This is a genomic window from Komagataeibacter melaceti (assembly GCF_003403295.1).
Lineage (GTDB): Bacteria > Pseudomonadota > Alphaproteobacteria > Acetobacterales > Acetobacteraceae > Komagataeibacter > Komagataeibacter melaceti.
Map to the genome: position 1 here is coordinate 57,672 of NZ_QUWV01000014.1, position 48,201 is coordinate 105,872.

At 66.2% G+C, this 48,201-nt stretch carries 46 protein-coding genes (1 of these 46 cut by a window edge); 19 read left to right on the forward strand and 27 right to left on the reverse strand.

Annotated elements, in window-relative coordinates:
• The 10 genes from DY926_RS01825 to DY926_RS01870 all read right to left on the reverse strand — a co-directional run.
• Positions 1 to 487 carry the beginning of a ribonuclease E/G gene (locus tag DY926_RS01825; protein ID WP_186336036.1) on the reverse strand. Its footprint begins 632 nt before the window's first position, so 487 of the gene's 1,119 nt are visible here — the first part of the coding sequence; the start codon lies at positions 485 to 487; its stop codon lies beyond the left edge, outside the window.
• Positions 484 to 1,113, reverse strand: coding sequence for a Maf family protein (locus DY926_RS01830; protein WP_116701868.1), 630 nt, complete (start codon positions 1,111 to 1,113; stop codon positions 484 to 486). The genes DY926_RS01825 and DY926_RS01830 overlap by 4 nt, the downstream gene beginning before the upstream one ends.
• Positions 1,114 to 1,130: 17 nt before the next feature.
• Complete coding sequence (gene infA / locus DY926_RS01835; RefSeq protein WP_010508114.1) at positions 1,131 to 1,349, reverse strand: translation initiation factor IF-1; 219 nt, start codon at positions 1,347 to 1,349, stop codon at positions 1,131 to 1,133.
• An 87-nt stretch (positions 1,350 to 1,436) separates the two neighbouring features.
• Positions 1,437 to 2,750, reverse strand: coding sequence for a histidinol dehydrogenase (gene hisD, locus DY926_RS01840; RefSeq protein ID WP_116701828.1), 1,314 nt, complete (start codon positions 2,748 to 2,750; stop codon positions 1,437 to 1,439).
• Complete coding sequence (hisG, locus tag DY926_RS01845) at positions 2,747 to 3,544, reverse strand: ATP phosphoribosyltransferase (protein ID WP_408886023.1); 798 nt, start codon at positions 3,542 to 3,544, stop codon at positions 2,747 to 2,749. The genes hisD and hisG overlap by 4 nt, the downstream gene beginning before the upstream one ends.
• Before the next feature lie 46 nt (positions 3,545 to 3,590).
• Positions 3,591 to 4,853: a UDP-N-acetylglucosamine 1-carboxyvinyltransferase gene (gene murA / locus DY926_RS01850; RefSeq protein ID WP_116701830.1), complete on the reverse strand. Its 1,263-nt coding sequence runs from the start codon at positions 4,851 to 4,853 to the stop codon at positions 3,591 to 3,593.
• An 18-nt stretch (positions 4,854 to 4,871) separates the two neighbouring features.
• Entirely contained in the window at positions 4,872 to 5,426 is a 555-nt protein-coding gene (dcd, locus tag DY926_RS01855; protein WP_116701831.1) for a dCTP deaminase, read from the reverse strand.
• A 96-nt stretch (positions 5,427 to 5,522) separates the two neighbouring features.
• Positions 5,523 to 5,726 carry a hypothetical protein gene (locus DY926_RS01860; RefSeq protein WP_116701832.1) on the reverse strand — a complete coding sequence of 68 codons (204 nt, stop codon included), beginning with the start codon at positions 5,724 to 5,726 and terminating at the stop codon, positions 5,523 to 5,525.
• A 78-nt stretch (positions 5,727 to 5,804) separates the two neighbouring features.
• Positions 5,805 to 6,917 (reverse strand): Rieske 2Fe-2S domain-containing protein, encoded by a 1,113-nt coding sequence (locus DY926_RS01865; RefSeq protein ID WP_116701833.1) that lies wholly within the window; start codon positions 6,915 to 6,917, stop codon positions 5,805 to 5,807.
• 237 nt (positions 6,918 to 7,154) lie between these two features.
• Complete coding sequence (locus tag DY926_RS01870) at positions 7,155 to 8,384, reverse strand: glycosyltransferase family 4 protein (RefSeq protein ID WP_116701834.1); 1,230 nt, start codon at positions 8,382 to 8,384, stop codon at positions 7,155 to 7,157.
• Positions 8,385 to 8,485: 101 nt separating this feature from the next.
• On the opposite strand from DY926_RS01870, the gene DY926_RS01875 reads away from it, so the two are divergent.
• From DY926_RS01875 to infC, 4 genes are all read left to right on the forward strand, one after another.
• Positions 8,486 to 9,478 (forward strand): tetratricopeptide repeat protein, encoded by a 993-nt coding sequence (locus DY926_RS01875; RefSeq protein WP_241503000.1) that lies wholly within the window; start codon positions 8,486 to 8,488, stop codon positions 9,476 to 9,478.
• 3 nt (positions 9,479 to 9,481) lie between these two features.
• Entirely contained in the window at positions 9,482 to 10,387 is a 906-nt protein-coding gene (locus tag DY926_RS01880; protein WP_116701835.1) for a glycosyltransferase family 9 protein, read from the forward strand.
• A 41-nt stretch (positions 10,388 to 10,428) separates the two neighbouring features.
• A complete protein-coding gene (thrS, locus tag DY926_RS01885; RefSeq protein ID WP_116701836.1) occupies positions 10,429 to 12,363 on the forward strand; it encodes a threonine--tRNA ligase in 1,935 nt (644 codons plus the stop codon).
• A 223-nt stretch (positions 12,364 to 12,586) separates the two neighbouring features.
• A complete protein-coding gene (gene infC / locus DY926_RS01890) occupies positions 12,587 to 13,108 on the forward strand; it encodes a translation initiation factor IF-3 (RefSeq protein ID WP_025812777.1) in 522 nt (173 codons plus the stop codon).
• Positions 13,109 to 13,200: 92 nt separating this feature from the next.
• Here the strand turns inward: infC and DY926_RS01895 are convergent, their stop codons facing one another.
• The 6 genes from DY926_RS01895 to hrpB all read right to left on the reverse strand — a co-directional run bounded on the left by DY926_RS01895 (position 13,201) and on the right by hrpB (position 20,409).
• Positions 13,201 to 13,947, reverse strand: a complete 747-nt coding sequence (locus DY926_RS01895; protein WP_116701837.1) for an SIMPL domain-containing protein — start codon at positions 13,945 to 13,947, stop codon at positions 13,201 to 13,203.
• Entirely contained in the window at positions 13,944 to 14,273 is a 330-nt protein-coding gene (locus DY926_RS01900; RefSeq protein ID WP_116701838.1) for a hypothetical protein, read from the reverse strand. Before DY926_RS01900 ends, DY926_RS01895 begins: the two co-directional genes overlap by 4 nt.
• A gap of 4 nt (positions 14,274 to 14,277) precedes the next feature.
• The gene (locus DY926_RS01905) at positions 14,278 to 15,858 is read right to left on the reverse strand and encodes a sensor histidine kinase (protein ID WP_116701839.1); all 1,581 of its coding nucleotides are present in this window, start codon (positions 15,856 to 15,858) and stop codon (positions 14,278 to 14,280) included.
• 30 nt (positions 15,859 to 15,888) lie between these two features.
• Complete coding sequence (locus DY926_RS01910) at positions 15,889 to 16,569, reverse strand: winged helix-turn-helix domain-containing protein (RefSeq protein WP_116701840.1); 681 nt, start codon at positions 16,567 to 16,569, stop codon at positions 15,889 to 15,891.
• 30 nt (positions 16,570 to 16,599) lie between these two features.
• The gene (locus DY926_RS01915) at positions 16,600 to 17,715 is read right to left on the reverse strand and encodes a S1C family serine protease (protein WP_408886025.1); all 1,116 of its coding nucleotides are present in this window, start codon (positions 17,713 to 17,715) and stop codon (positions 16,600 to 16,602) included.
• A gap of 138 nt (positions 17,716 to 17,853) precedes the next feature.
• The gene (gene hrpB, locus DY926_RS01920; RefSeq protein ID WP_186336037.1) at positions 17,854 to 20,409 is read right to left on the reverse strand and encodes an ATP-dependent helicase HrpB; all 2,556 of its coding nucleotides are present in this window, start codon (positions 20,407 to 20,409) and stop codon (positions 17,854 to 17,856) included.
• Positions 20,410 to 20,455: 46 nt separating this feature from the next.
• Between hrpB and DY926_RS01925 the strand changes: the two genes are divergently transcribed.
• Positions 20,456 to 22,588 carry a protein-disulfide reductase DsbD family protein gene (locus DY926_RS01925; protein ID WP_116701842.1) on the forward strand — a complete coding sequence of 711 codons (2,133 nt, stop codon included), beginning with the start codon at positions 20,456 to 20,458 and terminating at the stop codon, positions 22,586 to 22,588.
• A 34-nt stretch (positions 22,589 to 22,622) separates the two neighbouring features.
• Here the strand turns inward: DY926_RS01925 and DY926_RS01930 are convergent, their stop codons facing one another.
• The 5 genes from DY926_RS01930 to DY926_RS01950 all read right to left on the reverse strand — a co-directional run bounded on the left by DY926_RS01930 (position 22,623) and on the right by DY926_RS01950 (position 27,179).
• Entirely contained in the window at positions 22,623 to 23,555 is a 933-nt protein-coding gene (locus DY926_RS01930) for a hypothetical protein (RefSeq protein WP_116701872.1), read from the reverse strand.
• 105 nt (positions 23,556 to 23,660) lie between these two features.
• Complete coding sequence (gene hslO / locus DY926_RS01935) at positions 23,661 to 24,623, reverse strand: Hsp33 family molecular chaperone HslO (RefSeq protein ID WP_116701843.1); 963 nt, start codon at positions 24,621 to 24,623, stop codon at positions 23,661 to 23,663.
• A gap of 47 nt (positions 24,624 to 24,670) precedes the next feature.
• Complete coding sequence (locus tag DY926_RS01940; RefSeq protein ID WP_116701844.1) at positions 24,671 to 24,994, reverse strand: hypothetical protein; 324 nt, start codon at positions 24,992 to 24,994, stop codon at positions 24,671 to 24,673.
• Positions 24,991 to 25,977, reverse strand: a complete 987-nt coding sequence (gene argF, locus DY926_RS01945) for an ornithine carbamoyltransferase (protein WP_116701845.1) — start codon at positions 25,975 to 25,977, stop codon at positions 24,991 to 24,993. Before argF ends, DY926_RS01940 begins: the two co-directional genes overlap by 4 nt.
• Positions 25,974 to 27,179 (reverse strand): aspartate aminotransferase family protein, encoded by a 1,206-nt coding sequence (locus DY926_RS01950; RefSeq protein ID WP_116701846.1) that lies wholly within the window; start codon positions 27,177 to 27,179, stop codon positions 25,974 to 25,976. The genes argF and DY926_RS01950 overlap by 4 nt, the downstream gene beginning before the upstream one ends.
• Before the next feature lie 293 nt (positions 27,180 to 27,472).
• Between DY926_RS01950 and DY926_RS01955 the strand changes: the two genes are divergently transcribed.
• The 12 genes from DY926_RS01955 to DY926_RS02010 all read left to right on the forward strand — a co-directional run bounded on the left by DY926_RS01955 (position 27,473) and on the right by DY926_RS02010 (position 39,440).
• Positions 27,473 to 28,114, forward strand: coding sequence for a regulatory protein RecX (locus tag DY926_RS01955; protein ID WP_116701873.1), 642 nt, complete (start codon positions 27,473 to 27,475; stop codon positions 28,112 to 28,114).
• Positions 28,111 to 28,563, forward strand: coding sequence for a CHAP domain-containing protein (locus tag DY926_RS01960; protein WP_116701847.1), 453 nt, complete (start codon positions 28,111 to 28,113; stop codon positions 28,561 to 28,563). Before DY926_RS01955 ends, DY926_RS01960 begins: the two co-directional genes overlap by 4 nt.
• Before the next feature lie 132 nt (positions 28,564 to 28,695).
• Positions 28,696 to 28,941, forward strand: coding sequence for a twin-arginine translocase TatA/TatE family subunit (tatA, locus tag DY926_RS01965; RefSeq protein WP_116701848.1), 246 nt, complete (start codon positions 28,696 to 28,698; stop codon positions 28,939 to 28,941).
• A gap of 37 nt (positions 28,942 to 28,978) precedes the next feature.
• Positions 28,979 to 29,602, forward strand: a complete 624-nt coding sequence (locus DY926_RS01970; protein WP_116701874.1) for a methylthioribulose 1-phosphate dehydratase — start codon at positions 28,979 to 28,981, stop codon at positions 29,600 to 29,602.
• A complete protein-coding gene (locus tag DY926_RS01975; RefSeq protein WP_116701849.1) occupies positions 29,599 to 30,141 on the forward strand; it encodes a 1,2-dihydroxy-3-keto-5-methylthiopentene dioxygenase in 543 nt (180 codons plus the stop codon). Before DY926_RS01970 ends, DY926_RS01975 begins: the two co-directional genes overlap by 4 nt.
• Before the next feature lie 23 nt (positions 30,142 to 30,164).
• A complete protein-coding gene (gene mtnC / locus DY926_RS01980; RefSeq protein ID WP_116701850.1) occupies positions 30,165 to 30,881 on the forward strand; it encodes an acireductone synthase in 717 nt (238 codons plus the stop codon).
• Positions 30,878 to 31,837 carry a bifunctional riboflavin kinase/FAD synthetase gene (locus DY926_RS01985; protein ID WP_116701851.1) on the forward strand — a complete coding sequence of 320 codons (960 nt, stop codon included), beginning with the start codon at positions 30,878 to 30,880 and terminating at the stop codon, positions 31,835 to 31,837. Before mtnC ends, DY926_RS01985 begins: the two co-directional genes overlap by 4 nt.
• A 91-nt stretch (positions 31,838 to 31,928) precedes the next feature.
• On the forward strand, positions 31,929 to 34,802 hold the full coding sequence (gene ileS / locus DY926_RS01990) for an isoleucine--tRNA ligase (protein ID WP_116701852.1): 2,874 nt from the start codon (positions 31,929 to 31,931) through the stop codon (positions 34,800 to 34,802).
• 5 nt (positions 34,803 to 34,807) lie between these two features.
• Entirely contained in the window at positions 34,808 to 35,281 is a 474-nt protein-coding gene (gene lspA, locus DY926_RS01995) for a signal peptidase II (protein ID WP_116701853.1), read from the forward strand.
• 95 nt (positions 35,282 to 35,376) lie between these two features.
• Positions 35,377 to 35,865, forward strand: coding sequence for a DUF3035 domain-containing protein (locus DY926_RS02000; protein WP_116701854.1), 489 nt, complete (start codon positions 35,377 to 35,379; stop codon positions 35,863 to 35,865).
• Between the two features lie 52 nt (positions 35,866 to 35,917).
• On the forward strand, positions 35,918 to 37,777 hold the full coding sequence (gene mutL, locus DY926_RS02005; protein ID WP_116701855.1) for a DNA mismatch repair endonuclease MutL: 1,860 nt from the start codon (positions 35,918 to 35,920) through the stop codon (positions 37,775 to 37,777).
• Between the two features lie 121 nt (positions 37,778 to 37,898).
• Positions 37,899 to 39,440, forward strand: coding sequence for an NADH-quinone oxidoreductase subunit M (locus DY926_RS02010; protein ID WP_116701856.1), 1,542 nt, complete (start codon positions 37,899 to 37,901; stop codon positions 39,438 to 39,440).
• 106 nt (positions 39,441 to 39,546) lie between these two features.
• On the opposite strand, the gene parE is transcribed toward DY926_RS02010, so the two are convergent.
• Positions 39,547 to 41,586 (reverse strand): DNA topoisomerase IV subunit B, encoded by a 2,040-nt coding sequence (gene parE / locus DY926_RS02015; RefSeq protein WP_116701857.1) that lies wholly within the window; start codon positions 41,584 to 41,586, stop codon positions 39,547 to 39,549.
• A gap of 147 nt (positions 41,587 to 41,733) precedes the next feature.
• Positions 41,734 to 42,276 (reverse strand): hypothetical protein, encoded by a 543-nt coding sequence (locus tag DY926_RS02020; RefSeq protein ID WP_186336038.1) that lies wholly within the window; start codon positions 42,274 to 42,276, stop codon positions 41,734 to 41,736.
• Positions 42,277 to 42,678: 402 nt separating this feature from the next.
• Here DY926_RS02020 and DY926_RS02025 point away from each other — a divergent pair, with 402 nt between their 5' ends.
• Positions 42,679 to 43,116, forward strand: a complete 438-nt coding sequence (locus tag DY926_RS02025; protein ID WP_116701858.1) for a hypothetical protein — start codon at positions 42,679 to 42,681, stop codon at positions 43,114 to 43,116.
• Between the two features lie 54 nt (positions 43,117 to 43,170).
• On the opposite strand, the gene DY926_RS02030 is transcribed toward DY926_RS02025, so the two are convergent.
• On the reverse strand, positions 43,171 to 43,617 hold the full coding sequence (locus DY926_RS02030) for an RrF2 family transcriptional regulator (protein ID WP_116701859.1): 447 nt from the start codon (positions 43,615 to 43,617) through the stop codon (positions 43,171 to 43,173).
• Between the two features lie 154 nt (positions 43,618 to 43,771).
• Here DY926_RS02030 and cysK point away from each other — a divergent pair, with 154 nt between their 5' ends.
• Positions 43,772 to 44,761 carry a cysteine synthase A gene (gene cysK, locus DY926_RS02035; RefSeq protein WP_116701860.1) on the forward strand — a complete coding sequence of 330 codons (990 nt, stop codon included), beginning with the start codon at positions 43,772 to 43,774 and terminating at the stop codon, positions 44,759 to 44,761.
• Positions 44,762 to 44,860: 99 nt separating this feature from the next.
• Here cysK and DY926_RS02040 read toward each other — a convergent pair whose 3' ends face one another.
• The 3 genes from DY926_RS02040 to DY926_RS02050 all read right to left on the reverse strand — a co-directional run.
• On the reverse strand, positions 44,861 to 46,006 hold the full coding sequence (locus tag DY926_RS02040) for an OmpA family protein (protein ID WP_186336039.1): 1,146 nt from the start codon (positions 46,004 to 46,006) through the stop codon (positions 44,861 to 44,863).
• A 247-nt stretch (positions 46,007 to 46,253) separates the two neighbouring features.
• Complete coding sequence (locus DY926_RS02045; RefSeq protein ID WP_116701862.1) at positions 46,254 to 46,592, reverse strand: DUF1491 family protein; 339 nt, start codon at positions 46,590 to 46,592, stop codon at positions 46,254 to 46,256.
• Between the two features lie 77 nt (positions 46,593 to 46,669).
• Positions 46,670 to 48,201 (reverse strand): S41 family peptidase (locus tag DY926_RS02050; protein ID WP_116701876.1); only part of this gene is annotated, 1,532 nt, incomplete at its 5' end.

Consider the following 48,201-nt stretch of genomic DNA (forward strand, 5'->3'; position numbering starts at 1 on the left):
AGGCAGAGTTGACGCGCGTAAGCCGGGGGTGGAAGGCAGCAGGGATCAGGGTTGCGATATTTGCGTCATCAATCACGATGGGCGCATCGGGATACTGCCGGGCAAGGCGTTCCAGCGGTGTCGGGCCACGCCGCAGCAGTTGTGGCTCAGCCCCGCCGGGCAGGTTGGAGGGCAGGTTGCGCGCGCCCAGCCGCACGCCCTTGCCGCCCTGCGCGCTGCGGGTAACGGTCACAAGGACGCTCTGCCCCTGTGTCAGCGGGCCAAGCCCCTCGGAATCAGGCAGGAAGCCCGCCTGTTCCTGTCCGGGCAGGGTGATGAAGGTACCGCCAAGGGCGGGCACGTGGGCGCTGACGGGCGCGCGATAGATGTCACCCACCCCGTCGGCCATGTCAGGCCGCCACAGGGTGAAATCCAGCAGTTGCCCGTTGCCGGTTACGGCAAGGCGGATTTCCCCCGGCCCGCTGCTGGCGCAGATGCGCGTGTTCAACGGAGCCAGTTCCCCTTCTGCCCGCGCAGCATCTGCGCCGTCTCGAACAGGGGCAGGCCCACGATGCCGGTGTAGCTGCCCGACAGGAACCGCACGAATGCCGCCGCGTGCCCCTGTATGGCGTAACCGCCCGCCTTGCCGTTCCAGTCTCCGGCGGCAAGAAGTGCCTCGATCTGTGCGGGGGTCAGGCGGGAAAACGTCACCGTGCTGGTAACAAGCCGGTTGCCCGCACGTCCCTCGCGCCATGCGGCGGTGGGGCGGATGGACACGGCCGTATGGACGCTGTGGCGGCGGCCGGACAGCAGGTTGAGGCAGGTGCGCGCGGTCTGCGCGTCCTCGGCCTTGGGCAGGATGCGCCGCCCGAGTGCGACAACCGTGTCGGCAGCGATGACGAGTGCCGGAATATCGAGTGCGGCCGCCACATGGTCCGCCTTTTCAGCGGCCAGCCGCTGGGCATAGGGGCGGGGCAGTTCGTCGCGGCGGGGTGTCTCGTCAATATCGGCGGGATATATGCGGTCCGGGACGATCCCGATCTGGCGCAGGAGTTCCTGCCGCCGGGGGGAGGCCGAGGCAAGGACCATCCGCGCGCCCGCATCCACCCCCGCCGGGGTGGGGGCTTCGGTCATGACCGACAATGCGCGGCTTACTTGAAGCGGAAGGTGATGCGACCCTTTGTCAGGTCATAGGGCGTCATTTCCACATTCACGCGGTCCCCCGCGAGGACACGGATGCGGTTCTTGCGCATCTTGCCGCTGGTATGCGCCAGGATGGTATGCTCATTATCCAGCGTGACGCGGAACATGGCGTTGGGCAGCAGCTCGGTTACCGTGCCGCTGAATTCAATCATGTCTTCTTTAGACATCGTGTCCTTCAATCATTGGAGTTGCCGTTTTGCTGCGGGCCCGCAGCGCAGTACGGTTGGTTTATGTGGGGGTGCGGGCGGCGCGGGTCAAGCTCCATCATGCGCGCGGTCAAGTGCGGCAAGCCTTACGGCCACGCTCAGGGCATGCGCATCAAGCCCTTCCGCCTCCGCCAGGCTTACGGCGGCGGGGCCGATTTCACGTAGCGACTCGGCCTGCGCCTCGATGAACGTGGTGCGCTTGATGAAGTCGAACACCGACAGCCCGGACGAGAAACGCGCCGTGCGGCTGGTCGGCAGCACGTGGTTGGGGCCACCCACGTAATCGCCAATGGCCTCGGGGCAGTACCGCCCGACAAAGATGGCCCCGGCATGGCGCACCCGGTCGAATACCGGAGTGGGCGCATCGACCATGAGTTCCAGATGTTCCGGCGCGATCTCGTTTACAAGGTCCGCCGCCTCATCAAGGTTGCGCACGGTAATGATCGCCCCGTGCGTATCCCAGCTTGTGCGGGCGATTTCGGCACGCGGCAGGGTCTTGAGTTCGGTTGCGACCGCCTGTTCCACCTTTGCCGCCATCTCCGCATCGGGCGTGATCAGGATGGACTGGGCCATGGGGTCGTGTTCCGCCTGCGCCAGGAGGTCGAGGGCGATGGCGCGCGGGTCGTTATTGCCATCCGCCACCACGACCACCTCGGACGGGCCGGCGATGGAGTCGATTCCCACCGTGCCGAACACCTGCCGCTTGGCCTCGGCTACATAGGCATTGCCCGGACCCACTACACGGTCCACCGGGGCGATGGTGGCGGTGCCATAGGCCATGGCCCCCACCGCCTGCGCGCCACCCACGCGGTAGATTTCGGTCACGCCAGCGCGCCGTGCCGCCGCCAGCACCAGCGGGTTGAGCACGCCATCGGGCGTGGGCACGCACATGGCGATGCGCCGCACGCCCGCCACATGCGCGGGGATGGCGTTCATCAGCACGGAGGAGGGATAGGCCGCCTTGCCACCGGGCACGTAAAGCCCGACCGAATCCAGCGCCGTCCAGCGCATGCCCAGCGTAACCCCGGCGGCGTCGGTATAGCACAGGGACTCCGGCATCTGTGCCCTGTGGAACGACTCGATGCGGGTGGCCGCGAGGTCCAGTGCCGCCAGCAGTTCGGCCGAAACACTGGCGCAGGCGGCCTCGATCTCATCCGCCGTGATGCGCAGGCCCGCGGGCGTTACGTCCATGCGGTCGAAGCGGCGGGTGAACTCACACAGTGCCTCATCCCCACCGGCGCGTACGGCGGCGAGGATTTCAGCCACCGGGGCGTCCACGCTGGCGGTGTCACTGTCCCGCTCGGCCAGCAGGCTTGTGAACTGCGCGCGGAAATCGGGCTGTGTAATGTCGAGACGCTTCATGCCGTGTGGTCCTTGGCTTGCGCCGGAGGGGAGGCCAGCGCCGTACGGAAACGGTTGATAAGGGCGGTGATACGCTCGGGCTGGGTCTTCAGCGCCGTGCGGTTCACGATCAGGCGGCTGGTGACATGGGCGATGACGTCGGTTTCCTCCAGCCCGTTGGCGCGCAGGGTGGAGCCCGTATCGACCAGATCCACGATCAGGTGCGACAGGTCCAGCACCGGGGCCAGTTCCATCGCGCCATGCAGGTGCACGATGCTGGCGTTGATGCCGCGCGCCGCGAAATGCCGCCGCGTGAGGGAGGGGTACTTCGTCGCCACCCGCACCTGTGACAGGCGGTTGGGATTATCCTCCTGCCCGCTCCGGTCACGGGGCTGGGCGATGGAAATGCGGCAGCCGCCAATACCCAGGTCAAGCGGGGCATAGATTTCGGGGTAGTCGAATTCCATCAGCACGTCGGCGCCGCATATGCCGACCTGCGCACCGCCGAAGGCGACGAATGTCGCGACATCGAACGAGCGCACGCGCACTACGTCGATACCGGGGTCATTGGTTTCAAAACGCAGCAGACGGCTTTTTTCGTCGTTGAAATCCGGGCCGGGCACGATGCCCGCCCTATGCAGAAGCGGCGCCGCGGCTTTGAGGATACGGCCCTTGGGCAGGGCCAGTATCAGCGGACTATCCGTTTCCGGGGCGGGGGGCTGGGCCGGTGACAGGGCGGTCAATGCATTCTCCGACATGAGAGCAGGCGCGCCCCGGCGGGCAGGGCGCTTTTTCGTGACATGCGCGCATACCACATTCAGCCATCATGCAGGAAGGGCGCTTTTCCGGGGGCAGCCGTGACTAGCCGGATACGCGCTCGATATGCGCGCCGCACTGGGCCAGCTTGCGTTCCACCGCCTCGTAACCACGGTCAAGGTGATAGACGCGGCTCAGGATCGTCTCGCCATGGGCGGCAAGCCCCGCCAGAATGAGCGAGAACGATGCCCGCAGGTCCGTCGCCATAACCGGCGCACCGGACAGGGAATGCACGCCACGGATGATGGCGGACGACCCATGCACGTTGATGCGCGCGCCCATGCGGTTGAGTTCGGGCACATGCATGAAGCGGTTTTCAAAAATGGTTTCGGTCACCATGGACGCGCCTTCGGCCACCGACAGCAGCGCCATGAACTGGGCCTGCATGTCCGTGGGGAAACCGGGATAGGGCTCGGTCATGATATCGACGCCGCGCAGCGCGCCGGTGCGCTGGACCCGGACCGCCCCGTCCTCCTGCACCATTTCCACGCCCGCTTCCTCCAGCGCGCGCACTACCGCGCCCAGATGCTCGACCTGGCCGCCGACAAGGCGCAGTTCCCCGCCGGTAATGGCGGCTGCACAGGCATAGGTGCCACATTCGATGCGGTCGGGCATGACGCGGTACCGCGCGCCATGCAGTTCCTCCACGCCATCAATGACCAGCTTGCCGGTGCCCACGCCGGTAATGCGGGCGCCCATGGCGTTGAGGCAGCCCACCAGATCACCGATTTCCGGCTCACGCGCGGCGTTGACGATCTCGGTCCGCCCCTTGGCCAGGCAGGCGGCCATGAGCAGGTTTTCCGTCGCCCCCACCGAGGCGAAGGGCAGGATGACCCGCTCCCCCTTCAGCCCGCCGGGGGCGGAGGCATGGATATAGCCGTTTTCCAGCGTGATCCTGGCCCCCAGCGTTTCCAGCGCCTTGAGGTGCAGGTCAACGGGGCGGGTGCCGATGGCGCAGCCGCCGGGCAGCGATACGCGCGCCTCCCCACACCGGGCCAGCAGCGGGCCGAGCACAAGGATCGAGGCCCGCATTTTGGAGACGATGTCGTAGGGCGCTTCCGTGTTGGTGATGCTGCCGCCCACCGCCAGCGTGCCGCCATCACCGTTCACATCCTCTACCGTCAGGCCGTGCTGTTCGAGCAGGCGGCGCATGGTGCGGATGTCGGCAATGCGGGGCACGTTGTCCAGCACGAGCCGTTCGGAGGTGAGCAGTCCGGCAACCAGCAGCTTCAGGGCCGAATTCTTCGCCCCCCCGATAATGATGTCGCCACGCAGCGGGTGCCCGCCGTGAATGATGAAACGGTCCATGCCCTGTTTTCCCTGCCCTTACATACGTGGCGGGGCGACGCCGACCTGCCCCATGTATTTGCCATTGCGGTCGGCGTAGCTGGTCTCGCACGGGGATGCGCCCTGCAGGAACAGGAACTGGCAGATCCCCTCATTGGCGTAGATGCGCGCGGGCAGGGGGGTGGTGTTGCTGATCTCGATCGTGACCTGCCCTTCCCATTCCGGCTCGAGCGGGGTCACGTTCACGATGATCCCGCAGCGGGCATAGGTTGACTTGCCCAGGCAGATGACCAGCGTGTCACGCGGTATGCGGAAATATTCGACCGTATGCGCCAGCACGAAGCTGTGCGGCGGGATGGTGCAGCAGTCGCCCCGGCGGGTCACGAAGCTGTTTTCGGCAAAGTTCTTGGGGTCCACCACCGCGTTGTCCACGTCGGTGAAGATCTTGAACTCGCTCGCCACGCGCGCATCGTAGCCGTAGGATGACAGGCCGAACGAGATGACCCCGCTGCGGTTCTGCTTCTCCACGAAGGGTTCGATCATGCCATGTTCCGTGGCCATGCGACGAATCCACGTATCAGGCATTATTGGCATGGTGTCCCTTCCTTCGGCATTGATGGCGCACGGGCATGAAAGCTGCCCGTCGCTGCGCGACCACTAGCGAAGTGACCAGCCGACCGCAACCGGCAATCACCTTTCGTTGCCGGATATGTCGCTTCCGCTGTGTTCGCCCCCGCGGCTGTCGGGTGTGTCATCGGGGGTGCTGCGCGCGCGGCTCTGCTGCTTGCGGCGGCGCAGGTTGGCGCGCAGGGCCGCGGCTTCGCGCTCAAGGCGCTCACGGCGGGCAGCCTCGGCCCGGTCGGTCAGGCGGGGGGTGTCAGGCCGTTCGGTCATGGTCGTGTTTCTTGGGGCAGGAATGAATATCCGCCCGCCCCGGTTACGGGGCGGGCGGGGCCATTACACTACAGGGTGTCAGGCCGGCTTCTTTTCGGGCTCGGGCGCGGGCTTTACGTCCTGCGGGCAGCCGCAGCGGACCAGAAGCTCACGCAGTTCGCGCACGATGGGGAAGATTTCCACATTGCGGTCATAGCCGACCTCGTTCCACGCAGCCTGCTCCATTTCCACAATGTCCTTGTCTTCAAGGAAGATGCGGTTGGTGAACCAGCCCAGCACCGGCCAGATCACGTCGATCAGCAGCGGGGTCTTCGGGCGCAGCACGGACAGCAGGCCGAAGGATTGGGTCACGCGCTGGTCCTTGTCCACCGGCACGTAGGCCGCCCACAGATCCATGATCAGGTCACCGTCCTTGTCGGTGATGCGCAGGGTCTGGTACGGATATTCGGTGCGGATGGTCACGACCTCCTCAACGGGCTGTTCGCGGCCGTTGAGGTCCTTGTGCTTGCCAAAGATCAGCCGTTCGGCCAGCGGCTGCTGGCCACCGCTGCGCATGAAGCTGTAGCGGGCCTCAATGAAGTCCTCGCCACGGTCCTGCCCCAGGAAGCGGGCCTTGATCTGGCCCATCTGGCGGCGGTGCAGGAACTGATGGTTCATGTCCATCAGGTTCTCATGCATGAAGGTGTAGTGGCAGTTCACGCGCGGGCTGAAGTGCCGGGTCTTGAAGGCGGGGTTGTCCGTCTGTGCCAGCTTGGGGAAGGGAACGGTCTTCGCCTTTTCCGGGTCTCCGGGGAAAACGAAGATCAGCCCGCCTGCCTCACGCACCGGGTAGCTGCGCACGCCGTTGGGCAGCTTGCCCTTGCCCAGGTAAGGCACGTCAATGCAGCGGCCCGAACGGCCGAATGCCCAGCCATGGTAGCAGCAGCGCACGGTCTGGCCGTTCACGATGCCCTGGCTCAGCGGTACCTGCCGGTGGGGGCAGCGGTCGTATAGGGCGAACAGGCCCCCTTCCTCCGGGCGGACGAGGGCGATGGGGATACCCGCGAAGGTGACGCCCACGGTCTTGCCCTTGCGCACGTCGGAAGACCATGCAACCGGATACCAGAAATCCGGATTGGAATTGACCCGGCGCAGGTCGGGCTGGCGGGCCTCCGATGCGGTGTCTGCCAGGGCGGGGGAAATCTGGTTCATGTGGTGCAGTCCCGAAGTGTTCGCGTTGAAACGGCAGGCAGCGCGGGCAGAACCCGTGTGCCAGAAATGAACATGCGCAATGGGTGGCGAATTCCGGCGGTGTTGTCGACTGTAAAACCACCCGTTGCATAAGGCCCATGCTTAATGCAGGAGGCTCACGCAGGGTTTTGGGGCGGCCATGAGGCAGATCAAGGAAGGTACCGCGCGCCCATGGCATAATCATGCCGTGGCCTTGGGCTATCCTGCCTGTGGCAGGCTCTCATCGTTCATGTTCTGCCCGGCGATCGTGGCATGGTAGAAACTGTCCGCCAGATGGGTATGCAGCAGTTCATCATAGACCGCGAGGGTCGCATACTGCATGGCTTGCGTCGAGTAATGCGTCAGCACGTTCTCGCGCGCCTGCCATGCCAGCGCGGCCCGCTGTTCCGCCGTCATGGCCATGACATGGTGGATGCACGCGGCCAGTGCGCCTGCGTCACCGGGGGTGAAGACAAGGCCGGTCACGCCATCTTCCACCGTTTCCAGCGCAGCGCCGTGTCCCGCCACGATAACGGGGCAGCCCATGGCCTGCGCCTCCACCACCACGCGCCCGAAGGGTTCGGGACGGAGGGAGGGGACGATAACCATGTCCGCCAGCATCATGGCGGCGGGCATGTCCGCGCAGTGCCCGGCAAAGCGCAGGTGGGCGGCAATCCCGTGCCGCTGCGCCAGGGTAACGAGTTCGCTGCCCTGCTTTTCACTCGCGTCCCCCACGAAGACACAGACCCAGTCGGTGTGGAAGACGCCCGCCGCGCGCAGGCGCGCCAGTGCCTCGACCAGCAGGGCATGGCCCTTCCACGGCGTAACCCGTGCGGGCAGCATGATGACGGTGGCGCCATCGGGAATGTTCCACTGGTCATGCAGTGTCTGCACGCGGTTGCCGCGCACCCCGTGCGGGTCAAAGCGCACCATGTCCGCCCCGCGCGGGATCAGGCGCAGGCGGTCGGGACCGACGTGATATTCATCGCGCAGGCGGGCGGCGATGTAATTGCTGACCGCGATGACCCGCGTGCCAGAGGCCAGGACACTGTTATAGTACCGCTTGCCCGGCAGGTTGGCCGCATGGACGCCATGCCATGTGGTGACAAGGGGTATGCCCAGCCGCCTGCATGCCAGCGATGCCACCCACGCGGGCGCACGCGAACGCGCATGGACCAGATTGACATTGAACCGCCGCATGACCTGACGCAGCCGCCCGGCATTGCGCATGATGGAGAGGGGATTCTTGGCACCCAGTTCCATCTCGACCGGGATGGCGCCGATATATTTGAGCCGTGCGACAAGCCGCCCCCCGGCACTGGCGACAATGGCCGTGCCCCCCGCCTGCACGATGGCCCGCGCTATCTCCAGCGTGCCCTGTTCTATTCCACCGGATTCAAGCGCGGGCAGGGCCTGCAGGATAACGGGTCGGTCGGTCACGGTTTGCATCACCCTTCACCATATCATGAACGCAACGGAACTGCACGGCCATGAGACGAATAGGGGCTTTTCCCTTGACCTCGGGCACGGGCGGCCCGACGAATGGGCCAATGAAAACGTTCGCCAGCCAGCCTGTCAGCCGTTTTGTAATGCCGGGAACCTGTCCGGCACGGCCTGCCCCACGTGCCGTTGCGCTGGGCGGGCGGATGCGGCAGGTGCGGGGGGCAGGGCCCGTGGTGGCCGGGGGCTGCGTGCTGCTTGTGGCGGCGCTGGCAGGTGGCCGGGCCGGGGCAACGGATGTGGCGGCGGCGCAGGTGTCCCGGTCGGCCCCGCCACCCCAGTCCACCCCAGCGCCGCAGGAATGGAGCCTCCGGCGCTGCACCGCCACCCTGTCCGATGACCCCGATGGCGCGCGTGATTATGCCGCTGACTGGCACAACCATGGCGGTGGGCTGGAGGCGGAACAGTGCGACGCCATGGCACAGATGGAACTGGGGGATGTCGCGGGTGCGGCGACGGCGCTGGACCGGCTGGCCCACACGCCAGACTGGCCCGCCGGGGCGGCGTCCGGCGGACAGGCCGCAGGTGCTGCGGGTGCCGTGGTGGACGAACGGGCCGCGCTGCCCCGTCGCGCCGCGCTGGCCGAACAGGCGGCGCGCGCATGGCAGGCGGATGACAGCCCCCGGCAGGCGCTGGACAGCGCGGGTTATGGCCTGACACTGGCACCGGGCAGCCCCACGCTGCGGCTGGTCTATGCGCGCGTGGCGGTGGAACTGGACCAGCCCGCCCGTGCCATCGCCACCCTTACGCCGCTGCCCGACGCCCCGGCGGAACGTGACGAAGCACTGGTGGCGCGCGCCGGGGCATGGCGCAGGCTGGGGCGGATTGACCAGGGCATGGCGGACATCAACGCAGCCCTGAAGGATGCGCCGCATGATGGGGCCGCGTTGCTGGAACGCGGCATCCTGTACATGCGGCAGGGGGAGATGGAAGCCGCCCGCGCCGACTGGCAGGACGTAGTGACCCTGGCTCCGGATTCGGATGAGGCCGATCTGGCGCGACAGGATCTTTCCCTGCTGGAAACCGACCCCGAGGCCCCCTGACGCATGGCCCGTATCCTCGTGATCCGCCTTGGCGCGCTGGGGGACTTCGTGCAGTCCTTTGCACCCTTCGCCGCCATCCGCGCCCATCATGCCCATGATGAGGTGGACCTGCTGACCCAGCGCGCCTTTGCCGGGCTGGGGGCACACGCGCCGTGGTTCGACCATGTGCATGTTGATGCCCGGCCGGGCTGGCATGACCTGCCTGCCCTGCTGGCGCAGCGCGCCTTCCTGCGGTCGTATGATTTTGTGTACGACCTCCAGACCTCCCGCCGCAGCACCCGCTACTTTTACCTGTCGGGCATGAAGGCATGGTCGGGAATCGGGCGCGGCGCGGTGGCGGAACATGACAGCCCGCAGCGCTGCGCCATGCATAATGGTGGCCGCCAGCGTGACCAGTTACGCCATGCGGGACTCGACGGTGGCCTGCCGGTGCCCGACCTGTCATGGCTGGCAGCCGGTGGCCCGGTGGTAGAGGGAACTTACGGCGTGCTGGTGCCCGGCGCGTCCGCCCGGCACCCCGCCAAGCGCTGGCCGGTGGAACGCTACGCGGCGCTGGCCACGCGCATGTGGGCGCGCGGGATTCGGCCCGTCATTGTCGGCGGGCGGGGGGAAAGCCCGCTTGCCGCCGTCATCCGCCATGCCTGCCCCGATGCGCTTGACCTGACGGGTGCGACATCCCTTCTGGAACTGGGTGGCGTGATCGCGCGCGCGGCCTGCGCCGTGGGCAATGATACCGGTCCCATGCACATGGCGGCGGCCTTGGGCGTGCCGTCCACCGTGCTGTTCAGTGCTGTCAGCAACCCCGCGCTCAGTGCGCCGGTGGGGCGGTATCCGGGGCAGGTACGGGTCATTTATGTGCGGGATCTGGCTACTCTGCGCGTGGACAGGGTTGCGGCAACGCTCGCGTGACGCCATTACAGCGCAGTATCTTCTTACCGGAGCAATGAACCATGCCTGCCATCACCCTGCCTGACGGATCCGTTCGCCGCTTTGACGGGCCGGTGACGGGCACTACGGTGGCGCAGTCCATCGGGGCCGGTCTGGCCCGCGCCGCCCTTGCCATGGAAGTGGATGGCAAGCTTATGGATATCGGTCGTGAGATCGACCATGACGCCAGCCTGCGCTTCATCACGCGCAAGGACCCCGAGGCGCTGGAAATGATCCGCCACGACGCCGCCCATGTCCTGGCCGAGGCCGTGCAGTCCCTGTGGCCGGGCACGCAGGTCACGATCGGTCCGTCCATCGAAAACGGGTTCTATTACGATTTCTATCGCAACGAGCCGTTCACGCCGGAGGATTTTGCCGCGATTGAAAAGCGCATGGGCGAAATCGTGGCCGCGAACGAACCCTTCGTGCGTGAGGCATGGCCGCGTGAAAAGGCCATTGAATTCTTTGAAAACCGGGGCGAGCGCTTCAAGGCCGAACTGATCCGCGACCTGCCGGAAGATGAGGAAATCTCGATCTACCGTCAGGGCGAATGGCTGGACCTGTGCCGTGGCCCGCACCTGCGCGGCACGGCGGATGTGGGCACGGCCTTCAAGCTCATGAAGGTGGCCGGGGCCTACTGGCGTGGCGACCACCGCAACCCCATGCTGACACGCATCTACGGCACGGCATGGCGCGACCGCAAGGAACTCGAGGCCCATCTCCACCAGCTTGAGGAAGCCGAGCGCCGCGACCACCGCCGCATCGGCCGCGAGATGGACCTGTTCCACATTCAGGAAGAAGCCGTGGGCCAGATTTTCTGGCACCCCAAGGGCTGGCGGCTGTACTCGGTGCTGCAGGACTACATGCGCCGCGCGCAGAACGGCAACGGCTACCAGGAAGTGCGGACCCCGCAGCTTGTGGACCGTGGCCTGTGGGAAGCCTCCGGCCACTGGGACAAGTACCGCGAGCACATGTTCATCGCCACCGTCGAGGACGAGGACAAGACCCTCGCGCTGAAGCCGATGAACTGCCCGTGCCATGTGCAGATCTTCCGCCACGGCCTGCGCTCCTACCGCGAACTGCCGCTGCGCATGGCGGAATTCGGCGCGTGCCACCGTTATGAGCCTTCGGGCGCGCTGCATGGCATCATGCGCGTGCGCGGCTTCACGCAGGATGACGCGCATATCTTCTGCACCGAAGACCAGATTGCCGATGAAACCGCCCGTTTCGTGCGGATGCTGTCCGATGTGTACCAGGATCTCGGCTTCGAGCATTTCCGCGTGAAATTCGCTGACCGCCCCGAACAGCGCGCGGGCGATGACGCGACATGGGACCGCGCCGAAAACGCGCTGAAGGTCGCATGCGACATGGCGGGTGTGAGCTACGAGCACAATCCGGGCGAGGGCGCGTTCTACGGCCCCAAGCTGGAATTCGTGCTGCGTGACGCCATTGGCCGTGACTGGCAGTGCGGCACGCTGCAGGTCGATTACGTGCTGCCCGAGCGGCTGGACGCCACCTATGTGGGCGAGGATAGCGCGCGCCACCGGCCCGTCATGCTGCACCGTGCGATCCTCGGGTCGTTCGAGCGCTTCCTTGGCATCCTGATCGAGCAGCATGCGGGGCGCTTCCCGCTGTGGCTTGCGCCCACGCAGGTGGTCGTGGCCTCGATCGTGACCGACGCGGCCGATTACGCGCAGGACGTGGCGGACCAGCTCCGCGCCGCGGGGCTGGTGGTCGAGGCCGACCTGCGTAACGAGAAGATCAACGCCAAGATTCGCGAGCACAGCCTTGCCCGCGTGCCGGTCATTCTGGTCGTGGGCCGCAAGGAGGCGGAGGAGAACAGCGTCGCCATGCGTCGCCTCGGTGGCAAGGCACAGGAGGTTCTGCCGCTTGATGAAGCCATCTCCACCCTTGCATATGAGGCCCTGCCACCCGATATCCGCCGCAAGCGTGGCTGAAGCCTGTCCGTGCCGTAACTGCATGGCTGTTTTCGCGGGCGCGAAGCAAGACAGTACTTGATCTGTGGCGTGTGTTTGCGTCACATATCTTTCCATAATGTAAGGTCGTTCCGTGCTCGCGGCGCGCCCGGCTGGCTCCAGCCACCGGCGCACGGGCGGGCGGGCGGCCTTGCCTGCCGTTTGAATGAAACAGTTACAGGAGCTGACCATAGCCAGACCCCCCATGCCCACTCCGCCGAATCGAGAGGGCCCCCGTGTCAATGAAGAGATCCGCGTACCCCAGGTACGTCTGATCGACGAGGCGGGCGAGATGCTCGGCATCATGTCCACCCGTGATGCGCTGGCGCGCGCTTATGCCGTCGGTCTTGACCTGCTGGAAATCAGCCCGAACGCCGAGCCGCCCGTGGCCAAGGTGCTGGATTACGGGAAGTTCAAATACGAACAGCAGAAGAAGCGCAACGAAGCGCGCAAGAAGCAGAAAGTCATTGAAATCAAGGAAGTCAAGGTTCGCCCGAACATTGATGAAAATGACTATCAGGTAAAGATGCGCGCCATGAAGAGCTTCATCGGCGAAGGGGACAAGGTGAAGGTGACCCTTCGCTTCCGTGGCCGTGAAATGGCGCATCAGGATCTGGGCGTTAAGGTTCTTGAGCGTATCCGCGCGGAAATGGATGAACTGGCCAAGGTTGAGCATATGCCCAAGCTTGAAAACCGCCAGATGATCATGGTGCTTGCACCGCGTTAAGGCGTCCTGCCCTTCTGCAGGCATGAAAAAGGCCCGGGGAGCATGCTTCCCGGGCCTTTTTTTGTATCTGACTGGCGGAAACCCGCCAGCATTCAGGGCCTGAGGACCAGGGTGCCATGCGCCGTGGCGGTCACGTCCTCCATGCCCGTCGGGGCGGAGGGAGTGATGGCGTCGCTGCTGGCGGCGCGCGCCATCATCAACATCGGCATGGGGCGGGCCATATCCTGATCTTCCAGCGCGACGGATCGGATGGACGATATCTTCAGTTTAAGCGTGGCTGCCGCCGCCTGCGCGCGCTGCTGCATGTCCTGCAGGGCGAGGGACTCGGCCTGACGGGTCAGTTCGGCCCGCCGTGGGCGCGACAGGGACCAGTCCAGTTGGGTCAGGGCGAGGTTCTGCGCCTGTAGCTGCCCGATCAGCGGCAGCAGGTTCCTGCCGTCCTGCGCGGTCAGGCGGATGGTCTGGCGTGCGACCCAGCCCGGCTTGCGGTTCTGGTGCGCGTCACCATCATCATGGCGGACAAAATACGACCCGGCATTGATGGTCAGCCCGTCCACATGGGCGCTGGTGGCCATGGCCTTGGCAATCTGCGCATTGACCTGCGCCTGTGCCGCGGCCGCCGTATCGGCGCGGGATTCGGCAAAGAAGGTGGCGGTCAGTTCATCGGGCTGGGCCTGCACGGTACCGGATGCGGTCAGGTCAAGCACGGTTTCATTGGGCGTGGAGTCGTTATGGGTCGCAGGCGCCTGCGCCATGACCGCCACCGGGCACAGCCCCGCCGCCAGCATGAGTGCGGGCAGGGCGCGCCGCGCCGTGGCGCGAAAATGTTCAGACATCATGAATGTGTCGTTTCCTTCAGTTCAACCAGCGCGCGGCGGAGTCGGATAATGCCTGAACGGATGCGCCCTTCGCGGCACATGCCTTCGCCCTGCATGCGCAGGCTGTCCACGTCCTGCGGCAGGGCGGGGCCATAGGCGTCAATAATGTTCAGGAGCCGGTTACAGTACGCCCGGGTGTCACTGGTGATGATGACAGGCTTGTCCGCCCCATCCCGTGTGGCCATCACGCGGGTTGTGTCCCCCTGCTCCGCCGGGACGGGAGAGGCCCCGCACAGGCAGAAGCTCATCACGACGATGGCTGGCGTCACAGCGGATTGCATGTTCATGACGCTACTCTACGCTACTGTTCATGTCGTGCTGATGGGAGAAAGGTGACGTTTGCGTCATGCCAGATATGTGCTGGTCGGGAGGAAAATCTTCTTCCCCCGCCGACAGGGCGCAGGCCGCCACGGGCAGCGATATGGAAACCGTAAGCCCAGGGTTGTGGGCGGATAGGTGCATCCGCCCGCCATGCAGTTGTACGATGGCGCGCACCATGGCCAGCCCCAGCCCGGCACCGGGTGTATGGCGGGCCTTTTCGGCCCGGAAGAAGCGTTCGGTCGCCCGGGCCATGTCGGCCTCGCTCATGCCGATTCCCTCGTCACTGACGGACAGGTCCAACATCCCTTCGCCCGTCGGCCCGCTTGTGCGGCCGGGGGAAAGTTCGCGTATCTGCGCACGCAGGTAAACCGTGCCGCCCGGCGGCGAAAATTTTATGGCGTTGTCGAGCATGTTGGCGACCGCCTGCTGCACCAGCGAGCGATCACCATAAAAGGACAGGTGGGCGGGCAGGTCGAGCGCGAGCGCGATGTCACGTTCATCCGCCACGGCTTCGTACAGGTCGGCCACGTCGAGCAGGACCGGCACCAGGTCGAATGTCATGAAGGCGGAGCGGCGCGCCCCCGCCTCGATCTGGGCAATGCGCAGCAGGGCCTCGAACACCGCCGTCACGTTATCCAGATTGCCGACCGCGCGGTCGATGGCGCCGCGCAGTTCCTCCGCCGATGTGGCGTGCAGGGCCGCGTCCTCAAGCTGCGTGCGCGCCCGTGCGATGGGGGTGCGCAGGTCATGGGCGATGGAGTTGGAGACCTGCCGCACCCCGTCCATCAGCCGCACGATGCGGTCGAGCATTTCGTTGATGGCCTCGGCCACCTGATCCATTTCATCACCATTGCCCACCAGCGGCATGCGGCGGCTCAGGTCGCCATGCGCGATGGCGGAGGTGGTGCGCGCGACCGTCTTGACCATGCGGCGGAAGATGCCATGCACCAGCACCGCCCCGCTTACCGCCAGCAGCGAGACCATGAGCCACGCCCAGAGTAGCGAGTCGGTCAGCAGGTGGCGCAGCACCCCGCGTGAGCGCACATCACGACCGACTAGCAGGCGGTAGCCACTGTCAAGCTGGCCCGCCGTATGGGTCTGTGCGGTGCCGGGCAGGCGGTAGCCATGCAGTTCCGCCATGCCACGCAGGCCCGCGCGCGTATCGGGCAGGGTGTACCAGCGGTCGGTGTACTGCACGCGCCCGGGCCATGCGGAGACATTGCCGGTCAGGTAATTCCCCTGCGGGTCAACGACCAGGTAGATCGCATCGTCATCAAGGTTCTGTTCCAGCCGGTCCTCGATCGTGAGCGCCAGCGTGGGCAGGCCGCCCATGACCCAGCGTTCGGCTAGCGCGCGAGCATCGGCATTGATGGCGGTTTCAACCTGACGGTCCAGAAAGCCGATCGTGCCCCACCACATGAACGACATGAACAGCACCGAGGACAGGGCGAACAGCATGCCATAGGCCAGCGAGAACCGCAGGCTGGCCGACCGCCACGCCCGCCAGCGCGACCGGCGGGGGGCGGGGGAAGGTGTAAAATCGCCCACCATTACAGCCGTGCCCGGCGGGCCATGCGTGGCCTATTCGGCACGCAGCATGTACCCGGCATTGCGGATGGTGTGGATGAGCGGCGTGTCAAAGGGCTTGTCCACCTTCTGGCGCAGGCGGGAGACATGCACGTCGATCACGTTGGTCTGCGGGTCGAAATGGTAATCCCATACGCCCTCAAGCAGCATGGTGCGGGTCACGACCTGCCCCGCATGGCGGGTCAGGTATTCCAGCAGGCGGAATTCGCGCGGCTGGAGGTCGATCTTGCGGCCCGCGCGCCGCACCGTGCGCGAGAGCAGGTCAATCTCCAGGTCCGCCAGTTCCAGCTTGGTCTGGGGTGCGGTTTCGGTCCGGCCACGGCGGCCAAGGGCCTCCACCCGAGCCAGCAGTTCGCTGAAGGCGAACGGCTTGGTCACGTAGTCATCCCCCCCGGCCTTGAGGCCCTGCACCCGGTCATCCACATCTGCCAGTGCCGAGAGCAGCAGCACGGGGGTGGCGTTGTTCTGCGCACGGATGGTCTCGAGCAGGCGTATGCCGTCAATGCCGCCGGGCAGCATGCGGTCAAGTATGATCAGGTCGAATTTCTCACTGACGGCCATGAACAGGCCGTCCTTGCCGTTATCGGTCAGTTCGACCAGGTGCCCGGCTTCCTTCAGGCCCTTGGCCACGAAATTGCGGACGGTGGGGTCGTCTTCAACAACAAGAATATGCACGTTGCCTCACGTCGTTTCTGGCGGGGTCGGTCAGTCTTCCATGTCCTCGTCGGGGCGGTGGCCCACGCAGGCATTCAGGCTGAGTATCTCATGGCGGCGGCGAATATGCAGCACCACGGTCGATTCCGGCTGCTTTGCCGCTATTGAACGGATCAGCATGCGCGAAGTGTCAATCGGTTCGTCATTTACGGCGGTGATGACATCACCAATATGCAGGTGCGCCTTCATGGCCGGGCCATCGCGGTCTATGCCCACGATCTGCACGCCGCCATGCCCCGGCCCGTCCGCCAGGGTTACGCCCAGCCAGCCCCGGTCGATGCGGCCCTTGCGGCGCAGTTCCTCCACGATCGGGGCCACGATTTCGGACGGCAGGCCAAAGCCGATCCCGACCGACCCGCCAGTAGGCGAGACGATGGCCGTGTTGACCGCCACCACCTGCCCCCCCAGGTTGAAGGACGGCCCGCCGGAATTACCGGGGTTGATGGGGGCGTCGATCTGGAAAAAATCATCAAACGGGCCAGTGCCGATATCGCGCCCGCGCGCGGAGACGATACCCGCGGTAACGGAAGACCCCAGCCCGAACGGGTTGCCCGCCGCCATGATCCAGTCACCGATATTGACCAGCCTGCTGTCACCCCATGGCACGAAAGGCATGGGATGGGGCGCGTGGATCTGGATGACGGCAATGTCCGTCAGGTCATCGCTGCCCACCAGGCGGGCAGGGAACTCCGTGCCATCGGCCAGCGATACGGTAATCTGGTCCGCCCCGCCCACCACATGCGCGTTGGTCACGATCACCCCGCTGGGGTCGATCAGGAAACCCGAGCCCGCGCCGAGCATTTCTTCCCCATGGGCGCGCATGCGCTCACGGAATTTATGTTCGAACGGGGTGCCTTTCACGCTGGGGGGCAGGGGCTGGTGGCCGGTTGCCTGCCTGTTGTCCTGCGAGACGGCGATGTTCACCACCGCCGGTCCCACCTGCCGCACCAGTGGCGCGAAGGTCAGCGGCCCGGACGAGACGATGGGCGGCACGGGGGCTGCGAAAAGCGACGGGGTGGGCTGTGGCGCGGACGCGGCGACATCCTGCGCCATGGCCGTGGCGGGTGACATGGCCAGTCCGGGCATTCCCAGCAGAAGTACGGGCAACAGGCGCGAAGCCGGGCGGCGCATGGCGGTCGGTATCCAGGTATGGCGGCAGGGGCAGGCGTTCATGGTGGCCATGTTATCTTAAAAAAGTGGCAATGCCATGTCTGCATACCATGTTGGACGTAAACGCATGGTGTTTTATGGCCTGCGCCCCTGCCGTGAGGGCGGCGGGCTGGCTGTGGCCGGGTTTTCAGGCCAGTCATGTCGGGGATAGCGCCCGCGCATGTCGCGCCGCATATCCGCCCATGACCCGGCCCAGAACCCGGCCAGGTCGGCCGTGATCGCCTGCGGCCTGCCTGCGGGGGAGAGCAGGGCGATGCGCAGTTCCACCCTGCCATCGGCAATGTGGGGTGTCTTTGTTACACCGTAAAAGGTCTGGGCGCGCGCCGCCGCGACCGGCACGGGCTGCAGGTAATCCACTGCCGCCCGGCCGCCTGGCAGTTCAAGATGCGTGGGCAGCATCCGGTCCAGCCATTTCAGCGTGGCATGGTCCATGGTGGCGCGCAGCATGGCCAGCAGGTCCATTTCCGCCAGCGCGGACAGGCGGTTCACCCCCGCAAGCCAGGGGGCAAGCCATTCCTGCGTGGTCTCCGCCAGCGCGGTGTCTGACAGGTCGGGCAGGTCCGGGCGGTCAAGCCGGTTGCGCGCCAGTTCCACGCGTGCCTGAAGCTGGCGGCAGGCGTCGCTCCAGCTAAAGGTTGCGGCAAGGTTCTGCGCCGCCTGCGCGCAGAGCAGGGTGGCGACTTCCCCGGCACTGGCGGTGACGGTTCGGTCGCGCAGCACAAGGTTGCCCAGCCGCAGCCTGCGGCGCGCCATCACGTTGCCGGTTGTCGGGTCCAGCGTGGTTTCCACCTGCTCCTTTGCACGTGCAAGGACGCTGTCGGGCAGGGCGTCACGGTCCAGCGGGGCGGCAAGGCAGATTTCGGCGGCCTTGCGCACATGCATGCCCGCCACGGCCAGCAGCGGGCTTTTGGCCATGTCATCGGTCTTGGACACGCGCGCGCTCCCCCCGCCTGCAAGGCGGAAGGACCCGGCCTCGCCCCGCGCCTGCGCGATCCGGTCGGGAAAGGCGGCGGCAATCAGGGCCGCGGAGTCGCCTTCTGCCATGATGTCGCGCGCCAGCCCCAGCCGCCTGCGGTACTGCCGCGCCGCGTGGCGGATGCGTGACAGGGCCGCGCGATCGGCATCGGGGTGGTCCGCGCCCGCCAGCAGGTCAAGGCGCAGGCGGATATCGACCGGTGCTGACGGTGGCGCGCCCCGTCCGGTCCCGGCGCGGCGCGGGCGCAGCGGGTCACGTTCCTCCAGCATGGCGGCGAGGTCGGCAGCCAGCGCGCGCTCGGGGGGCGTGCGGGCGGCGAGCATCATGGCGGCAAGGCGGGGATGCGCGCCAAGGGCCGCCATGCGCGCGCCGTCGGGGGTGATGCGGGCATCATCATCCAGCGCGCCCAGAGCCTGCAGCAGGCTGCGCCCGGCCTCGAACGCGCCATTGGGCGGGGCGTCGGGAAAGGGGAGTGCCGCCGGGTCCGTGCCCATGACCGCCTGCCATGCGGCGGTATCGAGCCGCAGGCCGGTCAGTTCGGCTTCCATCATTTCCGGGCGGTCATGGGGGGGCATGGCGCGGCTTGTCGTTTCCGTCCACAGGCGTATGGCGATGCCGGGGGCCACGCGGCCCGCGCGCCCGGCACGCTGGGCCGCCGCCGCGCGGGAGATGCGCACGGTTTCAAGCCGTGTCAGCCCCGTGCCGGGGTCCAGTCGCGGCACGCGGCGGAACCCGCCATCCACCACGATGCGCACGCCCGGAACGGTCAGCGATGTCTCGGCAATCGAGGTGGACAGGATCACCCGCCTGCGGCCCGCCGGGTGCGGTGTCAGCGCTAGATCCTGCTCCGCCGGGGGCAGTTCGCCGTACAGCGGCAGGACATCGGCATCAATGCCCGCCAGTGCCGCCCGCGTGCGCTGGATTTCTCCCACGCCGGGCAGAAAGGCCAGAATGTCGCCCGCGTCCTCGCTCACGGCGGCACGGATCGCGGCGGCCATGGCGTCGGGCAGGTCGCGGCGGTGTACGAGGTCGCGCTTCGCGTGGCGGATATCGACCGGGAACATCCGGCCCGCGCTTTCCACCAGTTCCGCCGCCATATGGCGTGACAGGGCGGCCCCATCCATGGTGGCGGACATGGCCACGAGCCGCAGTTCGGGCCGCAGGCTGCGCTGCAGGTCAAGGCAGAAGGCCAGCGCGGCGTCCGCATCGACGGAGCGTTCATGGATTTCGTCAAAAATGACGCAGGCCACCCCCTCCAGCATCGGGTCGGCCAGCAGGCGGCGCACCAGCAGGCCCTCGGTAATGACCTCGATGCGGGTGCGCTCCGATGTCGCGCCATCCAGCCGGGTACGGTAGCCCACCAGCCCGCCGGGCTGTTCGCCAACCAGTTCCGCCATGCGCTGGGCCGCCGCCCGGGTGGCCAGCCTGCGCGGCTCCAGCATCACGATCCGCCCATCCTGCCGCCATGGGGCATCAAGCAGCGCCAGCGGCACCAGCGTGGTCTTGCCCGCGCCGGGCGGGGCGACCAGAACGGCGTTGGACGCGCGGGCAAGGGTGTCCTGTAGCGCCGGAAGGGCGGCGGCGACCGGCAGCGCGTCCGCGCTTTGGGACAGGAGTGCGGCAAGCCGGTTTTGCAAGGTGGGATCGAAAGACATATCCTGATCTTATGGCGTCCGGGGTGGTGGCGGGGCAATCCTTGCCATGTGGTCCGGGCGTGTTTTTCCTGTCCTGTGTGGTGGAGTGCCGTCCGTGCCCTTTCTGCGGCTTGTAGCGATCCTGTGCCTGCTGGTGGCGCTTCCGTCCGCCGTCCGCGCGGCGCAGAGTGATCCCGTCACCAGCACGCGCGCCACTGTCGCGCTGGTCACGGCGGATGATAGCTTCATGCCCGGCCGCGCGCTGCATGTGGGGCTGCGCCTGCGTCTGGCGCCCGGCTGGCATACCTACTGGCTCAACCCTGGTGACGCGGGGGACGCGCCCAGCCTGCAGGTGACCGCGCAGGGGGGCGCTACGGGGCAGGCCGGTCCGATCGAATGGCCCACCCCGCGCGTGCTGCATGACGGGCCGCTTACATCCTATGCCTATACCGGTGATGTGCTGCTGCCGGTCACGCTGGTGCCCGTGGCGGGCGCGCAGGCGGGGGCCATGGAACTGCATGCCGTGGCGGAGTGGCTGGTCTGTGCCGATATCTGCGTGCCTGAGCACGGTACCTTCAGCCTGACCCTGCCCCGTGGGGAACCGCAGCCTTCGGCGCAGGTGGCGGATTTTGCGCGCGCCGCCGCCAGCAGGCCTGTGGCCTCGCCCTTTGCCGCCCGTGTTTCGGCTGCCGGAATCCTGCAGCTTGCGGGGGCGGAATTGACACCGGATGCGGTGCGTGACGCATGGTTCATGCCGGAGGTAGCGGGCGCAATTGATCAGGATGCCCCGCAGGTGGTGACGGTGCGCGACGGGATCGTGCAGCTTGCATTGCATCCCGGCCCGGAATTCCACGGCGGAACCGCCCTGTCCGGCATTGTCGTGCTGCGTGATGGCGCAGGGCGTGAGCAGGGCCTGATGGTGCACCCGGTACCCGGTGAGGTACACGCCCTGCCGCCACCCGTCGCGGCAGCACATGCGGCTCCCATCGGCTGGCTGCTGGCCATGGCCTTTGCGGGGGGGCTGATCCTCAATCTCATGCCCTGCGTCTTTCCGGTCCTGGCGATGAAGGTGCTGGCGCTCGAACGCATGGCGCGGGGCGCGCGCCGGGCGGCGCTGGGCGGGGCGGCCGCCTATGCCGCCGGTGTGATCGGTGCCTTTGTCGTGCTGGGGGGGTGTATTGCCGGCCTGCGGGTGGCCGGGCAGCAGGCGGGCTGGGGGTTCCAGTTCCAGTCCACCGGGTTTGTGACTGCCATCTGCGTGCTGCTGTTTGTCGTGGCCCTGAACCTGCTGGGCGTGTTCAGCGCGGGCACGCGGCTCATGCGGCTGGGCAATGCGCTGCCTACGCATATGGGTGATTTCCTGACCGGGGTTCTGGCGGTCGTGCTGGCCTCGCCCTGTACCGCGCCGTTCATGGGGGCGGCGGTGGCGGGTGCGCTGGCGGCGTCCCCGGTTGTGGGGGTGCTGGTGTTCGCGGCCCTCGGGCTGGGGCTGGCGGCTCCCTACCTGCTTCTGGCCGCCATGCCGGGGCTGCTGGGCTGGCTGCCGCGCCCGGGGGCATGGATGGAAACGGTGCGCCACCTTCTGGCCCTGCCGGTGCTGGCAACCTGTGTGTGGCTGGCATGGGTGAGCGAACTGGAAGGGGGGCCGCATGCCCTTATCGTGCTCTGTGCCGGGCTGGCAATCGCCGGGGCGGGGTGCTGGTTCCTGCGCATGGCGGAACGGGCGGACATGCGTGGTGACAGGCCGGAGCGCACGGGTATCTACCGCGCCGTGGCGGTTCTGGCCCTGCTTGTGGCCTTTGTGGGTGGCAGCCTGCTGCCGCCCGCCAGTATGGGGGAGCATGGCACCGGCCGCGTAGCCGATGGCAGTTCGGTATTCTCCGCAGCCCGGCTGGCGGAACTGCGCGGGCAGGGGCACCCGGTATTTGTGGACATGACGGCGGCGTGGTGCATTTCCTGCCTGGTCAATGAGCGGGTGGCCCTGTCCAGCAAGGTGGTGCGGGAATCATTCGCGCGGCGCGGGATCGTGTACATGAAGGGGGACTGGACCCGGCGCGATGCGGAAATCACGGCTTTCCTGCGCGCCCATGGGCGTGATGGCGTGCCGTTCTACGCCTATTATCCCGCGCGGGGGGAGGAAGTGATCCTGCCTGAAATCCTGTCCCCTGGCATTGTCCTGCGCATGACGGGCGGGGAGTGAACGCAGCGTTCACCCTGCCGCCCGGCATGGTGTGTCAGTGGGTTGCGCCCGGCAGGGTCAGGTTGCCCGGCGGGGGGGAGCGGAGCTGAGGCTGCTTCGCGGTATGCGTGGTGGTGGAATCCGTATCATCCGACGGGTAACCCGTGGGGAAGATGGCGTCAGGCCCGTCATCCACGGCGGGGGCCGCTGCCTTTGGCGCGGGCGTGGTCGTGGCGGGCGCCGGGGCGGAGGCCGGCTGGCTGTCCGTCGGGCCGCCGCCAATGGTCATGGAGCCATTGCCGGGCTGGCTGGCCGCCGGTGTGGTGGCCGTGACCGTGGCGGGACCGGATGCGGGCGTGCCATCAAGCGGCTGCGCGGCCACGCTGCCCGCGGCCGGTGGCGTGACCAGCCAGTTGCCGAGGTTGTTGCGGATCTGGTTTTCCAGCTCCCGGCTCATGTCCTGCAGCATCATGTCGGTCAGGGCGTTCAGGTTTTCCGGCGTGTCGCTGTTGCCGTGGCGTGTTTTCGGGTCATAGGAGCGCGTGACCTGGGCAACGGCATAGCCCGTCACGCGCCCATCGGCGGAGGTGACGTCCAGATGCACGTTAAGCTGCCCGTCCAGCACGCCGCCGGGCTGGTGCAGGATGGATGCCCGGTCGATCGTGAACACGCCTTTCCCCCCGCTGCCAGCGGCGATGAGCCGGTCATGCGCCATCTGCGCCAGTGACTGGTCCGGCGGAAAGGGCGCACGGGCCGACAGGTCGCCCGGTATGGTGCCCGGTTGCCCCCGGTCCACCACGGAAATCGAGGCGACATTCAGGTTCAGCGGCGGCTGGTTGCTGAACTGGGGCGGCGCGAAGGTAACGGCCGGTTTGCTATCGGCATGGTCACAGGCCGACAGCGCCATGAAGGGCAGGCTCGCGGCCAGCGCCACGCGCAGGCCGCGACGCAGCGAGGGAATGGAAAACGGGGGGCGGTTCGGTCGCATGGAAATATATATCCCGATAACGGCTGGCGCACGGGGCGCGGTCAACAGATCAGGATTATGACCGTGCCATGATCCGCACCGGGCGCAAAGGGGGCGGGCGGGACGTCAGGCCGTCCTGCCGCCGATCTCGTCACGCTGGAAATGGAAACTGTGGTTGCAGAACGAGCAGTTCATGGTGATCGTGCCCTCCTGCGCCATGTGGTCCAGGTCATCCAGCGAGAAGGTTTCCAGAATACCCGACAGTCGCGCGCGTGAGCAGCGGCAGCCAAAGGCCAGTGCGCGCGGCTGGCCCATCATGAGCCCTTCGGCATGGAACAGCCGGTGCAGCAGGGTGGCGGAGGACAGGCTGTCATCAAGGATTTCATGCGCGGTCAGGGTGGTGGCCAGCGTGGTCGCCGTCTCCCACGCATCATCCCCTTCCTCGGTGGAGATGTCGGGGCCGATCCCGCCATCGCTGGCGATCTTTTCCATCACCAGCGCGCCCGCGCGCCAGCCCTGTTCGGTCTTTTCACAGAACAGACGGACCCAGCAGGCATGCTGCTCGCTGGTGGCGAAGTAATGCGCCGCCATGTCCGACAGGCTTTCGCCCGTGATCTCGACAATGCCCTGATGGATGTCGGTATCCGGCCCCTGATCCACGCTGAAGGCCAGATAGCCCTTGCCCAGAAGCTGGCCCGCCGTGGGGTTGGGGCAGGTGGCCAGCAGTTCGGCCACCTGCGCATCGTCCGAGCGGGCGTGAAAGCGCAGGGCGCCGGAATCCGTGCAGTCCGCCAGCAGCAGGCTGACCGGGCCATCGCCCTTGGCCTGAAGGGAGAACGAGCCCTGGAATTTCAGCGATGAAGCCAGCGCCGCCACCAGCGCCAGCGCTTCGCCCGCCAGCCGCAGCACGACATCAGGGTTGTCATGGCGTGTCAGCAGCGTGTCGGTCAGCACGCCGGGGCGCACCAGCCGCCCGCGCACGGGGCGCTGGTCCAGATAGAACGGCACGACACCCTGCGGCACCACCAGGTCGGGGGTGTCGGGGCGGCTGGAATCAAGAAAGGCGGGGGAGGAGATATTGGTGGTCATGGTAGAAAAACCCGCGTCTGCACACCCACCACAGGGGCGTGGTGTGGTCAGAGATTGGCGGTGATGTCCGCCTCCAGCGCGGCAAGGCGCTGGTCAAGGTCCTGCAGTCGGGCGGCGGGCAGCAGGCCCGCTTCCTGCACCGCCGCAATCGCGCGCTGGCGGCAGCGGTCATGCTCCATGTCCAGGTCTTCCGTGCGGCCCGCACCGGCAAGGCAGTCCAGATAGGCATCACGTATGGTGGCGACGCGCCCGTCACTGGCGGGCAGGACGGAGGTGAAGATGTCGCGCACGCTCTTTTCGGCCCAGCCGGGAACTTCCGGCGCGTCTTCGGTGGAGGTGGGCAGTGCGGGCTGTTCGGCCGGTCCGGTCATGCCGTGGGTTCCTTTCCATATTTCTGCCAGTCCTCGCCACACAGCGCCCAGACAAGGATGCCCTTCTGCGCGTGCAGGCGGTTCTCGGCTTCGTCGAACACGACGGAATGCGGGCCTTCAAACACGTCTTCCGTCACTTCCTCTCCGATATGGGCAGGCAGGCAGTGCAGGAAAAGGGCGTCGGGTGCGGCATGCGCCATGAGCGCACCATTCACGCGGTAGGGCTCGAACGCGTTCAGCCGCTGGTCCGATGCCTTGTCCGACATGCTGACCCATGTGTCGGTAATGACCGCATCGGCACCGCTGACGGCGGCAACGGGATCGGTCGTGACCGTGATGTCCGCCCCATGCTCGCGTGCCCATGCCACGGCCGAGACCGAGGGGGCATGCGTGCTGGGGGTGGCCAGCCGCAGGCGGAAGCCGAACAGGGCCGCGGCCTCGATGAAGGAGGTGGCGACATTGTTGCCATCCCCCACCCAGGCCAGCGTGCGGCCCTTGATGGGGCCGCGATGCTCCTCGAACGTCATGATGTCGGCCATGATCTGCACGGGGTGGGAATCCGGCGTCAGCCCGTTGATGACCGGCACGCTGCTCCAGCGTGCAAGCTGGCGCAGGTTTTCCGTCTTGCCCGTGCGCAGCACGATGGCATCGACAAAGCGCGACAGCACGCGCGCGGTATCGGCAATGGTCTCGCCCCGGCCAAGCTGCATGTCGGACGGCGCAAGCAGGACCACATTGCCGCCAAGCTGCTGCATGCCGACCTCGAACGAGACGCGCGTACGTGTGGAGGGCTTGGACAGCATGAGGCCGAGCGCACGGCCGCGCAGCGGCAGGGCGGGATGCAGCGGGCGGGCGCGCTGGTGCTGCATGCGCTTGATGCCGGCCGCGACATCGAGGATGGCGCGCAGCGTGGCCCCGTCCAGTTCCCGGAGGTCAAGGAAATGGCGGGGGGCGACCTGTGCGGGGGTGTTGAGCGCGTTCATGCCACATTCTCCGGCTTGGCGGCGGCAAGGTGGGCCTGCACGCGCCGGGCCGCCCGGTCCAGTTTGTCCAGTGCCTCGGCGCAGTCGGCCTCGGTCACGGTCAGGGGGGGCAGCAGGCGCAGCACGTTGTCGCCCGCCGTGACGCTCAGCAGCCCCTCGGCCAGGGCCGCGTTCTGCACCAGCGCCACATCGGCATGGCATTTCAGCCCGATCAGCAGGCCAAGGCCGCGCCGCCCGGTGAACACATCGGGGTAGGTGGCCACCAGCCGGTCAAGGCCCGCGTCGATCTGGGCCGCGCGGGCGCGCACGCCCTCAAGGAAGCCGGGGGCGAGCAGGATGTCGAGCACCGCATTGGCGGCGGCGCAGGCCAGCGGGCTGCCGCCAAACGTGGTGCCATGGCTGCCGGGTGTCATGTGCCGGGCGATGGTCTCCGTCGTCAGCACGGCCCCCATGGGGAAACCACCTGCAATGCCCTTGGCGGTGGACAGGATGTCGGGCGTGATGTCCGACCATTCATAGGCGAACAGGCGGCCGCTGCGGCCCATGCCGCACTGGACCTCATCAACGCCAAGGAACAGGCCGTATTCATCACAGGTCGCGCGCAGTTCCTGCATGAAGCGCGCGGTGGCGACATGGATGCCGCTTTCGCCCTGCACCGGCTCGACCAGAATGCCCGCGGTCTCGGCCGTGATGGCGTCGCGCACCGCATTCATGTTGTTGAGGGCGACGTGGTCGAAGCCTTCCACCCGGGGGCCGAAGCCATCCAGATATTTCGGGTTGCCTGTGGCGGACAGCGTAGCCAGCGTGCGGCCGTGGAACGCGCCGTTGAAGCAGATGATGCGCGTGCGCTCCGGGTGGCCGGACTTGGCCTGCGCGCGGCGGATCATCTTGATCATGCCCTCGTTCGCTTCAGCGCCCGAATTGCAGAAGAAGGCGGTGTCGGCAAAGCTGTTGGCCACCAGGCGGGCGGCAAGCCGTTCGGCCTGCGGCACGCGGTACAGGTTGGAGACATGCATGACACGCTGCGCCTGCTGCGTGATTGCCTCCACAAGATGCGGGTTGTTATGCCCCACCGATGACGTGGCTATGCCGGAGCCGAAGTCCAGGAATCGTCGCCCGTCCACCGTGTACAGCCAGGCACCTTCGCCGCGCTCGAAAGCGAGATCGGCGCGATTGTAATTCGGCATCAGGGCGGGAATCATGGAATGACCTTGTACTTCGGTTCAAAGAAAAAAGGATGACGGGCTCAGAAACGAAAACGGCCCACCGCAGGGGGTGGGCAAGTTTTCTTTCCCGAATTTCCCGGGCCATGCGTGGATGACGAGTCGATACGGCATCCAGTCTGCATATCCTGACCCGGAAGGCAGCGAGGATATGGGCGCTACGGGCGAAATGCAACCTTAACGCCATTTTCCCCTGCGGTTCCGCCATGGCAGCCATCCGCCAGCCAGTCAGCTATGGGCGGGGGCGTGCGGTTTATGTCAGTATGCCCGTTATGGTGGCCCGCCCGTCCCGCTCCGCTCCGCGCCCGCTTCCCCCCGCACCGGATGCCGCCGTGCTGCGCGCGGTGGCGCTGGCCTATCTGGCCCGTTTCGCCGCCACGCGCGCGGCGGTCGGGCAGATGCTGGAGCGCCGTATCGACCGCTGGGTGCGCCGCGCGCTCGCCACCGGCATGGAAGCGGAAGACGCGGCCCGCGCCGTAGCCCCCGCCCGTGACCTGATCCCCCGCATCGTGGCTGACATGGAGGGGCTGGGCGCGGTGGATGACGCCCGCTTTTCCCAGTCCCGCGCCCGATCCCTTGCCCGTGCCGGGCGCTCGCGCCGCATGGTCGCCGCACATCTGGGCGCGCGCGGGGTGGATGAGGCCACCGCAGGTGAAGCGATGGAGGAAGCCCTCGGCCCGCGTGACGGGGAAGGGCGGGAGACGGAACTGGCCGCGGCCCTGGTTTTCGCGCGCAAGCGGCGGGCGGGGCCGTTCCTGCGGCCCGACGCGGATGGGGACGAGGCGGCGCGGCGCACGCGGCGCGCGATGGAGGCCATGGCGCGGGCGGGATTTACCCATGACATCGCACGTCAGGCGCTGGAAATGGATGTGACCGAGGCGGAGGACAGGATCATGCGCATGAGAACGGCATGAAAAGGGGTATTGCGCGGATAATGGTGGCGGCCTTGCTCCTGCCGCTGGCTGCCTGTGGCGGGGGTGGCTGGAACGGGCGATTGCAATGCGCGCCCTATGCGCGGGACATGACGCATGTGCAGCTGAAGGGGGATGCGGCCTCATGGTGGGCGCAGGCGCGCGGGCGCTACCCCCGCAGCGCCGTGCCCCGGCCAGGTGCCGTGCTGGTGCTGCGCTCCACCAGCCGCCTGCCGGACGGGCATGTCTCCGTCGTGCGCGCGGTGCGTGGCCCGCGCGAGGTGCTGGTGGACCAGGCCAACTGGGTGCCGGGCCGCGTTGGCCGGGCCGAGCCGGTCATAGACGTATCGGGGCGGAATGACTGGTCGCGGGTAAAGGTATGGTGGGCCCCCATTCACGACATGGGCAAAACCGTCTATCCTGCATATGGGTTTATCCTGCCAACGGGCTGATCTGGCTGCCATGGATGCTTGCATATCATGGGCGTCCCCCTCACATAGGCGGGGAAGGGCAGGTTGTCCGCCGTATGGGATGGCGGGCGCGGAAACGGCATTTTGCGTCATGGACGCGGATTGAGGAATGCAATGGGTAGCTTGAGCTGGGGACATTGGCTGATCGTACTGGCCGTGGTGCTGGTACTGTTTGGCGGCGGCGGCAAGATCAGTTCGCTCATGGGGGACATGGCGCGCGGCATCAAGACGTTCAAGAAGAACATGGCCGATGACGCCCCCGAGGAGCCGGTACCCACCGGCCACATACAGGGCCCGGCGCGGGAAAAGGACGCCGCCTTTACCGAAACGCCGCAGCGTTCCCCCAACAACGTGAAATGACATGGGCCGCATGCCCGGCATGCGGACGGACGGCGTGATGGATGAAACAGCATTTCCCGCTGGCGCGTACTGCCACGCGGTAAGCCGGATTATTGCCGCGGGCCAGCGGATGGACCGTTTTGGCTGGGTACCCGCCACGGCGGGCAATATCAGCATCCGCCTGCCTGATGGCACGCTCGCCATCACGCGCTCGGGCGGACACAAGGGGCTGCTGGGGCCGGACGGGGTGATCCGCGTGGACGCCACGGGCGCGCCATGCACCGACGGTGACCGCCCCAGCGCCGAGACCCTGCTGCACTGCCAGATCTATGCCCATGACGCCACGGCGGGCGCGGTGCTGCACGGGCACTCCGTAGCCTCCACCGTGCTGTCCATGGCGGGTGGGGACGCGCTGGTGCTGGAAGGCTACGAGGTCCAGAAGGTCTTTGCCGGGCAGGACACCCATGCCGCACGGGTGCATGTGCCCATATTCGACAATGACCAGGACATCGCCCGCCTCTCCGGTGTCGTGGCGCCCCATCTGGCGGGCATGCATGCGGGCTACATCATTCGCGGCCATGGCGTGTATGTCTGGGGTGCGGATATGGATGTGGCGCTTGCGCGGCTGGAGGGGCTTGAGTTCCTGCTGGCCTGCGAACTGGAGAGGAGGAAGCTCGGATGAGCAGCCTGACCGTCTATGCCGATGACCGGCCCGGCGTGGCCTGCCTGCACCTGACCGACCCCGCGCGCATCGCCGCCGAGCTGGGCCGGATCGGTGTGCGGTTCGAGCAGTGGGACAGCCCGGTCGTCCCGCCGCGTGACGCCACGGAAGCCGAGGTGCTGGACGCCTACCGCCCCTATCTCGACCAGCTCATGGGGGAGACGGGGGCCGGTTCGGCGGATGTGATCCGTGTCCGCCCCGATACGGCGGGCTGGGCGCAGGCGCGCGGCAAATACCTGTCCGAGCATGTCCATAGCGAGGACGAGGTGCGCTTTTTCGTCCATGGGCAGGGGGATTTCATCCTGCACGTGAACGGCCATGTCTATGACGTGCGCTGCACCGCGCGGGACCTGATTTCCGTGCCCGCCGGCACGCCCCACTGGTTTGACGGGGGGGAAGTGCCGGATTTCGTGACGCTGCGCATCTTCACCAACCCAGATGGCTGGATCGCGCAATATACCGGCAGCGACATCGCGGTCCGCTTCCCCGTGGAAGCCTGAGCCGCCGTGAAGGAGATGAGAACGTGACCCAGGCCACGCAGCCGCCCGTACGTGCGGTGCTGCTGGATATTGAGGGAACGACCCTACCGGTTTCCTTTGTCCATGACACCCTGTTCCCCTATGCCCGCAAGGCGCTGCCCGCCCTGCTGCGCAACCGGGCCGATGACCCGCAGGTCAAGGCGCAGATTGCGGAAATCGCCCGCCTTGCCCCCGGCGTGCCCCCCCTGCGCCAGCTTGAGGCATGGATGGATGCGGACGCCAAGGTCGCGCCGCTCAAGGCCCTGCAGGGCATGGTCTGGGCGCAGGGATATGCCGATGGCGCGCTCAGGGCCGTTCTCTACCCGGACGTGGTGCCCGCCCTGCGCTGCTGGGCGGCGGCGGGGGTGGCGCTTGCGGTCTATTCCTCCGGCTCGGTTGCGGCGCAGAAGCTGATTTACGGCCATACGAGTGAGGGGGACGTGAGCAGCGTCTTCGTCGGGTTCTATGACCTCGGCATGGGCGGCAAGCGTGATGCGGACAGCTATCGCCACATCCTGCGCGATGCCCGGTGGCAGCCGGAGGATGTGCTGTTTCTGTCCGATGTCGTGGCCGAGCTTGACGCCGCCGCCACCGCGGGGCTGCGTACATGCCAGATCGTCCACCCGCAGGACGGCACGCAGCCCGGAACCACCCATCCCGTCGCCGCGACGCTGGATGAGGTCGCGACCCGCTTTGGCCTGCCGTGCCCGGAGGCGGCATGAAGGCGCATCTGCACACGGACTGGCGCGACATTCCCGACGCCGCCCGTGGCGCGGTTGCGGCGCTGGGCAATTTTGACGGGGTGCATGTGGGCCATGCCCATCTGGTGCAGGCAGCGCATGCCGCGCGCCCTGACCGGGAACTGGCGGTGGTGACGTTCGAGCCGCATCCGCGCGAACTGTTCCGCCCGCAGGACCCGCCCTTTCGCCTGACCCTGCCGCAGGAACGCTTTGCGGCGCTGTCCGCCCTTGGCGTGAAGCATGTGTTCCAGATTCCCTTCGACCGGGAATTCAGCGCCATGAGCGCCGAGAATTTCGTAACCCGCGTGCTGCATGAAAGCCTTGGCCTGCACCATGTGGCCTGCGGCATGGATTTCGCCTTCGGCCACCGCAGGCGGGGCAACGTGGATTTCCTGGCCGAACGGACCGAGGAGCTGGGCATCGGCCTGACCGTTGTCCCGGCACTGGCCGATGCGCTGGGGCCATATTCCTCCAGCCGTATCCGCAGGCTGCTGCAGGATGGATACCCCGAACGCGCGGCGGAGGAACTGGGCCGCCCGTGGTCGATTCGCGGCGTGGTGCAGCATGGTGACAAGCGTGGCCGCCTGCTGGGGTTCCCCACGGCCAACATCGCCCTTGGTCGCCATCTGGAACCCGCGCGTGGCGTGTATGCCGTCAGCGTGCGCATGGCCGATGGCACGGTCTGCCCCGGCGTGGCCAATATCGGGCGCAGGCCCACCATCAATGACGGGCAGGAAAGCCGGCTGGAAGTGCACCTGCTTGGTTTTTCAGGTGACCTGTACGGCCAGACCCTGTCGGTCGCGCTGCATACCCTGCTGCGCGCCGAACGCCGCTTTAACGGGCTGGACGCGCTCAAGGAACAGATCGCGCGCGATTCCGAGCAGGCTACCGCCTATCTGTCCGCCCGCCAGTCCGGGACCATACCCACCAGAACTTGACCACGCGCCGCCGTGGTCTCCATAAGGTTGCCTCGCGCGCGGGCCCTCGCGGCCCTGCATGCTCCCCTTTGCCAGAAGAACAGAACAGGCCATGTCCGAGTCAAAACCACAGGATGTCTATCGGGAGACGGTCTTCCTGCCGACCACCTCCTTTCCCATGCGGGGCAGTCTGCCCAAGAGGGAACCTGAGATTCTGGCCGGATGGGAGCGTGACAAGCTCGATGACCGCCTGTTCGCGCAGGCGCAGGGGCGTGACGTGTTCATGCTGCATGATGGCCCGCCTTACGCCAACGGGCACCTGCATATCGGCCACGCGCTGAACAAGATCCTCAAGGACGTGATCAACCGCGCCCACCGTATGGCGGGCTACGGCATCCATTACGTGCCGGGCTGGGACTGCCATGGCCTGCCGATCGAATGGAAGATCGAGGAAGAATACCGCAAGCGCGGGCAGGACAAGGACAGCGTGCCCGTTCTCCAGTTCCGCGCCGAATGTCGCGCCTATGCGCAGAAATGGCTCGACACGCAGGCCAGCGAGTTCCGCAGGCTGGGCGTGCAGGCGGAATGGGCGCGGCGTTACGCCACCATGGATTTCTCGTCCGAGGCGGCGATCGCGGGGGAAATCGGCAAATTCCTGCTCAATGGCCTGCTGTATCGTGGCCTGCGCCCGGTCATGTGGAGCCCGGTCGAGAAAACGGCCCTGGCCGAGGCCGAGATCGAATATCGCGACCATGAATCCACCGCCATCCATGTGGCGTTCCCCTTTGTGACCGATCCCACCCCCGCCCATGCGCTGGAAGATGTGGCGGCGGTGATCTGGACCACCACGCCGTGGACCATCCCCGCCAACCGCGCCATCGCCTATGGGCCGGAAATCACCTACGCCGTGCTGCGGATTGATGGCGTGAGCGATGACGCCACGCTGGAGCCGCAGGCGCGCGTGTTGGTGGCGGAAGACCTGATCGGCCCGTTCTGCCAGGCGGCGGGCGTGACCGCGCACCATGTGCTCTACACCCTGCCCGGCAGCGCGCTGGAGGGCGCGGTCTGCGCCCATCCGCTGCGCGGGCAGGGCTATGATTTCGACGTGCCGCTGCTGCCCGGCGCGCATGTCACGACCGAGGCCGGGACCGGGCTGGTCCACACGGCCCCCGCGCATGGCGAGGACGACTTCAACCTCGGTCGCGCCTACGGGCTGGAAATCACCGAACTGGTGCAGGGTGACGGCCGCTATGCTGACTGGGTGCCCCTGTTTGCCGGTGGACATGTGTTCAAGGCGGCGGAGCCGGTCTGTCAGGCCCTGCTTGAATCCATGCAGCGCGCCGTGGCGGCGGGCACCGCGCCGTGCGGGCTGGTGGCGCGGGCGACGCTGGTCCATTCCTATCCCCATTCATGGCGTTCGCGCGCGCCCATCATCTATCGCGCCACGCCGCAGTGGTTCATCCGCATGGATGGCGAAGGCCATCTGCGCGACCGTGCCCTTGCCGCGCTGGAAAAGGTGACGTTCGTGCCCGCGCAGGCGCGCAACCGCCTGACCTCGATGGTGGCGGGCCGCCCGGACTGGTGCATCAGCCGCCAGCGCGCATGGGGCGTGCCGATTGCCGTGTTCGTGGAAAAGCGCACGGGCGAGGTCCTGCGCGATGCCGAGGTGATGGCCCGTGTCGTCGCCGCCTTCCGTGCCGAGGGGGCGGATGCCTGGTACAGCTCCCCCGCCTCGCGCTTCCTTGGCGAAGGGCGCGACCCGGAGGATTACGAGCAGGTCTTCGACATCGTGGACGTATGGTTCGAGAGTGGCTCGACCCATGCCTTCGTGCTGGGTCATGGCGACATGCCCTTCCCGGCGGATCTCTACCTTGAGGGGTCGGACCAGCATCGCGGCTGGTTTCAGTCCTCCCTGCTCGAAAGCGTGGGCACGCGCGGTGTGGCACCCTACAAGGCGCTGGTGACCAACGGCTTTGTGCTGGACGAGCAGGGCCGCAAGATGTCCAAGTCGCTTGGCAACGTCATCGCACCGCAGGACGTGAATGACAGCCTCGGGGCCGACATCCTGCGCCTGTGGGTCATGAACTCCGACACGAACGAGGACCTTCGCATCGGCAAGGAGATCCTCAAGCAGCAGGGCGAACTCTATCGCCGCCTGCGCAATACGCTGCGCTGGCTGCTGGGTGCGCTGGATGGCTTTACCGAGGCCGAGCGCGTGCCCCATGCCGAACTGCCCGAGCTTGAGCGCTGGGTCATGCACCGCCTGAGCGAACTGGGCGGCCTTGTGGCCAGCGCGGTGGAAACGCATGAATGGGTGGGCGTGTACCCCGCGCTGCACGGCTTCTGCGCAGCTGACCTGTCGGCCTTCTATTTCGACGTGCGCAAGGACACCATCTACTGCGATGGCCCGTCGAGCCTGAAACGCCGCGCTGCGCGCACCGTGCTGGACCACCTGCATCGCTGCCTGTGCGCATGGCTTGCGCCTGTTCTGGTCTTTACGGCGGAAGAGGCATGGCTGGCCCGCCCCGGCAATACCGAAAGCGTGCACCTGCAGGCTTTCCCGGACCTGCCCACGGAATGGAACGATCCCGAACTGGGCGATCGCTGGGCCATGCTGCGTGCCGTGCGCCGCATCATCACCACCGAGATCGAGAGCGCGCGCCGTGATGGGCTGGTCAAGTCCTCGCTGCAGGCAGCCCTTGAACTGCCCCTGTCGGAGGCGGAAGCCGCACGCTTCGAGGGAGTGGACTGGGCGGAGCTGACCATCGTGTCACAGGCGGCGGTCAGCGTCATTGCGGGGGCCGGCTCGATCTATCTGGGCGAGGACGAAGCGCAGGAAGGCACGCCGCATGGTATTCCCGCCATTACGGTGGCGCAGGGGCATAAATGCGCGCGCTGCTGGAAGGTGCTGGAGGAAGTGGGGCGTGACAGCACCCACCCCGAACTGTGCCTGCGCTGTGTCGATGTGGTGCAGGGCAAGGCGTAAGGGCCATGAACAACCGCGTTGTGGGCGGGGCCTGCCTGCTGGCCGCGCTGGCCGCCGATCAGGCCAGCAAGTTCTGGATACTGGATGTCTATGACCTGCCCGCGCGTGAAAGCGTGCCCCTGTTGCCAGTGCTGAACCTGACCATGGTGTGGAACCATGCCATCACCTTTGGCATGCTGGGTGGTGCGGGGGCGGCGGGGCGCGTGATCTTTTCGGTCGCGGCCCTGGCCATCGTGACGGGGCTGGGCGTATGGCTGGCGCGAACGCCACGGGTATGGGTGGCGGCGGCGCTGGGCATGATCATGGGCGGTGCGATTGGCAACGTGATCGACCGGCTGCGCTATGGTGCGGTGGTTGATTTCATCCACGCGCATGCCTTTGGCTGGTCATGGCCGGTGTTCAACATCGCGGATGCGCTGATTGATTGCGGCGTTGCGATCCTGATTATCGACAACCTGCGCACGCGCGATGCAAACTAGGGGCAGGAGCGGCCTGCGCATGCTTGCCGAACCGTTCCACTAACGGTAATAGGCGAGATATGGCGATTCCAGCTTTCAGACCCCTTTCCTGTGCATTGCTCGTATCGGGCGGCTTCATGCTGTCGGGCTGCACGGGCGCGGATGTTTCGCGCGCTTTCGGACTGGAGCGCAGCCTGCCGGATGAATACACGGTCACGACCCGCGCGCCGCTGTCCATGCCACCGTCCGATGAGCTGGGCGCGCCCAACAGCAACGCCGTCCAGCGCGCGGAAGACACCAACCCGCGCATGCAGGCGCTGGAAACGCTCTCCCCCAACGTGGCGCTGCAGGGTGCCGATGGCCCTGACAGCGCGGGCCAGACCGCGCTGGTGGGGGCCGCGCAGCAGGCCGCCAATGACCCAGACCGGGGCGAGATGGGGCGTGCGGATACCAGCTTTGTGGACAAGCTCATGTTCTGGCATGGCGGCGGGGCGGGCAACCTGGTCAACGGCAAGGCGGAAAACGCCCGCCTGCGTGAGGACTCGGCCCTTGGCCACAACCTGACACAGGGCGCCACCCCCACGGTAAGCGGTCCCGCCAAATAAGGTGGCCCCGCCGTGATGGGCGGAAACTGTAAATCCGGCTGCGGAAAAGAACATGTCTCCAGCTAACAGCCAGCCGGTGATCCGTCGGCTGTCCGAACAGGTAGTCAATCGCATCGCGGCGGGCGAGGTGATCGAGCGCCCGGCCGCCGCGCTGAAGGAGCTGGTTGAAAACGCCATCGATTCCGGTGCACGGCGCATCCATATCCGTCTGGACCGGGGCGGCATGGACCGGATCGAGGTCACGGATGATGGCTGCGGCATGTCCCCCGATGACCTGCGGCTGGCGGTCGAGCGGCATTGCACATCCAAACTGCGTGATGAGACGCTGGTGCGTATCTCGACCCTCGGGTTCCGGGGGGAGGCGTTGCCCTCCATCGGGGCGGCCGCCCGGCTTACGGTCATGTCCCGGCCCAGGGGCGCGGAGTCGGCATGGTCCATCCGGGTTGAGGGTGGCGTGGTGGGGGAACCCGAACCCTGTGCCGGCGCACCCGGTACGCGCGTGCTGGTGGAGGACATGTTCTTCGCTACCCCCGCGCGGCGCAAATTCCTCAAAAGCCCGCGTGTCGAGTCCGGTCATGCCGAAAACGTGGTGCGGCGGCTGGCGTTGGCCGCCCCGCAAATTGCCTTCCGGCTGGAATTCGACTCGCGCATGATCCTTGACCTGCCCGTGCAGGACAGGGCTGCGCGTGTCGCCGCCATCCTTGAATCCGGGCAGGCCGATGGCCTGCTTCCCGTGGAGGGGCAGCGCGGCGACCTGAAGCTGCACGGCTTCATCTGCGCGCCATCGGTCCATCGCGCCACGGCCAACGGGCAGATGCTTCTGGTCAACGGGCGGCCCGTGGTTGACCCGGTGCTGCGTACGGCCGTGCGGGTTGCCTACCGCAATGTCATGGAACATGGGCGGCACGCCGTGGTGGCGCTGGCGCTTGAAATCCCGCCCGAACAGGTGGACGTGAACGTACACCCCGCCAAGACGGAACTGCGTTATGCCGACCCGGCGGCGGTCAGGGCGCTGGTGATCGGCTCCCTTGGCCGTGCGCTGGGCACGGGGGCGGGTGTGGCGGGGGTGCGGCCCGACCTGCTCCAGTCACGCGGGCCATCACCCGCGCGCATCTGGTACCCGCCGGAGCGGCAGGACAATGCGCCTGAAATTGCTGCCCGCATGGCCATGCCACCCGCCATGGCGGAAAAGGACGGGGCCGGGTTCCCCACCGGCCTTGCCGAATCCACCCTGCCGCTGGCCGCCCTGCCTGCGGCCCGCCGGGCCGTGCCGGTGGAGGAAGCTGCCCCCACGGGTGACGCGGCCTGTGCGGATTACCCGCTTGGTGCTGCCATGGCGCAGGTTCTGGGCACCTATATCCTGTCCCAGACCGCTGATGGCGCGCTTGTGCTGGTGGACCAGCATGCCGCCCATGAGCGCCTGACCCATGAACTGCTGCGCCAGCAATATCTGGGTGGCGAGATCCGCGCCCAGCGCCTGCTGCTGCCCGAGGTGGTGGAACTGACACCCCGGCAGGCGGAGGCACTGCTGTCCTTCGCCCCGGCGCTGGCCCGGCTGGGACTCGAGATTGAACCTTTTGGCGGTCCCGCCGTTCTGGTCCGTACCATGCCTGCGCTGCTGGGCAAGGAAAACCCGGCAGGCATGCTGCGTGACCTGGCCGAGGAACTGGAGGCGGATGATCTGGCCACCCCCGCGCAGGCGGATGCGCTGGATGCGCGCATGGATGCGATCATTGCGCGCATGGCGTGCCATGGCAGCGTGCGGGCAGGGCGCAGGCTGACACACGAGGAAATGAACGCCCTGCTGCGCGACATGGAACGCACGCCCCGCTCGGGCACGTGCTCACATGGCCGCCCGACATGGATACGGCTGGAAAAGGCCGATCTGGAGCGGATGTTCGGGCGTCGCTAGGACCACCGACTGGCATGCCGGGCATGCATTGCGGGGCGGGTGGCTGCGCATGCTCGGTATAATGTGACCGTCCGCGCACTGGATTCCTGATACAAAACGCCTCTAGGGTCACGCATTGTCCATGGATGATGTGAGACCGAGTGTGCATCCGATCCTGCTCCCCCTAGTTACCTACCTGCCTCTTGCCGGGGTCGTGGCCATATTGCTGACGCGCGGCACAACCCAGACGGTCGAGACCGCCGCCCGATGGGTGGCGTTGTGGACCAGTGGTATCGTGTTCGCGCTGTCCGTGATCATGTGGGCGGAATTTGATTCCGCCCGTGCTGGCGTCCAGTTCGAACAGCAGATCGGATGGGCCAGCGGCGCGGGCATATCCTACCACGCCGGGATTGATGGCATCAGCCTCATGTTCGTGCTGCTCTCCACGTTCCTGACCCCGCTTTCCATCATCGGCGGGTGGAAACTGGTTACGGGGCGGGTGCGCGATTACATGATCGCCATGCTGCTGCTGGAAACCACGCTGATCGGCCTGTTCTCGGCGCTGGATCTGGTGCTGTTCTACGTCTTCTATGAAGCGACGCTGCTGCCTGCCAGCCTCATGATCGGTGTATGGGGCGGGCCACGGCGTGTCTGGGCGTCGCTGCAGTTCTTCCTGTTCACCTTTGGCGGTTCGCTGTTCATGCTGCTGGCGCTTCTGGCCATGTGGAACGTGACCGGCACGACGGATATCGTGGCCCTCCAGCACCATGGGTTCAGCCACGCCATGCAGGGCTGGCTGCTGGCCGGGTTCATCATCGCCTTTGGCGTGAAGCTGCCGCTGTTCCCGCTGCATGCCTGGCTGCCCGATGCCTATACGGAAGCGCCGACCCCGGCCTCCGTCATGCTGTCGGGCGTGCTGTCAAAGGCCGGGGCCTACGGGCTGCTGCGTTTTGGCGTGCTCATGTTCCCCGATGCGGCGCGGCTGTTCGCACCCGTGGTGCTGACGTTGGGTGTGATCGCGGTGATCTATGCCGCCATGATCGCGCTGGCGCAGACGGACATGAAGCGTGTGATCGCCTATTCCTCGTTCTCGCATATGGGGGTGATCGCGATTGGCCTGTTCACCCTTACGCCGGAAGGCATTGATGGCGCGATTTTCCAGATGCTGTCGCATGGCATCGTGATCGCGGCGCTGTTCTTCTGTGTCTCCGCCGTGTCCTGGCGGGCTGAAACGCGCGAGATCAGCGCCTTCTCCGGTGTCGCGCACAAGATGCCGGTGCTGGCCACGCTGGCCATGCTGTTCGTCATGGCCAATATCGGCCTGCCGGGCACCGGGGCGTTCGTGGGTGAGTTCCTGGTCATGGTCGGCGCGCTGCATGTCTCGTTCTGGCTGGCCTTCCTTGGCGGGTCGAGCATGATCCTTGGCGCGGTCTATATGCTGGTGCTCTACCGCCGCGTGCTGTTCGGGGCGGACCGGGGCGGGGTTGTCGCCCTGCTGCGTGACCTGACGGGTCAGGAACTGGCCGTGCTGGTACCGCTGGCGGTGGTGACGCTGTGGATGGGTGTGCATCCGGGCTCGTTCCTGCGGGTGTTTGACCCGGCGGTGACCAGCCTGCTGCACCCGGCGGCGGCTGTCGCTACGGTTGAGCCGCAGGTGATCGCACCGCTGACCGGCGCGGGCTGAGCAACAGGGTTTTCCTTACAAAAAAGCCCGGCCATCCTGTGGGATGGCCGGGCTTTGTGTTTTTCAGGGGCTGAACGCGTCCGAAAGCGCAGCCCCCGCAAGCTTCTTATACGTCGAGGTTATCGACCTGCCTGGCGTGTTCCTGAATGAAGCGGAAGCGCAGTTCCGCCTTGCGGCCCATCAGGTGTTCCACTCGTTCCAGAGTGAAGGCCCTGTCCTCGGGCGGGGTGATGACCTTGAGCAGCGTGCGGTGTTTCGGGTCCATGGTGGTCTGCTTCAGGTCGGCAGGCGGCATTTCCCCCAGCCCCTTGAAGCGTGAGACCTCGACCTTGCTATTGGGCTTGAACGCCGTCTTCATTTTCCGTTCCCGGTCGGCATCGTCCATGGCGTAGATGCTCTTGCCGCCCTGTGTCAGGCGGTACAGCGGCGGCTGCGCCAGATAGAGATGCCCGTTACGGATCAGCCCCGGCAGTTCACGGAAGAAGAAGGTCATGAGCAGGGAGGCGATATGCGCGCCGTCCACATCGGCATCGGTCATGATGATGATGCGGCCATAACGCAGCCTGCTGGCGTCGAAGCGTTCCCCCATGCCGCAGCCCAGGGCTTCCACAAGGTCACGCAGTTCCTGGTTGCCGCGCAGCTTCTCGGTCGAGGCACTGGCCACATTCAGGATCTTGCCGCGCAGGGGCAGCACGGCCTGTGTCTCGCGGTTGCGGGCCTGCTTGGCCGAGCCACCGGCTGAATCCCCCTCCACAAGGAAGATTTCCGTCTCGGCGGCATTCTCACGCGTGCAGTCTGTCAGCTTGCCCGGCAGCCGCAGGCGGCGGGTGGCGCTTTTGCGCGGCGTGTCCTTCTGTTCCTTACGGCGCAGGCGTTCCTCGGCCCGTTCCACCACAAAGGCCAGCAGGTTATCCGCCTGTGGCGGGTTGCCCGCCAGCCAGTGGTCAAAACGGTCGCGCAGGGCGGTCTCAACCAGCTTGCTGGCCTCGCTGCTGGTCAGCTTTTCCTTGGTCTGGCCCTGAAACTGCGGGTCGCGGATGAAAACGGACAGCTTGGCGGCGATGCAGCCCAGAATGTCATCGGCATTGATGCTGGCGGCGCGTTTGTTGGAACGCTGCTCCCCCCAGTTGCGCAGCCCCTTGAGCAGCGCGTTGCGGAACCCCGTCTCATGCGTGCCGCCATTGGGGGTGGGGATGGTGTTGCAGTAGGAGGCAAGGGCCGCCGGGCCGGATTCCTGAAAGGCGATGGCCCATTCCATGCGCCCGGTGTCCGCCCCGTCCGGCCCGGTGGGCAGGTCCGCGTCACCCGCCCACAGGTCGGTCAGCAGGGCTGCCTTTTCACCCAGTTCGTCACGCAGGCTGTCGGCCAGCCCGCCGGGGAAGTGCAGCACGGCTTCCGCCGGCACATCATCACCCTTGATCAGCGCGGGGTCACACGCCCAGCGGATGGTGACCCCACGGAACAGGAACGCCTTGGACCGGCACAGCCGGTACAGCCGCGACGGGGAGAAGTGCAGGCGGCCAAAAATCTGCGGGTCGGGAATGAAGCGGATCTGTGTGCCGCGCCGGTTGTTGACCGGGCCGACCTTTTCCACGCCGCTGAGCGGGTGGCCGCGTTCATAAACCTGCCGCCACAGTTCCCGGTCGCGCGCGATCTCTACTTCCATGCGGGCCGCCAGCGCATTGACCACGGATGACCCCACGCCATGCAGCCCGCCGGACGTGGCATAGGCCTTGCCCGAGAACTTGCCCCCGGCATGCAGCGTGGTCAGGATCACCTCCAGCGCCGAACGGTCGGGAAAGCGGGGATGCGGGTCCACCGGGATGCCACGGCCGTTGTCGCGTATGGTCAGGCAGTCACCGGCCTCCAGCGTCACGTCAATGGTGGTGGCGTGCCCTGCAACGGCCTCATCCATCGCGTTATCAAGGATCTCGGCGGCAAGGTGATGGTAAGCGGTCTCGTCCGTGCCGCCGATATACATGCCGGGACGGCGGCGGACGGGTTCCAGCCCCTCCAGCACCTCGATCGCGCTGGCGTCATAGGATTCGGGGCTGTTGGGGGTGTTGTCTGGCATGGTGGCGGGGGAGACCTTGCGTCGGGCAGGTTTGCCGGGGCTGGCAGGCGTGGAAAAAAGATCGTCGTTCATGAATCGTTCTTTGTTCTGTCGAGTCACGTCCAGTCAGGCTGCAAGGCCCGATCGCGCGCTGGCACTATGCCTGCACTTGCGGGCACGAAAAAGGCCGGACGCTGGCCCGGCCTTATTTTCTTTCCAACGCGGCGCGGCGGCGCGTGGTCAGCTACGGACCGTGTGGCGGGCCGGGCTGGTGCGGGTGCTGGACGCCGCCGGGCGGACCGGGCGGTTGGGCGCGGTGCAGGTCAGGTAGGAAGCGGGCTGGAGAATGTCCTTCGCCTGCGCGTAGCTGGACAGGTCGGCCGCCGTGTCGAGCACCAGCACCTCATCAAACATGGAGATGCGCTGCTGGCAGAACGCCGTGCCGGAATGCAGGCCGCGCTCGGACTGCACATTGGCAAGCTGCGTGATGTAGTCATCATGCTGGCGCTGGGCGTTGCGGCCATAGGTGGTGTGGAAATAGGCGTTGAGGACGTGTTCCTCATTCGTCAGCTTGGTGCGGAACTTCATAACAAAACTGTTATATTTTTCCTGCGCATTGCAGGACAGGGCCGTGACCATCAGCTCGCTCTTCAGGCCCTGCACATCAAAGGCTTCATGCGCGGGGGAAGGGGAGCAGGGGCCGGCTGCCAGTGCCTGCCCGCCATTAACCAGCCCGGCCAGGGCAAGTGCGGCAGCGCCTGCGCGCCAGATCGACATGGACATCAGGAAGGTTCTCCAGATATTGGGGCTATTGCCAACGGGGATGCAAAAAGGCCCCGCATGGTCCGGCGGAATTGGGATCCGGATCAGGTCTATAGCGCAAACCTGCTGCTGCCAAAAGGGAGATCACGGTATCCCTCTTAAAAAGGGGAGGCATGAACGTTCGATGGGATGACAGCGGCCATCCGTCCGGCTATGCCACATGTGCAGGGCCTGTCCGCTTGCGTAAAAAGGACCAACGGGTCTTTCCCGCCTGGGTGCGTTGCTCTACAGCAGACGCCAAAGCGGTTTGCCGTTGTGCCGATCCAGACCGTTATTGGGACGGCGCGGGCGAAACTGTCCTCATAACAGGTGATGTATCAAATACAGCGGAGCTGACGAGTGCGACTGCGACTGTCTGCAATCATGATGACGACGGGCATTCTGCTCGCCGGATGTGATAACAAACCGGCCGTAAACCTTGGTGGAATCGGCACGACCCCCAACCCCTACAATTACATGAAGGCATCCGGCCTGTGCCAGGTGGGCAACCTGACGCCAGCGGGCCAGAACACGAAAAGTGCCACCATGCAGGTGCGCAGCGATGACGGCTACTGCGCGATCGAGACGCGCATGTCCGGCGGGCACCCCTATCCGTCGTTCGGGGTGTCGCCCGCGCCGGAGCATGGCAAGGCGTTCATCTATAACTACAACGATCACACTTATGTGACGTACACGCCCAACGCTTCCTACTCCGGGCAGGACAAATTCCGCGTCGTCCTGATCCGTGGGGAGAAAGAACCGCGTGAATATATCGACGTGACAGCCACGGTCACGGCCCCGGCCGTACCCGGCGCGAAATGAGGCCATCCCGGCCCTGACCGGGCCGGGGTTTCCACCCCCGCCGTAACGGCAGGGTCAGATGGAAAAGGTGATCGGTTCGGGCTGCGGGCGGCGCATGCCGGCGTTTTCAGCCCGGCGCACCAGGTCATCAAGGCTGATCTCACGGCATTTTTCGTCGATCATGCTGTCGAATTCCTGCCAGCAGGGTTCAACAACCTTCTGGAACAGCCCGCCGATCGGGCCATCATCCGTGTTGTCTTCCGCCGTGATGACCGCAAGGATGTCCGCCAGCAGGATGTCACGCCGGGGGCGGCCCAGACGGTAGCCACCACGCGGGCCACGCACGCTTTCCAGCAGCCCCGAGCGTGAGAGGGACTGGAGCAGCGGCTCGATGCCACGCCGGGCCAGGCCTGCGCGTTCGGCAATGTCAGCAGCGCTTATGGTGCCGTTGCGCCCAGCATGAAAAGCAACATCAAGCATGATCAGTATCGCGATCATGGTCCTGTCACGCCGGAGCAGCATATCATTCAGCCTTGCTTTGAGTGGATCGGAAAAAGTGCCTCGCACCGTTTATCAGCAATTGCCCGATTGATCCACGCTTCTGTTCAGGAGGATGGTGGATTATGTCAGACTGTACGCGTGAATAGCCCATTTCCGGAACAAGGAGTGATAACGGATGAACAAGACCACCCCGGCAGGTCCCACCTACGGTTTTGCCGCGCCGCGCGGCAAGGTGTACGACTCCATTGTGGATACCGTGGGGGGGACGCCACTGGTGGCGCTGCCGCATCTGACCCGGGAAGACGGATTGCAGGCGCGTGTGCTGATGAAGCTGGAATTCTTCAATCCGCTCGCCTCCGTCAAGGACCGCATCGGCGCGGCCATGATCGAGGATGCGGAAAGCCGGGGCGAAATCCAGCCCGGCAAGACCACGCTTGTCGAGCCGACTTCGGGCAATACGGGCATCTCCCTCGCGTTCGTGGCGGCGGCGCGCGGCTACAAGCTGATCGTAACCATGCCCGAAGGGGCCTCGATCGAACGGCGCAAGATGCTGCGCCTGCTTGATGCCCGGCTGGAACTGACCCCCATGCGGCTGGGCATGGCGGGCGCGATCGCACGGGCCGAGGAAATCCTGAAGAAGACCCCCAATTCATGGATGCCCCGGCAGTTCGATAATCCCGCCAACCCCGATGTGCATGCGGCCACCACGGCCGAGGAAATCTGGGCCGATACGGCGGGTGAGGTCGATATTGTCGTGGCCGGACTGGGCACCGGCGGCACGGCCAGCGGCATCGCCCACCGGCTGAAGAAGCTCAAGAAGGGGATCGAGGTCTATGGCGTCGAGCCGATGGAAAGCGCCATCCTGAACGGCGATGAGCCGGGGCCGCATGGGATTCAGGGAATCGGGCCGGGCTTCTGCCCCCGCACGCTGGATCTTGCCGCGCTGGCCGGGGTGATGCCGGTATCCGAACGTGAGGCCATTGCCGCCGCCCGCCGCTGTGCGCGGCTGGATGGCGTGCCGGTGGGCATCTCGTCCGGTGCGGCGCTGCATGCGGCCGTACAGCTTGCGTCACAGCCCGAGAACAGGGGCAAGACCATCGTGACCATCGCGCCGTCCTTTGCCGAGCGCTACCTGTCCACCTCGCTGTTTACCGGGCTGGTCTGAGTTCAGGCCCGGCCCCTTTTGGGGCAGCGGATATGGAAAAAGCGGCTGCCTGACGGCGCCGCTTTTTTCTTTTCCATATTCAGGCTGGGTGGCCGGTGATCAGTGCAGGATGATCTCGACGCGGCGATTCTGTGCTTCACGCGTGTTGGCCATGGTCTGGACCAGCGGGTTGGAGTCGCCAAAGCCATGAATGTCGATCGAGGGGCCGGGTACGCCATCGCGCACCAGTTCGGCCTTGATGACCTCCGCACGGCGTAGCGAGAGCGCCTGGTTATACTGTTCGCCGCGCGGGCCGGGATGGGCTGCGGAGTTGTCGGTATAGCCGTTGACCTCGATCCGCGTGGTCTGCGTGTTGGTCGAGGCCTGTGCTGCCACCGCCACGATTGCACGGGCGCGGTCGGTCAGGTCGCTGCGGTCCCAGTCAAAAAATACGAGATAGGTCCGATTCTCCGCCGGTGCGGGCGCCGCGATACTGGAAGGCGGCGGCGGTGGCGGGGGCGCGGGATTGAACTCGTAGCGCAGGCCGAGCATGAGGGAATGGTTGAAGTCGGTGCGGCTGTCACGGTTGCCGTTGCGGAAGCCGTAATCGCTGTTCATGGCCGTCAGCGCGGTTTCGCTGCCGCTCATGGTGGAATGGTGCGACTGCGGGCCCAGCATGGTCCAGAACCGGTATTCCGCCGTGGCGGACAGGCCGACAACCCATGGCATGGGGAAGGCGAGGCCAAAGATGCCCTGATAGGCGAAGTTGCCGTAGGTGCCGCTTACATGCTGGCTGTAATTCGCGCCATTCACGTTGCCGGTCATGGTGGTGTTCATGTTCTGCCAGCCATAGCCGATACCCGCGCCGAAATACGGGAACAGCCAGCTCTTGCCGATATCAAGGTCGAACAGGGCATTGGCCATGAGGCCCGATTCCTGCTGCCGGCCATCGGCATGCGCATGATAGGCGGCGTTGCCCCCCACCGTTTTCAGGTCATTGTTCCGGTAATGGCCCTCAAGCTCCACGCGGAAGCCGTTGCCCAGCCCCCAGCCAATGGCGCCTTCCCCGATGGCGCCGGTACGAAACTGATCGCGCGCCGAAGAATTCCGTATGACCTGGCCCTGGTTGAAGGTCGCACCACCTTCACCGCTCATGTACAGGCCCTGAACAGGCTGGGCGAATACCGGAGCGGAGACCAGCACGGAGCCCAGGGTAACCGAGGCAGCCAATAAAGACCCTGCAAGCAATCCGTACCGCAGATTCATACTCTTCTTCTCCCTTCGACGGGCCTTGTTTAGCGTATCGGCCCGGTCGGGTGCGCGTGCCATATTCCTTCGGATCAGCAGCATCAGCATTCTTTTGCTTAAAGAAACCAGTCCTGACAATCCATTGTCACCGCCTAATCCATCGCTTTGGGCGGTGGGGCCAACTGTCATGTCCGACTGTGTGCCAGATGTCACACCCATATGCCGGACTGGTTTCTATGCCTTTAATCGCGTGGAATCACGTCTTTCATATCAGCCTTGCTTCAAACGGTGGCTTCAGATCGGGTGCGTCGAACTCCAGGACCCATATGTCGGGGTCCCGTTCCCTCTGTCTTGCGACGTAGGCATCGACACTGTCCTGATCCACTGCCGTCTCCCCTGTAGCGCGGAACCATGCCCGCCGTCCATCGGGGGTGCGGGTGGGGGCAAGCACGCACATGCGCCTGTCCCGGCCCAGCAGCACGATCAGCACGCTGCCCGCATCCTCATCCCCACGGTGCAGCACCATGCCCGGATTTCCCGTTTGTCCAGCCTGTCGCAGCATCGCCTTGACCCAGATGCCGGTTTTCAGGCGCGATTCCTCCATGGGGCGAATATCTCCGGTAATGCAGAAAGGCTGAGGGAGACATGCAGGAATAGCACAGTTTCCCATGGTGATATCTGTCAGCCGCCACTGGCCGGGACGGCGCTCTCGTCCGGCACGGCGGACAGGGCGGCGCGGTATTCGACCGGATTGTCCAGCAGGGAATGTGCGGCATCAAGGTCGCTGTCCGTACCGATGGCGGCGGGACATTCCCGGCGGATGCCCAGGATACGCGCGGGATCGACGGGGTAGCGGATCTGGCGGGTGGCCGTGATCCATCCCCGGCTGTCCGCCGTGCCTTCGGCCAGGTTCTGGAGCTGGCGTTCAAGCGCGCTTTCCCCCAGGCTGGTGCAGACCTGCGGCATCACGCCCAGCCCCTGCAGCGGCCAGCCCAGCGGGGCGAGCACCCGACTCCATGTCACGTAAAGTTCACCGCCATTGGGCATCTGGCCAATGGTCTGGACCAGCCCCTTGCCCAGCGTGGCGCTGCCGATCACGACGCCGCGCTTCTGGTCGGCCAGTGCCGCAGCCAGAATCTCGGCCGCACTCGCGGTGCGCCCGTCCACCATGATGATGATGGGCAGGCCGTTGGTCATGTCGCCCCCCTGCACGGCCCAGACATGGTTGGCCTGCGGGTCGCGGCCCTGCGTTATGGCCGCGACGCCATGGTCCAGCATGAGTGCTGATGTGGTGACCGCCTGCTGGAGCACGCCGCCGCGATTGCCGCGCAGGTCAAGGATCAGGCCCGAAATGCCGGGCACGTTCATGGCCTCATCCAGGTACTGGCTCATCTCCTCCGCCGTGTTGGCGGAAAATGCCGTGATGTGCAGGATGACATGCTTGCCGCTGGTATAGGCGAATACGGTCTCGGGCGGGGTGGAGGCACGGTGCAGCGTGACCGTGCTCAGCCGCCCCTTTGCTTCCACCGTGATGCGCACGAGACTGCCCACGGGGCCGCTGAGCCATGAACTGACGGTCTCGAGGCTGTGGGACGCCGTGGGCCGCCCGTTGACGGCCCGCACGACCTGCCCGGCGGCAAGGCTGGTGGGCCATGCCGGGCCATTGGCGTTGACCGCCGTGATGATGATGGCGTGGCGGTCCATGCCCAGCGTCAGCCCGGCCGAGGCCTCGCCGCCCGTGCGGGTGCTGCGGTCTGACACGGCGGCCCCCGGCGCGATATAGCGCGAATAGGGGTCGAGGTGGTTGAACAGCTCATCAAAGAAACCCTGCAGCACCCCGTCCTGCCCCGTGCTGCGCATGGCGGCGGAATGCTGCCAGGCCGCGTCCAGCATGCGGGTGATGGCGGCGCTCCAGCCCGGCAGGTCATCGGCCGCGGGCACGGGCAGCGCCATGACCGTTTTCTGGGTTGCGGTCAGTTGCAGGAAGCCCTGCTGCTCCTCGATGCTCAGCGAGGGGTCGATCGCGCTGATGCCGTTCAGCCCCCACAGGGCGAAGTCATGGATTTCATGGCTTTCCAGCGTGCGGGGCTGGAGAAAGGAGAGACTCGCCTGGATCACCGAGGAAATGACAGCCAGGTTCAGCCCGCCCCCGGCGGGTGTGTCCACGCTGTCCTCATGCGGGGGTGGGGGCGGTGCCGCGATACGGGGGGAGG

Coding starts and splice junctions, on each gene's coding strand:
- DY926_RS01830 (WP_116701868.1), bottom strand. CDS start 1,113: ATGACCGAAGCCCCCACCCCGGCGGGGGTGGATGCGGGCGCGCGGATG.
- infA (WP_010508114.1), bottom strand. CDS start 1,349: ATGTCTAAAGAAGACATGATTGAATTCAGCGGCACGGTAACCGAGCTG.
- hisD (WP_116701828.1), bottom strand. CDS start 2,750: ATGAAGCGTCTCGACATTACACAGCCCGATTTCCGCGCGCAGTTCACA.
- murA (WP_116701830.1), bottom strand. CDS start 4,853: ATGGACCGTTTCATCATTCACGGCGGGCACCCGCTGCGTGGCGACATC.
- dcd (WP_116701831.1), bottom strand. CDS start 5,426: ATGCCAATAATGCCTGATACGTGGATTCGTCGCATGGCCACGGAACAT.
- DY926_RS01860 (WP_116701832.1), bottom strand. CDS start 5,726: ATGACCGAACGGCCTGACACCCCCCGCCTGACCGACCGGGCCGAGGCT.
- DY926_RS01865 (WP_116701833.1), bottom strand. CDS start 6,917: ATGAACCAGATTTCCCCCGCCCTGGCAGACACCGCATCGGAGGCCCGC.
- DY926_RS01870 (WP_116701834.1), bottom strand. CDS start 8,384: ATGCAAACCGTGACCGACCGACCCGTTATCCTGCAGGCCCTGCCCGCG.
- DY926_RS01875 (WP_241503000.1), top strand. CDS start 8,486: ATGAAAACGTTCGCCAGCCAGCCTGTCAGCCGTTTTGTAATGCCGGGA.
- DY926_RS01880 (WP_116701835.1), top strand. CDS start 9,482: ATGGCCCGTATCCTCGTGATCCGCCTTGGCGCGCTGGGGGACTTCGTG.
- thrS (WP_116701836.1), top strand. CDS start 10,429: ATGCCTGCCATCACCCTGCCTGACGGATCCGTTCGCCGCTTTGACGGG.
- infC (WP_025812777.1), top strand. CDS start 12,587: ATGCCCACTCCGCCGAATCGAGAGGGCCCCCGTGTCAATGAAGAGATC.
- DY926_RS01895 (WP_116701837.1), bottom strand. CDS start 13,947: ATGATGTCTGAACATTTTCGCGCCACGGCGCGGCGCGCCCTGCCCGCA.
- DY926_RS01900 (WP_116701838.1), bottom strand. CDS start 14,273: ATGAACATGCAATCCGCTGTGACGCCAGCCATCGTCGTGATGAGCTTC.
- DY926_RS01905 (WP_116701839.1), bottom strand. CDS start 15,858: ATGGTGGGCGATTTTACACCTTCCCCCGCCCCCCGCCGGTCGCGCTGG.
- hrpB (WP_186336037.1), bottom strand. CDS start 20,409: ATGTCTTTCGATCCCACCTTGCAAAACCGGCTTGCCGCACTCCTGTCC.
- DY926_RS01925 (WP_116701842.1), top strand. CDS start 20,456: ATGTGGTCCGGGCGTGTTTTTCCTGTCCTGTGTGGTGGAGTGCCGTCC.
- DY926_RS01930 (WP_116701872.1), bottom strand. CDS start 23,555: ATGCGACCGAACCGCCCCCCGTTTTCCATTCCCTCGCTGCGTCGCGGC.
- hslO (WP_116701843.1), bottom strand. CDS start 24,623: ATGACCACCAATATCTCCTCCCCCGCCTTTCTTGATTCCAGCCGCCCC.
- DY926_RS01940 (WP_116701844.1), bottom strand. CDS start 24,994: ATGACCGGACCGGCCGAACAGCCCGCACTGCCCACCTCCACCGAAGAC.
- argF (WP_116701845.1), bottom strand. CDS start 25,977: ATGAACGCGCTCAACACCCCCGCACAGGTCGCCCCCCGCCATTTCCTT.
- DY926_RS01950 (WP_116701846.1), bottom strand. CDS start 27,179: ATGATTCCCGCCCTGATGCCGAATTACAATCGCGCCGATCTCGCTTTC.
- DY926_RS01955 (WP_116701873.1), top strand. CDS start 27,473: ATGGTGGCCCGCCCGTCCCGCTCCGCTCCGCGCCCGCTTCCCCCCGCA.
- DY926_RS01960 (WP_116701847.1), top strand. CDS start 28,111: ATGAAAAGGGGTATTGCGCGGATAATGGTGGCGGCCTTGCTCCTGCCG.
- tatA (WP_116701848.1), top strand. CDS start 28,696: ATGGGTAGCTTGAGCTGGGGACATTGGCTGATCGTACTGGCCGTGGTG.
- DY926_RS01970 (WP_116701874.1), top strand. CDS start 28,979: ATGGATGAAACAGCATTTCCCGCTGGCGCGTACTGCCACGCGGTAAGC.
- DY926_RS01975 (WP_116701849.1), top strand. CDS start 29,599: ATGAGCAGCCTGACCGTCTATGCCGATGACCGGCCCGGCGTGGCCTGC.
- DY926_RS01985 (WP_116701851.1), top strand. CDS start 30,878: ATGAAGGCGCATCTGCACACGGACTGGCGCGACATTCCCGACGCCGCC.
- ileS (WP_116701852.1), top strand. CDS start 31,929: ATGTCCGAGTCAAAACCACAGGATGTCTATCGGGAGACGGTCTTCCTG.
- lspA (WP_116701853.1), top strand. CDS start 34,808: ATGAACAACCGCGTTGTGGGCGGGGCCTGCCTGCTGGCCGCGCTGGCC.
- mutL (WP_116701855.1), top strand. CDS start 35,918: ATGTCTCCAGCTAACAGCCAGCCGGTGATCCGTCGGCTGTCCGAACAG.
- DY926_RS02010 (WP_116701856.1), top strand. CDS start 37,899: ATGGATGATGTGAGACCGAGTGTGCATCCGATCCTGCTCCCCCTAGTT.
- parE (WP_116701857.1), bottom strand. CDS start 41,586: ATGAACGACGATCTTTTTTCCACGCCTGCCAGCCCCGGCAAACCTGCC.
- DY926_RS02020 (WP_186336038.1), bottom strand. CDS start 42,276: ATGTCCATGTCGATCTGGCGCGCAGGCGCTGCCGCACTTGCCCTGGCC.
- DY926_RS02025 (WP_116701858.1), top strand. CDS start 42,679: ATGATGACGACGGGCATTCTGCTCGCCGGATGTGATAACAAACCGGCC.
- DY926_RS02030 (WP_116701859.1), bottom strand. CDS start 43,617: ATGCTGCTCCGGCGTGACAGGACCATGATCGCGATACTGATCATGCTT.
- cysK (WP_116701860.1), top strand. CDS start 43,772: ATGAACAAGACCACCCCGGCAGGTCCCACCTACGGTTTTGCCGCGCCG.
- DY926_RS02040 (WP_186336039.1), bottom strand. CDS start 46,006: ATGAATCTGCGGTACGGATTGCTTGCAGGGTCTTTATTGGCTGCCTCG.
- DY926_RS02045 (WP_116701862.1), bottom strand. CDS start 46,592: ATGGAGGAATCGCGCCTGAAAACCGGCATCTGGGTCAAGGCGATGCTG.